Below are 56,304 nucleotides of genomic sequence, written 5' to 3'. Positions count from 1 at the left end.
GCAAAGCACCGTAGTGGCGCTCGTTGAGGCGCCAAGAGTGCGTGACCGGCAGCCACAACTGGTCGAGCTCTTCGAGGACGACGTTGAGGGTCTTGATGGCGCGCTTGAGCACCGAGGTATAGGCGCGGTCGAAGGAGAAACCTTCCTTGCGGAGCAACTGACCGGCGGAATGAGCCTCTGCGAGGCCCCGGTCGCTGAGATCCACGTCCGTCCATCCGGTGAATCGGTTTTCCTTGTTCCAGAGAGATTCGCCGTGGCGCAGCAGAACGATCTTGTACATGAAGTCTCGGGGCAGTGAATTGCGGAATCCCGGTTACTCCGGCATGAACAAGCTGCCCGAGTCCGGTGCGGTATTTTATACTAGTCTCCCTGTCTCGACGCTGACACACATCGCCAACCGTGAACAACCCTTCCATCTTCGAGCTGATCGACAAGCACGAGCACATCGAAACGGCCGCGCGGGCACTCAAGGCAATCGCGCATCCGCTGCGCCTGAAGATCCTTTGCGTTCTTGGCGAAGGGGAAACCTGCGTGCAGGATATCGTGGATGCCGTCGGTACGTCGCAGAGCAACATTTCACAACATTTGGCCATTCTGCGTGACAAAGGGGTACTGCAAACCCGCAAGGATGCCAATCGTGTGTATTACCGCGTCGTTGATCAGCGCACGCTGCAACTCATCGGGCTGATGCGCGAAGTGTTCTGCAGTGACCGCAACGACTGACCCTTACCCGCACCGGAGTTTCTCAATTGGAAGTCGATTTTCTGCAACGCAACATTCACTGGGTGGTGCTCGCCCTTGCGGCTGGCACGTTCCTGATCGTGGATACCATCCGCAATTTCGGAAACAAATCATCCCTCTCGCCGCTTGAAGCAACGCTCAAGATCAATCGCGACGACGCCGCGATCATCGACGTGCGCGAGCAGGGCGAGTACGCCCAAGGCCACATCCCCAACGCCCGTCATATTCCGCTGGGCGAGCTCGACCGCCGCGCGCCCGAGCTCGAGAAACTCAAGCCCGCCCCCATCATTCTGTGCTGCGCCACCGGTGCGCGCTCGCGCGGCGCCGTAGCCAAACTGAAGAAGGCCGGCTTCGACAACGTATTCAGTCTCACGGGCGGCCTGATGGCGTGGGAAAAGGCAGGCAACCCCCTGACGACGGGCCGCAAGCCCAAAGGCAAGAAGGCATGACACCTCCCGTCCGCATGTACACCAGCGCGGTCTGCCCCTACTGCGTTCGCGCAGAGCAGCTGCTCACCAGCCGGGGCGTGATCATCAGCGAGAAGATTCGCGTCGACCTCGACCCTTCGCTGCGCAACGAGATGATGAAGATCACCGGCCGCCGCACGGTTCCGCAGATCTTCATTGGCGATTACCATGTGGGTGGCTGTGATGACTTGATCGACCTTGATCGGTCCGGACGTCTCGACACTCTGCTGGCTGGCGTGGCCGGCTGAAACACTCACTCCTTCAAGACCAGGAACATGACCGAACAAGCTCAACCCGTCTTCTCCATCGAGAAAATCTACGTCAAGGATCTGTCCCTCGAGATTCCGCACGCCCCGAAGATCTATCTTGAGCTGGACGACACCAAGCTCAGCATCGACTTCAACACCAGCGGCAAGAACATCGACAACGGCATCTACGAAGTCACGCTGGTGGTAAATGTGTCGGCCGGCCTGCCCGACGGGCGCACGGTATTCCTGGTGGAAGTAGCCCAGGCTGGCATCTTCCAGCTGCGCAACATCCCCGAATCCGAACTGGAGCCGGTGATGATGATTGGCTGCGCCAACATCCTCTTCCCCTATGCGCGCGAAACCGTGTCCGACACGCTGACTCGCGCCGGCTTCCAGCCGGTGCTGCTGCAGCCGGTCAATTTCGAGGCGCTTTATCAGGCGCAGCAAGAGAAGCGCGCTGCCGCCGCCGACGAACAGGACCAATGATCATGAGACGCCACGCCCGCAGTATTGTCCTCGCAAGCGCGCTGGCACTGTCTGCGGCTGGCGCCCAGGCAATGCAGTTCGGCTCGATTGCCGAGCCCTCGCTGTTGTACGAGACGCCCTCCACCCAAGGTCGCAAGCTCTTCGTCATCTCGCCGGGCACCCCGGTCGAAGTGGTCGTCGAGCTTGATCAGTGGGTAAAGGTGCGAGACCCGAGCGGTTCCATCAACTGGATTCAGCGCAGCGCGCTGCGCAACGAGCGCACTGTAATGGTCACCGCTCAAAAAGCGATCGCGCATCAAGCGCCTGACACCTCTGCCGGCATCAGCTTCGAGGCTGCACGCAATGTCGTGCTGGATCTCGTCGGCACCCCGAGCAACGGCTGGGCTCAGGTACGCCACCGCAGCGGCGCAACCGGCTACCTGCGCGTCAACGAAGTCTGGGGGCTGTGACCGGATGCGTATCGGGGTGTTCGGCGCAGGTTCATGGGGCACGGCGCTGGCCGTAGCGTTCGCCCGAGAGCACGACGTGGTTATGTGGTCGCGCGAAACCGACCAAATCGCCTTGATGGCACAAACGCGCCGCAACGAGGGCTATCTGCCCGGCGTCGATTTCCCGGAACGTCTGCACGTCACACCCGACTTCGACGAAGCCGCCGACGGCGCAGACCTTCACCTCATCGCCACCCCGCTGGCCGGCTTGCGCAGCACTGCCCGGGCGCTCTACGGACGCCAGCAAACCACGCCGATGATCTGGGCCTGCAAGGGCCTCGAAGCCGATACGGCGCGCATGCCGCACGAAATCGTCTTCGAAGAAATCGGCTCGAATGCACCGTGCGGCGTACTCACCGGCCCGAGCTTTGCAGCTGAGGTCGGCGCCGGCATGCCCACCGCCGTCACGCTGGCATCGGCCGACTTCGGGTTTGCCGAACACTGGGTGCATGCACTGCATCAGCCCCGTTTTCGCATTTATGCCGGCAACGATCTGGTCGGCGCCGAGATCGGCGGCGGCTTGAAGAACGTCATCGCCATCGCCGCGGGCGTGTCCGACGGCATGGGCTTCGGCCTCAATGCGCGCGCCGCGCTGATCACGCGCGGCCTCGCCGAAATCACCCGCCTTGGCGTTGCACTCGGCGCCCGCTCTGAAACCCTCACTGGCCTTGCCGGCATGGGCGACCTGATCCTCACCTGCACCGGCGACCTGTCGCGCAACCGCCGAGTGGGCCTGGCGCTGGCACGGGGCGAAACCCTTGCGGACATCCTCAAGAATCTCGGCCACGTGGCCGAGGGCGTCCCCACAGCGCGATCAGCCGTCAGTCTGGCTCAACGCCTCGGCATCGAAATGCCGATCACCGAGGCCATCAACGCCCTGCTTCACACCGAACACATCGGCCCGCGCGAAGCGGTCGAGAGCCTGCTGTCGCGCGAACCCAAACACGAGCACGACTGAGCAGCACGGCCTCAAACGGCGCCGGCAAACCCCTGCTGGCGCCACGCCTCGAATACCACCACCGCTGTAGTATTGGCCAGATTCATGCTGCGGTTGGACGGCATCATCGGCAAACGCAGCACGGCGTCCGCCCCCAGACCATCGAGCAGTTCCTGCGGCAATCCGCGCGTCTCCGGCCCGAACACGAACACGTCATCCGGCCGGAAGGCGACGTCGGCATAGCTGCGCGTGCCACGCACGCTGAAGGCGAACATGCGCCGCCCGGCCAGCACTGCACGGCAACTATCCCAATCCGCATGCACGGTCATGCGCGCCAGATCGTGGTAATCCAGCCCCGCACGGGCGAGCTGCTTGTCGGACAGATCGAAGCCCAACGGCTCGACCAGATGAAGACGGATTCCGGTGTTCGCCGCCAGACGAATCACGTTGCCGGTATTGGGTGGAATCTCCGGCTGATACAACACCACATCAAACATCTACGCATCTCTCGCGAAAACATTTCAGGCGCGTGGGCACGCCACTCAACGCGCGGAGAAGGTCCGCGCAACCACGACATTTTCCACGCGAACGGCCCCTGCCCGCTTGAGTTCTCGCGCAAATGCTTCGAGGGTGGCGCCAGTGGTCATCACGTCATCCACCACCAGCACCGACTTGCCCGCCAGCTGCGCCGAGTCGGCCGAGAACGCGCCGCGCACATTGCGCCGCCGCGCCGTGCCGTTGAGCGAGGCCTGCGGCACGCCATCCCGCACACGCCTCACGGCGTCCTGCAGCAAGGGCAAGCCCCACGCGCGTGCCAGCGGCCGGGCGAGCTCGATCGCCTGATTGAAGCCGCGTTCGCGCAGCCCCCGTGCATGCATCGGCAAAGCCACGACACATTCGACCTCAAGCGACCGACCAGTCTCTGCCAGAAGACCGCTAAAATACCCCGCAAGCCCCAACCGGTGGCGGTACTTCAACGCCTGCACGAGTTGATCGACCGGAAAGGTGTAGGCCAGAGCGGCACGGCTGGCATCGAATGCCGGCGGGCGCTTGAGGCAGCGCCCGCAAACGCCGCTGTACGGCAGAGGCAAGGCACACACGGCACACGCCGGCACGGCCGCGCGCTGCAGGCCAGCAGCGCAATCGACGCACACGGCCTCATTACCGGAGTGAGCACCACACACCTCGCACTGTTGCGGCAGGACCACCTCGGCCAGCACGGACAGGATTCGCGACAGGTTTGACAAGCTCACCCCCTGAACAGAACATGCGCGACTCGCGCAGAATTGGCAAAGGAAACGTACATGACAACGGGATTGGCAGAGCAGACTAGCGCAAACCCCTCCGCAACCCAAGCGGCATCCGCCCGCCGCTGGAGCACCGCAGAGGTCGCCGCGCTGTTCAAGCGCCCCTTCCTTGACCTGGTGTTCGAGGCACAGCGCATACACCGCGAGAACTTCCCCGCCAACACCGTGCAACGCTCGACCTTGCTGTCGATCAAGACCGGCGGCTGCTCGGAAGACTGCGGCTACTGCTCGCAATCCTCGCGCTACGACACCGGCCTTGAGAAGGAGAGCCTGATGCCGCTCGACGAAGTGCTCGAGCACGCCCGCGCCGCCAAAGCCAAGGGCGCATCCCGCTTCTGCATGGGCGCAGCGTGGCGCGGACCGAAAGACCGTGACCTCGAGCCGGTGCTCGACATGGTGCGTGAAGTGAAAAAGCTCGGCCTGGAGACCTGCGTCACGTTGGGCATGCTGCGTGACGGCCAAGCCGAGAAACTCGCCGACGCCGGTCTCGACTACTACAACCACAACATCGACACCGCGCCCGAGTTCTACGGCAACGTCATCAGCACACACTCGATGAACGACCGCATGGATACGCTCGACAAAGTGCGCGATGCCGGCATCCACGTGTGCTGCGGCGGCATCGTCGGCATGGGTGAAGGCCGCCGTGGCCGCGCCAGCATGATTGCGCAGCTCGCCAACATGAATCCGGCGCCGGACTCCGTGCCCATCAACAACCTCGTGCCGATTCCCGGCACGCCGCTGGCCGGCGCCGAAGACATCGACCCCTTCGAGTTCATCCGCACCATCGCCGTGGCGCGCATCACCATGCCGAAAAGCGTGGTGCGCCTGTCGGCAGGCCGCCAGCAGATGAGCGACGAGATGCAGGCACTGAGCTTCATGGCCGGCGCGAATTCGATCTTCTACGGCGACCGCCTGCTCACCACCGACAACCCCGAAGCCAATCACGACGAGCAACTCTTCGAGCGTCTCGGCCTGCAGGCGGTGTGACAGACCTCCCCCGCCATACCTCATCGCGGACGCAGCGACCCAGCCGGAACGGGCTCGCTGCGCCCGCGACGGCCGGAGAGGGTTGAACGGCATGCAGGCGGTCTGGCTGTTCGACCTCGACAACACGCTGCATAACGCCAGCGCGCACATCTTCCCGCACATCAACCGCAGCATGACTGCTTATCTGGCCGAACACCTGGGCCTACCGGAAGACGAAGCCAACACTCTGCGCCTGGCCTACTGGCAACGCTACGGCGCCACTCTTGCCGGCGTCGTTCGTCATCACGGCACCAATCCGCACCACTTCCTGCGCGAAACCCATCGCTTCGAGCGCCTGCACGACATGATGGTGTTCGACCGTGCCCTCGCCGCCATGCTCAAACGCCTCCCCGGCCGCAAGATCGTGTTTTCGAATGGTCCGCGTGAGTATGTCGAGACCATCGTCACGGCGATGGGCATCCGGCGGTGTTTCGACGACGTCTTCGCCGTCGAGCACATGCGCTTCGAACCCAAACCGAACGTGCGCGCCTTCCGCCACCTGCTGCGGGAATACCGCCTGCGGCCGGAACGCTGCATTCTCGTGGAAGATTCGCCCGCCAACCTGCGCACGGCCAAACGGCTGGGCATGAAGACGGTGCTGGTCAGCCGCGGGCTGAAGCAGCCCGCCTACGCCGACATGAAGATTGCCTCGGTGCTTGAATTGCGCCGGGCCTACGGGAAACTGATAACGGCCTGAGCGCCCTCAAGCCTCGCCACGCAACCAGCGCGCGGCATCCAGGGCGAAATAGGTCAGGATGCCGTCGGCGCCGGCGCGCTTGAACGACAGCAAGGCCTCCAGCACGCAGGCACGCTCGTTGAGCCAACCGTTGGCGACGGCTGCTTTGAGCATCGCGTATTCGCCGCTGACCTGATAGACGTAGGTCGGCACCTTCAACTCGTACTTCACGCGATGGACGATGTCCAGATACGGCATGCCGGGTTTGACCATGAACATGTCGGCGCCCTCGGCAATGTCGAGCGCAACCTCGCGCAAGGCTTCGTCGGCGTTGGCCGGGTCCATCTGGTAGGTGCGTTTGTCGCCTTTGCCGAGGTTGCCGGCGGAGCCGACGGCGTCGCGGAAGGGGCCATAGAAGCTCGATGCGTACTTGGCCGAATAGGCGAGGATGCGGGTGTGGATGAAGCGTTCGGCATCCAGCGCCGAGCGGATACGCGCCACGCGGCCGTCCATCATGTCGGACGGCGCCACCACGTCGGCACCCGCGCGAGCGTGGCACAACGCCTGTTTGGCCAACGCTTCGAGCGTTTCGTCGTTCATGACGTAGCCGCGCGGATCGGCCGGGTCGATCAGGCCATCCTGCCCATGGCTGGTGTAGGGATCGAGTGCCACGTCGGTGATGACCCCCAGATCGGGGTATGCGGCCTTGAGCGCACGCACGGTGCGCGGCACGAGGCCTTCGGGGTTCCACGCCTCTTCTGCGTCAGGCGTCTTGCCGGCAGCATCAATGACCGGGAACAGCGCAATGGCCGGCACGCCCAGCTCCACGGCGTCTCCCGCCACCTTGAGCAGGCAATCAATGCTCATACGCTCGACGCCGGGCATGGAGGGGACGGCTTCGACACGGCCTTCGCCATCGAGCACGAACACCGGGTAAATCAGGTCGTCGCTCGACAGGCGATGCTCGCTCATCAGGCGGCGCGAAAAATCATCGCGACGCATGCGACGCATACGACTGGCCGGGAAAGCGGGACCTGACTTCATGGGGAACTCCTTTTAAAGCAATCAACTGCATAAAAACCAACGCCCAGGGAACCCATGGCGCGTAAAACACTCTGAGAACCGGATGCGCATTTGACGTCCCCCGCTTCCCTCCCTGAGCGGGAGCCTTCAACGAAGGCGTTCACCCCGGGCTAGGCTTTCTCTGCCCGGGGCTTTTCTTTTTCAGCGCCTGATTCGTCCTGCGGCAGCCCCAGCCAGCCGGCCACTACGTGCTCGACCTCATCAACACCCGTCTTGTGCAAGCTGGAGAACAGTTGCACGCTGACTTGCCCGGCCAGATGACTCAGCTCGCGGCGCACCAGTGCCAGCGCAGCCGCAGCCTGGTTCTTCGAAAGCTTGTCGGATTTGGTCAGCAGGATGTGCACCGGACGCCCGCTCGGCACGAACCAGCCGAGCATCTGCTGATCCAGCGGCGTGAGCGGATGGCGCGAATCCATGATCAGCACCAGCCCGATGAGGTTCTCTCGCTTGCTCAGGTAACGTTCCAGCAGCCCTTGCCACTGCTTGCGTATCTCGGGCGGAACCTTGGCGTAACCGTAGCCTGGCAGATCGACCAGCACGGCACCGGAGTTCAGGCGGAAGAAGTTGATCAGTTGCGTGCGGCCCGGCGTCTTCGAGACATAAGCCAAGCGCACATGCCCAGCCAAGGTGTTGATTGCGCTGGACTTTCCGGCATTCGAGCGACCGGCAAAGGCGATCTCTGCCCCGTTCGGTGGCGGAAGGCCGGACGTCTTGGCAATGGAAATTTCGAAGCGGGCGTTACGGAATATGGGCATCTGGAAGGGTCGCCGCGCAAGGCCCGGCTGAGGTGGAATAATTCGGGGCTTCGCGCATACACGGCGAGTTCATATAGAATACCGCGTTTGTGTATCCGCTCACAGCTTTCAGAGGACCCTCATGATCAAGCGTTCCCTTCTGCTTTCGCTGCTCCTGGTTGCCGGCGGGCTCCAAGCACAGGATCAGGCTCCGGATCTCGACCGCGCCAAGCAGCTTGCCGAATCCATCTGTGCCGGCTGTCACGCGATTGACGGCAACAGCGTGATCGCGGACAACCCCAAACTCGCTGGCCAGATCCCCGAGTACACGTACAAGCAGTTGCGTAACTTTGCCTCCATCGACGGCGCCCCTCCGGCACGCAACAACGCCATCATGAGCTCAATGGTTGCCCCGCTTTCAGACGACGACAAACGCGCTCTGGGTCATTACTTTGCCCAGCAGACGCTGCAACCGGAAGCCGCCCAGAACGCTGAAACGATTGAAGACGGCCGCAAGATCTGGCGCTCGGGCATCGCCTCGAAAGGCGTCCCGGCCTGTGCCGCCTGTCACGGCCCGACCGGCGCTGGCATGCCTGCGCAGTACCCTCGCCTTGCCGGTCAGTTCGCGCAATACACCTTCAATCAGCTCAAGGCCTTCCGTGACGGCAATCGCGCCAACGACCCGGCCGAGATGATGCGTGACATCGCGCTGAAGATGACCGACAAGGAAATGCAAGCCGTCGCCGACTACGCTGCCGGCCTGCGCTGATACCTGGCAGCAATGAAAAGAATGGCGGCCTCGGCCGCCATTTTTCGTTAACCGTGCAGAACGCACTCACACACCTTGCCCGGGCCTCGGCCTCCGGCCGGCGCGCAGGCGCGCTATCTCGGCAGGCGAAAAGCCGGCCTGCAGCCGCGCCGCCTCGTGCAGTGGAGGCGGCGGATACGGCACGGCGAAATCATCCATCAGCGCGAGGTACGTCGCCTCGGGCTCCAGCCCGCGCTCCTCACACAACAGGCGAAACCAGCGGTCGCCCAAAGCCACGTGGCCCACTTCATCGCGCAGGATGATCTCCAGAATCGCCAAGGTCGCGGCATCGCCAATACCGCGCAGCTTTTCCATGATCACCGGCGTTGCATCAAGCCCGCGCGCTTCAAGCACCCGCGGCACCAGCGCCATGCGCGCGAGCGGATCGTGTGCCGTGCGGCAGGCCATCTCCCACAGACCGTTATGGGCCGGGAAATCACCGTAATCATGGCCCAGCTCGTTCAGGCGGGCACGCAGCATCGCGAAGTGCTCAGCCTCTTCAGCCGCCACCTGCAACCAGCCGTCGTGGAATTCATCGGGGAAGGCGCGGTAACGCGCGATACAGTCGAGCGCCAGATTGATGGCGTTGAATTCGATGTGCGCGATGGCGTGAATCAGCGACGCATGCCCCTCCGGCGTGACCGGCTTGCGCGGTTTGAGCCGGTCCGGCGCCACCAGTGCCGGCCGCGCGGGTCGTCCGGGCTCGAGGAGCGGCTCCGGATCATTACCGCCCGGCAAGGTGACGAGTCGCCCCTCAGCACGCCCGGCGCGCAAGGCCGCCGTGCGTGCGCACTTCTCCGCCGGGTCGCGGATCGCCAGTGCTTCGGCGGCGGCCAGATGCAGGGATTCGGTCATGGGCTCAATTCTATCAGCGCGCCTGCCCACCTCGTTTGCTGCAGCGAAGCATGGGATCAGGGATAATGCGTCGGGTCAGCCTGCAGCAAAGAGAATTCATGAATCCGCAACCCAAGAACATGCTCTCCGTCGTCGACGCCCGCAACGCCATCCTCGGGCCACTGAAGGCCGTGGATGGTTGGGAGCGCGTTGCCGTGCGTGCCGCGCTGGGGCGCGCGCTAGCCGAAGACGTGATCGCCCCGTACAACGTGCCGGCTCACGACAACTCCGCCATGGACGGCTACGCCCTGCGCTTCGCTGACCTCTCGGGCGAAGCCGAGACACCATTGAAGGTGGTCGGCAGCGCGTTCGCGGGCCGCCCTTTCAGCGGGCAGATCGGCGCAGGTCAGGCCATACGCATCATGACCGGCGCCCCCATACCGCAGGGCGCCGACACCATCGTGCCGCAGGAAGCGACGCGCAGCGATGACCAGACCGTGTACATTCCGAACAAGGTGCGCAAAGGGCAAAACCTGCGTCGCGCCGGTGAAGATCTCGAGCTGGGCGGCATCGCCCTGCCCGCCGGCACGCTGTGCGGCCCGGCCGAAATCGGCTTGATCGCGTCGCTCGGCATCGCCGAAGTCGCTGTCCGCCGCCGCCTGCGCGTGGCCTTCTTTTCGACCGGCGACGAGCTTGCCTCGATCGGCAAGCCGCTGTCCCCCGGCGAAATCTACGACAGCAATCGCTACACCCTGTTCGGAGCACTCACGCGGCTCGGGTGCGAATTGATCGACATGGGCGTGATCCGCGACGAACCGGCCGCCATCGAAGAGGCCTTCCGCAGCGCGGCCGCCAGCGCCGACGTGATCCTCACCAGCGGCGGCGTATCGGTGGGCGAAGCCGATTACACGCGCGAGATGCTCGGCCGCCTCGGCGAGGTGTCGTTCTGGCAACTGGCCATCAAGCCCGGTCGGCCGATGGCCTTCGGCCGCGTCGACGGCGCCTGGATGTTCGGCCTGCCCGGCAATCCGGTGGCCGTGCTCGTGACGTTCTATCAATTCGTGCGCGATGCACTGCTGACGCTGTCCGGCGTCTCGCCGCTGCCCGAACCGGCGCTGTTTGAAGCCACCTGCACCGACGCCATCAACAAGCGCCCGGGGCGCCGCGAATTCGTGCGCGGCCGCTTTACTTGGACGCCCGACGGCCCGCAGGTTCACATCGCCGGCAGCCAGGGCTCCGGCGTTCTCAAATCGATGTCCGAGGCGAACTGCTTCATCGTGCTGCCGGAAGAATGTGGCGATGTAAGCGCCGGCAATCGCGTCATCGTCCAGCCGTTCGACGGCCTCATCTGAACACCACGGAAATTCACGCATGAATCAGGACGCACTCAAGAAGGCTGCCGCGCTGGCCGCACTCGACCGTATTCCGCACGGCACCATCGTCGGCGTCGGCACCGGCTCGACGGTCAACCATTTCATCGACGGCCTGGCGGCCATGAGCGGCCAGATCGCCGGCGCCGTCTCCAGCTCGGAGGCCAGCACGCAGCGTCTGAAAGCTGCCGGCATCAAGGTTTTCGATTTGAACGAAGTCAGCGATGTGCCGGTGTACGTGGATGGCGCGGACGAGATCGACCACGGATTTGCCATGATCAAGGGCGGCGGCGGCGCGCTCACGCGAGAGAAGATCGTCGCAGCCGTCGCGCAGCGTTTCATTTGCATCTGCGACGAAACCAAGCATGTCGAATGCCTCGGCCGCTTTCCGCTGCCGATTGAAGTGGTGCCAATGGCGCGTGCCCACGTGGCCCGCCAGCTCATCATGCTGGGCGGTCAGGTAGTCGAGCGCAGCGGCTTCGTCACCGACAACGGCAACATCATTCTCGACGTGCATGGTCTGCGCATTTCCAACCCGGTGACCTTCGAAAGCGAACTCGACCACATCGCCGGCGTGGTCACCAACGGATTGTTCGCGCGCCGGGGTGCTGACGAATTGCTGCTGGCCACACCGTCGGGGGTCAAGAGCCTTGTTCGCACGGCTGCGTGAACTGCAACAAAACCGTCACATCGCGGTGCTAGTCTGCGCGGACTCACACTGGAGTCCACGAACACATGAACAAGCACACCTTCGCCCCCTTCGACCGCGACCTCGACGAACTGCGCCAGCGTGTCGTGCTGATGGGCCAGGAGGTCTGCCGGCAGGTACGTGATGCAATTCGCGGCCTGGGCGAATCCGATACGGCCCTGATCGAACAGGTCATCCTGCGCGACAAGCGCATCAATCGCGAAGAGGTCGACCTCGACGAGCTGTGCGTGCTGATCATCGTCAAGCACGCCCCGGCCGCAGCCGACCTGCGCATGCTGACGACCACCATGCAGATGATCACCGACCTCGAACGCGTCGGCGACGAGGCCAAGAAGATCGCCAAGGCGGCCCGCCAGATCGTCAGTGCCGACCGCGACACCGTGCCCTCGGTCAACCTGCTGACCGTCTCGGAACACGCCGTAGCCATGCTCGAACGCGCGCTCGACGCCTACGTACGTGGCGACATTTCGGCCGCGCCGCAACTGGCGCGCGAAGACAAGGATGTGGATGCGGTCATCAAGGGCATCATGGGCGACCTCGCCAACGGCATGATGAAGGCGCCGGAGTTGGTGGTGCGCTCGCTCGACATGCTGACCATCGCCAAAGCCATCGAGCGCGTGGGCGACCACGCCACCAACGTCGCCGAATACGTGGTGTTCATGGCGCGCGGCCGCGACGTGCGTCACACCTCGCCGGAGGCCATGGAACAGGTCGTGCGCCCCGCCAACTGATTCAGGCCGAACAAACAAAAAGGCAGCGGCCGGAGCCGCTGCCTTTTTTCATTCTGTCGCCGAGTGAATCAGGCGGACGGCGGGACGAAACCCTGAACCTGATCGGCACCACCGCCGAAGAAGTGGCGCTCCATCTGCTCGGCCAGATACTTGCGCGCCTTGGCGTCCATGAGGTTCAGTCGGTTTTCGTTGATCAGCATGGTCTGGTACTTCACCCACTGCTGCCAAGCCTCTTTAGAGACGCCTTCGTAAATGCGCTTGCCGAGCTCGCCCGGCACCGGCGGCCGGTCCAGACCTTCAGCCTCGCGGCCGAGTTTGATGCAATTGACCATACGGGTCATGAGGTACCTCTTGCGAATCGATGGTGAGGGACATTTTAACAGCCACAGGAGCTTGCCACCGTGAAGCAAGCAAGCCGCGCAACTACAGCGGCTTCACGAAGACCTTGGAGCGACGCTGGTAGTTGTACAGCTCGAGCTTCTTCTTGGGCAGCGCCTCCGGCCCGGTCTCGACGAAGCCACGCTCGCGGAACCAGTGCGCCGTGCGGGTCGTGAGAATGAACAGGCGCTCCAGCCCCATCGCGCGGGCGCGCTTCTCAAGCCGTTTGAGCATCTGCTCGCCAAGGCCGGCACGTCGATACTCATGTGCCACCGCGAGACATGCCAATTCGGCAGAGCCTTCATCACCAAACGGATACAGCGCTGCACAGCCCACCAGCACGCCATCGTGCTCGACCAGCGTAAAGCGCTCAATCTCCTGCTCGAGCAACTCGCGCCCGCGCCGCACCAGCGAGCCATCCGCCTCCAGCGGCTGGATCAGCGAAACCAGCGCGCCAATGTCGTCCACCGTGGCTTCGCGCATGCGGAACAGCGGGTCGCGCGTGACCACCGTACCCACACCGGCGTGGGTGAAAAACTCCAGCAGCAAGCCGCCATCCTTGTCGTGGTCGATGAGGTGCACGCGGCCCACACCCTTGCGCACGGCGCGCACCGCGCCCGGCAGGTAGTAATGCAGGTCTTCGGTGAGGCCTTCGTTGGCATCGAACGCGCGCTGGGCTTCGTCCGCCGTGACCGATTCGATCAGGTTCCCTTCTTCGTCAAGCAGGCCGGGGGCATCGCACAGATAGACCAGCTTTTCGGCCTTGAGCGTCACCGCCACGGCCTCGGCCACGTCTTCCATGCTGAGGTTGAAGATCTCGCCCGCCGGTGACACGCCCAGCGGGGTGATCAGCACCACGTTCTGCTGGTCGAGGTCGCCCTTGATCTCCTCATCGAGAATCTTGCGCACGGCGCCGGTGAATTGGTAATCGACACCATCAAGCACCCCCACCGGCCGGGCGGTGATGAAGTTGCCACCGGTCACGCGGATGTAGCTGCCGGCCATCGGCGTGTTCGGCAGCCCCTGCGACAGCAAGGCCTCGACCTCGAAGCGCGTCACGGCCATGGCCACCTTCACGCATTCGAGGGCGGGCGCATCGGTGACCCGCAAGCCGTTGTGAAACTGCGGCTCCAGGCCACGCCGCGCCATCTCGGCATCGATCTGCGGTCGCGCGCCATGCACCAGCACCAGCCGCACACCCAGTGCCGACAGCAAGTTGCAGTCGTACGCGAAGCGCTGGGCGCGCTCGTGATCGGCCATCACTTCGCCGCCGAAGGCAATGACGAAGGTCTTGTTGCGGAAGGCGTGCACATACGGCGCGGCACCGCGCACCCACGCAACGAATTGCGCTGCCGTCTCGTCGGCAGCCAGGATGCGGGCTTCGGAATTCTGGGAATCGCGGCTCACGGGCGCTCACCTATGCATCGGAATGCATCGATTCTAGCGGAATGCTCTTCCCTCGTAGGTCGCGTCGAGCCCCAGGCGGAATGCCACGCGGACATCGCGCCCGATGCAAGCATCGCGATTCGCTGTGTGCATCGGGACGCAAGACATGACGGCAACCACGCCAAACTTCGTCACGCCAAGGCCTGCTCCAGCCGCTCGCAGATCGTGCGCAGTATCTTGATGCGGGCAAAGCGCTTGTTGTCGGCCTCGACGATGGTCCATGGGTGCGACGCCCCGGTGCGCTCGAACATGTCGCACACCGCCGCCTCGTATGCGGCCCAGTTGTCACGGTTGCGCCAGTCGTCGGGGGTGATCTTGAAGCGCTTGTGCGGCTCAGCCTCACGTTTTCGAAAGCGTTTCAACTGCTCATCGCGGCTGATGGCCAACCAGAACTTCACGACCACCGCGCGGGCATCGGCCAGCGTGCTCTCGAAATCGTTGATCTCGCCGTAGGCGCGCATCCAGTCGGCTTCAGCGGCAAAACCCTCTACCCGCTCGACCAGCACGCGGCCGTACCACGACCGATCGAAGATCACCGTCTTGCCCAGCCGGGGGGCGTGGCGCCAGAAGCGCCACAGATACGGCCGTGCGGCTTCTTCGTCGGTGGGCGCGGCAATCGGGATGACGCGGTAATGGCGGGCGTCCAGCGCCGAAGTAACGCGGCGGATCGCCCCACCCTTGCCAGCCGCATCCATGCCTTCGAACACCAGCACCAGCGAACGCTTGCGGAAGGCGGCGTCGCGCGTGAGAAGGTTCAAACGCCCCTGCAGCACTTCGAGTTGCTCGTCGTACTCCTTGCGCGAACACTTTTGCGCAAGCTTGAGTGCATGAAAACGCGTGCGGCGGTCGGACAGGTCCGGCACGCTCGAATGAGCGGACGGAGGTGCCTCATGGGTGCTCGTGTGTGCCATGCGCTGCGTGATGGCATCGAGCAATGTGCGGCCGACAAACAACGCGCGGTAATGCGGGTTCTCACTGTCCACCACCGTCCATGGGGCTGCCGGCGTATCGGTGGCGTGCAACATCTGCTCTGCGAGTTCGCGCGTGCGATCGTAACGCTCGTGCGCGGCCCAATCCTGCTCGGTCACGCGCCAACGCGTCGTCTCGTCTGACGCGAGCTTCTCGAAGCGACGCCTCTGTGCGGCCTTGGACAGGTGGAACCACAGCTTCACCACCAACACGTTCTCGCGAGCCAGCATCGCCTCAAAGTGGTTGATGTCTTCCAGGCGGCGCTCGAAGGCAGCCTTGTCGAGCTTTTTCGCCACGCGCGCGCTCAAGGCCGAGCCATACCAATCGCCGAACACCACGCACCACTTGCCGCGCGGCGGCAGCACGCGCCAGAAACGCCACATGAACGGGCGCTCGGCCTCGTCGCTGGAGAGACGGTCGAAAGCGCGCACTTCGATGTGGCGCGGGTCAAGCCATTTGTTGAGCAGATTGACGGTGTCACCCTTGCCAGCACCTTCGACACCATCCACCAGCACCACGACCGAAAACGCTTTCGAATCGAGCAACTCGAACTGCACGTCGAGCAACGCGGTACGCAGGGTTTCCTGCCCCTCGTCGAACTCCTTCTTGCTGACCTTGTGCCCGATTTCGGCTGATTCGAACATCACGCCCCTCGCTTCAGAAATCACCCCACAGCGCCTGCATGGCGGCCACCGCGGCAAGCCCCGCCGTCTCGGTGCGCAACACGCGCGGCCCCAAGGTGACGCCACCGCAGCCAGCCGCACGACAGGCTTCAAGCTCGTCGTCGCTCCAGCCGCCTTCGGGCCCGATGAGCAGGTGGCAAGCGCCTTGCGGCCGCCCCAACTCGGCCAGACGCTGCCCGCCCACGGGGTCGAGAACAAGCCGCTGCACGCCGTCTCGCCGCTGCACCAGGTAATCGCGCAGGTCGACGATGTCCGCCACCTCGGGCACCCGGTTACGGCCGCTCTGTTCGCAGGCCGACACGGCCACGTCACGCCAGTGCGCAACACGCTTGTGCGCGCGCTCGCCGGCAAGCTTCAGGACACTGCGCGAGGCGCGCACCGGCACCACCGTCGCAACGCCCAGTTCCACCGCTTTCTGCACCACCCAGTCCATCTTGTCGGCACTGGCCAAGGCCTGCACCAACACGATCTGCAACGGCGACTCACACTCCACCGCGCGGCGTTCGACCAGCCGTGCCGACCAGCGCTTGCCCTGCCCTTCCAGCACGGCATCGACCTCACCTCCGCGGCCATCGAACAGCACGATGTGCTCACCGGCCTGCATGCGCAACACACGCACGGCGTGATGCACGACGGGCTCGGGCAACGCAAAGTTGCCTTCGGGCGGCAGGGGTTCAGGGCAGAAGAAGCGGGAGACCATCGTGACAGCAACCTCAAGAAAAGCGGGCACCGATTCTGCGGCGCACAGGCGCCAACCGCAACGAACAATCGCCGGGGCCGGCGCGTGCGCCCTCGCGCGTGCTGCTACTATACGGCGGTCTGTCGCCACCCAGCGGGGTCGCCTCGAATGCCTACTGCTTCGCACCGTCTGGCTCGCGCTCGCGCGCTGGAATCCCTGGTCCGCGATGTTGCGCGCGAAGTCATCCTGCCGCGCTACCTGCGCGCTGCACGCAACTGCAAATCCGACGGCACGCTGTTCAGCGAGGCCGACCTCGAATCCCAGCATCATTTCGAACGCGAATTGCCGGCGCTGCTGTCCGGCCCGGTGCTCGGCGAAGAAATGCCACTCGACCAGCAACAAGCCTTGTGGAACGAAGGCCGCAAAGGGCTGTGGTGCATCGACCCCATCGACGGCACCACCAACTTCCTCAACGGCATTCCGTTCTTCGCAGTGTCGATTGCCTATCTGGTGGATCACGAGCCGCGCTTCGGCGTGGTGTACAACCCGGTCACGGATGAATCCTTCTACGCTGCCAAAGGCTCCGGGGCGTGGCTCAACGGCACGCGGTTGCCGCTGCGCAAACCGGCCGGGGGCTTGAATGAAGCCGTCGCCGGGGTCGATTTCAAGCGGGTCGGGCCAGTGCTGGGCAACGAGCTGTCGCGCAGCCCGCCGTTCTATTCGCAGCGCAACTTCGGTTCGAGCGCGTTGGAATGGTGTTTCACGGCCGCCGGGCGGCTCGATGTGTACCTGCACGGCGGCCAGATGCTGTGGGATTACGCCGCCGGTAGCCTGATCCTGTCGGAGGCCGGCGGGGTCGGCATGGCACTCGATGGCCAGCCACTGATGGCTGCCCCCGACATCAAACGCGGTGTGATCGCGGCCGCCAGCCCGGAGCTGTTCTCGCAGTGGCGCGGCTGGATCGCCTCGCACTCCGGCTGATTCCCTCACCTCGAACCCCTCGGAACCTCCATGTCCGCGAAGCACCCCATCATCGCCGTCACCGGCTCCTCTGGCGCCGGCACCACCACCGTCAAGGACACCTTCGAGCGCATCTTCCATCGTGAGAGCGTGAATGCCGCCATCGTCGAGGGCGACAGCTTTCACCGCTACACGCGCGAGGAGATGAAGCACCAGATCGAAGAAGCCGAGGCCAACGGCAAGCGCGGCATCAGCCACTTCGGCCCGGAAGCCAACCTGCTCGAAGAGCTCGAAGCGCTGTTCCGCGGCTACGGCGAATCCGGCGTGGGTCGCAAACGCGTGTACATCCACAACGAAGAGCAGTCGGTGCGGTGGGATTTGCCGATGGGCACCTTCACCGACTGGGACGACTTGCCGGTGGGCACCGACTGCCTGTTCTACGAAGGCCTGCACGGCGGCTTCGTGTCGGACAGCGTGAACATTGCCAAACACGCCGACCTGCTGATCGGCGTAGCCCCCACCATCAACCTCGAATGGCTGCAGAAGCTGCACCGTGATATCCAGGTGCGCGGCTACTCGGCTGAAGCGGTGCAAGACACCATCCTGCGGCGCATGCACGACTATGTTCATTACATCGTTCCGCAGTTCGCGCGCACGCACATCAACTTCCAGCGCGTGCCGGTAGTCGACACCTCGAATCCCTTCATCGCACGCGACGTGCCATCACTGGCCGAATCAATGGTTGTGATCCGCTTCTCCAACCCGCGCGGAACCGACTTTCCCTACCTGCTGAACATGATCGCCGGCTCGTTCATGTCGCGCGCCAATACCATCGTGATCGAGGGCGGCAAACTCGACCTGGCGATGCAACTGATCCTCACTCCGTTGATCTGGAAACTCATGGAGAAAAAGCGCAAGGCGATGTAAGCCCCTCTTAACGCAGTGCCTATTTTCGGGTCATCCTGTGGTTTTCCGCAGGGCGGCGGCCTACCGCAGAGCAGCAATTTCAGCGATAATTCCGCCTTTTCCATCAGACGCATACCCCAAGCGCCATGACCCAGACCCGCAACGTCACCCCGCCCAAGTTCAACCCGGTAACCGGAGCGGTGCGTGCACTCGCGATGGACGCAGTCCAGAAAGCCAAGTCCGGCCACCCCGGCGCCCCGATGGGCATGGCTGAAATCGCCGAAGTCGTGTGGCGCCGCCACATGCGCCACAACCCGGCCAACCCGAAGTGGGCCGATCGTGACCGTTTCGTGCTGTCCAATGGCCATGGCTCGATGTTGCTGTACGCGCTGCTGCACCTCACCGGCTACGACCTGCCGATCGAAGAGCTGAAAAACTTCCGCCAGTTGCACAGCAAGACCCCGGGCCACCCTGAATACGGCTACGCGCCGGGCGTCGAGACCACCACTGGCCCGCTCGGCCAAGGCATCACCAACGCCGTCGGTATGGCAATCGCCGAAAAGGTACTGGCGGCCGAATTCAACCGCCCCGGCCACGACGTGGTCGACCACCGCACCTTCGTGTTCCTGGGTGACGGCTGCCTGATGGAAGGCATCTCGCATGAGGCCTGCTCGCTGGCCGGCACGCTGGGCCTGGGCAAGCTGGTCGCCTTCTACGACGACAACGCGATTTCCATCGACGGTGACGTCAAGGGTTGGTTCACCGACGACACGCCGAAACGCTTCGAGGCCTACGGCTGGCAGGTCATCCGCGACGTACAAGGCCATGATTCCGACGCCATCGAGGCCGCCGTGCAAGCCGCGCTGGCCAATACCACGCAGCCCACGCTGATCTGCTGCAAGACGGTGATCGGCGCCGGCGCGCCGAACAAGCAAGGCGGCCACGACGTGCACGGTGCCCCGCTGGGCGACGCTGAAATCAATGCCACTCGCGAATTCATCGGCTGGAATCACCCGCCGTTCGAAATTCCGGTGGATGTCTATGCCGCGTGGGATGCCCGCGCTGCCGGCGCTGCGCGTGAAGCGCAGTGGAATGCTCAGTTCGAGGCCTATCGTGCCGAGCATCCGCAGCTGGCGGCCGAATTCGAGCGCCGCATGGCAGGCACGCTGCCGGCCGATTGGAATGCCCACGTCGACGCCGCGCTGAAGCAGATCACCGACAAGGGCGAGACCATCGCCACGCGCAAGGCCAGCCAGAACAGCATCGAAGCCTTTGCCCCCAAGCTGCCGGAACTGCTGGGCGGCTCGGCCGATCTGGCCGGCTCCAACCTCACGCTGTGGTCCGGCGCCAAAGGTGTCACCAAAGACGGCGGCGGCAACTACATCTATTACGGTGTGCGCGAGTTCGGCATGGCCGCAATCGCCAACGGCATCAGCCTGCACGGCGGCCTGATCCCCTACACCGCCACCTTCCTGATGTTCAGCGAGTACGCGCGCAACGCGTTGCGCATGGCTGCGCTGATGAAGATTCGTCAGCTGTTCGTGTTCACGCACGATTCCATCGGCCTGGGCGAAGACGGCCCGACGCACCAACCGGTCGAGCAGACCGCCACGCTGCGCCTGATCCCCAACATGGACGTCTGGCGCCCGTGCGACACCACCGAGTCGGCCGTGGCCTGGGCGCACGCCATCGAACGCACCGACGGCCCGTCGTCGCTGCTGTTCTCGCGCCAGAACCTGCCCTTCCAGCAACGCAACACGCAACAGATCGCCGACATCCGTCGCGGTGGCTACGTGCTGTCCGAAGCCGCAGGCGGCGCACCAAAGGCGGTGATCATCGCCACCGGCTCGGAAGTCGGCCTGGCCATCGAAGCGCAGCAGAAGCTCGCCGACGCCGGCATTCCGGTGCGTGTGGTATCGATGCCGTCGACCAACGTCTTCGACCGCCAGGACGATGCCTGGAAAACCGCCGTGCTGCCGGCCGGCGTGCCGCGCGTGGCGGTAGAGGCCGGTGTCACCGACGGCTGGCGCAAGTATGTGGGCCTGGAAGGTGCAGTGATCGGCCTCGACCGCTTCGGCGAGTCGGCGCCGGCAGGCGAGCTGTTCAAGTATTTCGGCATCACCAGCGACGCGGTTGTCTCTGCCGTGCAGACCTGCGTCGCCTGATTGCAGTCTCCGGCCGGCCTGAGCGCCGGCCGGATATCGTTCCACCAAGGAGAAAACGGATGAGCATCAAAATCGCGATCAATGGCTACGGCCGCATCGGCCGTTGCACGCTGCGTGCGCTGTACGAACTGGGCCTGCGCGACCAGTTCGAGATCGTCGCGATCAACGCTTCGGGCGACATCGCCACCAACGCCCACCTCACCAAGTACGACACCACCCACGGTCGCTTCGGCTTCTCGGTCGAGACGGACGGCGAAAACACCCTGATCGTCGACGGCGACCGCATCCCCTTTTTCTCGACCAAAGACCCGCGCGGCGTGAATTGGGGCGCGCTGGGTGTCGACGTGCTGCTCGAATGCACCGGCGCCTACACCAGCAAGGCCAAGGCCCAGGTGCTGCTCGAACAAGGCGCCAAGAAGGTGCTGATCTCCGCCCCGGGCGGTGACGATGTCGACGCCACCATCGTGTATGGCGTGAACCACGACGTCGTCACGGCGGCCATGACAGTGGTGTCGAACGCCTCGTGCACCACCAACTGCCTGGCTCCGGTGGCCAAGGTACTGGAAGACAACATCGGCATCGAAAAAGGCCTGATGACCACCATCCACTCCTACACCAACGATCAGGTGCTGGTGGATGTGCGTCACAAGGATCTGCGCCGCGCGCGCGCCGCCGCGCACAACATCATTCCGACCAAGACCGGTGCCGCCAAGGCCGTCGGTCTGGTGCTGCCTTCGTTGAAGGGCAAGTTCGACGGCTTCTCGTTGCGCGTCCCGACCATGAACGTGTCGCTGGTCGACCTCACCTTCACCGCCAGCCGCGAAACCTCGGCGGAAGAGATCAACGAGCTCATGAAGCAGGCTTCGCGCGGCGCGCTCAAAGGCGTGCTGGCCTGCAACGAAGACCAGCTGGTGTCGTCCGACTTCAACCATGACTCGCACTCGTCGGTGTTCGACACCACGCAGACGCGCGTGATGGGCGGCAATCTGGTCAAGGTGCTGGCGTGGTACGACAACGAGTGGGGGTATTCCTGCCGCATGCTCGACGCCGCCCGCGTGCTGGCTAACGCCAAGTAATCGTCTCGCTGCATGCCCGCTTCGGCGGGCATGCGTACATCCGCCCCTCGTTTTTCCGCCGCCCCGCGGCCCATCCGGACTCCGTTCATGAAGGTTAACCAGCTCAGCGATTTCGATCTTTCCGGCAAGCGCGTCTTCATCCGCGCCGACCTCAACGTGCCGCAGGACGAAGCAGGCAACATCGTCGAAGACACGCGCATCCGGGCTTCCATCCCGTCGATCCAGCACTGTCTCGACCACGGCGCCGCCGTGATGGTGACCTCACACCTCGGCCGTCCGAGCGAAGGCGAAGTGCGCGCCGACGACACGCTGATGCCCGTGGCCGTGCGCCTCGGCCAATTGCTGGGCAAGCCGGTGAAGCTCATCACCGACTGGATCGAAGGCGGCTTCAGCGTGCAACCCGGCGAAGTCGTGCTGCTGGAGAACTGCCGCTGCAACGTCGGCGAGAAGAAGAACGACGATACGCTGGCCAGGAAAATGGCCGCGCTGTGCGACGTCTACGTGAATGATGCCTTCGGCACCGCACACCGCGCCGAAGCCACCACGCACGGCATCGCACGCTTTGCACCGACCGCCTGTGCCGGCCTGCTGATGGCTGCCGAGATCGATGCCCTCACCCGCGCCACCGACAACCCCAAACGCCCGATGGTCGCCATCGTGGGCGGCGCCAAGGTGTCGACCAAGCTGACCATCCTGAAAACGCTGGCGTCCAAGGTCGATCAACTGATCGTCGGCGGCGGCATCGCCAATACCTTCCTGCTGGCCTCGGGCAAACGCATCGGCGAATCGCTGGCCGAACCCGAACTGGTCAAGGAAGCACAAGGCATCATGGACATGATGAAAGCGCGCGGCGCCGAAGTGCCGCTGCCGGTGGACGTGGTGGTGGCCGACGAAGTCTCGATGCTGGCGCGCGCCAACCGCATCCCCGTGTGCGACGTCGGCCCGCATGACCGCATTCTCGATGTCGGCCCGAAAACTGCGGCACGCCTGTCGGACATCATCGCCCACGCCGGCACCATCGTGTGGAATGGGCCGGTTGGGGTGTTCGAGTACAACCAGTTTGCCGGCGGCACCAAGATGATGGCCTCGGCCATCGCGCACTCCGAAGCCTTCACCATTGCCGGCGGTGGCGACACGCTGGCGGCCATCGCCAAGTTCGGCATTGCCAACGACATCGGCTACATCTCGACCGGCGGCGGCGCCTTCCTGGAATTCCTCGAAGGCAAGACCCTGCCGGCCATCGCGGCGCTGGAAGAGCGCTACGCGGCACAATGAAACATCCTGTGAGGTCACTGTCAGTGATGGCGACCTCGCTTTAGAATTTCCGTCGAATATCGAATTCGCGTGCGCCTCAAGGCGCCGCCCAAAGGAGAAGCACCATGTCCCTCGTCTCGATGCGCCAGTTGCTCGACCACGCCGCCGAACACGGCTACGCCCTGCCCGCCTTCAACGTGAACAACCTGGAACAGGTCCAGGCCATCATGGAAGCCGCCGCCGAGTGCGACAGCCCGGTGATCATGCAGGCCTCGGCCGGCGCCCGTAAATACGCCGGCGAAGCCTTCCTGCGCCACCTCATCGACGCCGCCGTCGAAACCTACCCGAACATCCCCATCGTCATGCACCAGGACCACGGCCAGAGCCCGGCAGTGTGCATGGCAGCGATCCGCTCCGGCTTCACCAGCGTGATGATGGACGGCTCGCTGCTCGAAGACGGCAAGACCCCGTCCGACTACGAATACAACGTCGCCGTGTCGCGCGAAGTGGTGAAGTTCTCGCACGCCATCGGCGTCACCGTGGAAGCCGAACTGGGCTGCCTCGGCTCGCTCGAAACCGGCATGGCCGGCGAGGAAGACGGCATCGGCGCCGAAGGCAAGCTCGACCACAGCGCCCTGCTGACCGACCCTGAGCAGGCTGCCGACTTCGTCAAGCAGACCGATTGCGACGCGCTGGCGATTGCCATCGGCACCAGCCATGGCGCCTACAAGTTCACGCGCAAGCCCACCGGCGACATCCTGTCGATCCAGCGCATCAAGGAAATCCACGCGCGCATCCCCAACACCCACCTGGTGATGCACGGCTCCTCGAGCGTGCCTCAGGAATTGCTCGAAATCATCCGCCAGTACGGTGGTGACATGAAAGAGACCTACGGCGTACCGGTGGAAGAGATCCAGACCGCCATCAAGTTCGGCGTGCGCAAGATCAACATCGACACCGACATCCGTCTGGCCATGACGGCAGCGATTCGCAAGTTCCTGTTCGAAAACCCGTCGAAGTTCGACCCGCGCGAATTCAACAAGCCGGCTCGCGAAGCCGCCAAGTTCGTCTGCAAGGCACGTTTCGAAGCCTTCGGCAGCGCCGGCATGGCCTCGCGCATCAAGCCGGTGCCGCTCGACAAGATCGCAGCGCGCTACAAGGCCGGCGAACTGGCCCAAGTCGTCAAGTAAGCCGCATGACTGTACACGTCTTCACCTATGGGACGTTGATGTGTGCGGACATCATGCGCGCGGCGTGCGGCGGCCTCCCGGCCGCCAGCACCGCACGCCTGGACGGATTCAGCCGTCATCCGGTGGCCGGAGAGGAGTACCCCGGCATCCGTCGTGCGCCGGGAGCTAGCGTCGAGGGCGTTCTGTATCACGACGCCAGCGCGGCACAACTCGCCCGGCTGGATGCCTTCGAGGGTAGCCAATACGTGCGCCAAAGCGTCGCAATCTCCCTTGACGACGGGCGCCGGCTGAACGCCCAAACCTACGTCTTCGCCGACGAGCAGCTTCATTTGCTGCAGCCCGGCGACTGGAATTACACCGCTTTCCTCGAACGCGGCCGAGCCTGCTTCGAGGGACGCTATCTCGGATTCGGTCGGATCTGAACCGGCCGTTCGCCGCGCCTCCATGAGAGGCGCGATTCCGGACAACTTCGACAAGGAGTGCCCGTTGAACTTCAACGCTTCCCCCACCTCTTTGCTTCGCGCATTCGCCTTGCTGGCACTCACGCTCCTTGCGCTGATGCTCTCCACACCATCCGCATTTTCAGCCGACCCGCCACCCAGCGCGGCCCAGTTGGCCGATTTGCTTGAGAACGAAGAGACTCGTGCCGCACTGATCGAACAGTTGCGGCAGAGCGCGACGCCGGGCTTCGCGGACTCGGTGACGATTCCGGTCACGCCCGCCACGGAAGGCCCCGTCGGATTGCCACAACGGCTGGCGCTCCTCACCCAGTCGGTTGCCGAGCGTACGGTACTTGAAGCCTCGGTCGCCTACACGGCGCTGGGTATGACATGGTCGCGCCTGTCCGACTCCGGCATGGCCACATTCGGTCGTGAAGTCGCGCTGTTCGTACTGTTCGCAGGGGGCGTTCTTTTCGTCTTCTGGCTTTGCAGCCGAGTGGGGACGGCGTTTCTTGCTCGTCGCGAGGCACGCACCGGCGCAGCCGCCCACAGCGTGCTACGCAACGCCCTGATGATGGTCATGACTGCGGTGGTGCGTCTGATAGCCGTGGTGATCGCATGGCTGGTCGGTTACGGGCTGGCCTTGCTGATACCCGGCATCGGTGAAAGCGGCGAGCTGCGTGTCCAGGAATCCCTCTTTCTGAACGCATTCCTGGCGGTGGAAGGTTTGCGTGCTGTGCTTTCGGCCCTGCTGTCGAGCCGCCTGAACGGGCGCCAGACGCGGGGAGCGGAAGAGGCTGCCTACTGGAACGCCTGGGCTTCACGCATGATCTACTTCCTGGGTTACGGCCTGATGCTGGTGGCCCCTGCTGCCAGCCAGTTGCTGGCTCCCGAGGTCGGACGCACGCTCGCCCTCATCATCGTCGTCACCGCCTTCCTGAAAGCAGCCGTGATCATCATGCAGAACCGCATGCGCGTGAGGTTGCTGCTGGAGGCCTTCGGCAACCGAATGCAGACGGCGTTTGCACGCGTGGCACTGGTGATGATTGCCAGGGTGTGGCACATCATTGCGGTCGCGTATGTTGCCGCCCTGCTGATCACCGCGCTGTTCTACGCCGAGGAAGCCTTGGGCTTCATGGTGGGCGCCACGGTTCAAACCATCATCGCCGGCCTCGTGGGCATCACGCTGTCGATGGCGCTCACCAACGTCATCATGCGCCGCATCCAGTTGCCGGAAGAAACCCGAATTCGCTTTCCTTTGCTGGAAGCCCGGCTCAACGCCTACGTTCCGACCGTTCTGAAAACCGCCCGCTTCATCATTCTTGCCGTCGTGCTGGCATTCATCCTGGACGCCTGGACGCATTTCGACCTCGGCGCCTGGGCCGCTTCGGACGCGGGTCTGCAAACACTGGGCAGAGTTGTCACAGTGCTGTTCATCATCGGGTTGGCACTGACGGCATGGCTGCTGGCTGCAAGCTGGATCGAATACCGCCTGAACCCCAATGCCAATCGTGGCGAACCCACGGCTCGCATCAGAACCTTGCTGACCATCTTCCGCAACGCCATCGCAATTGCACTGGTGGTACTCACAACCATGGTGGTGCTGGCTGAGTTGGGAGTGAACATCGGCCCGCTGATTGCTGGCGCCGGCGTGCTCGGCCTGGCCATCGGTTTCGGTTCGCAGAAGCTGGTGCAGGACGTCATCACCGGCCTCTTCATCCAGCTCGAAAGTGCCATCAACGTGGGCGATGTCGTCACCGCAGGCGGAACGACCGGCACCGTGGAAAAACTCACCATCCGCTCACTCGGCATCCGCGACTTGGCCGGCGTGTACCACTTGATTCCGTTCTCGTCCGTGGACAAGGTATCGAACTTCAACCGCGACTTCGGCTTCCATGTCGGCGAATACGGCGTGGCCTACCGCGAAGACACGGACGAAGTCATCGAGCATCTCAAAGCCGCATTCGAAGAACTGCGTGCCGACCCGACCCATGGCCCGAACATTCTCGGCGACCTCGAAGTGCACGGCATTACTGCCCTGGCAGACAGTTCGGTCAATGTCCGTGTGCGCATCAAGACTTTGGCGGGTATGCAGTTCGGCCTCGGCCGTGCCTACAACCGACTGGTGAAACGCCACTTCGATGCTGCCGGGATTGAAATTCCGTTCCCGCACATGACTTTGTATTTCGGCGAGGACAAACAGGGCAAAGCGCCCCCCGCCAACCTGCGTCTGCTGGAGGCTCCGGGCGCGATCAAACCCGACTCGGCATGACACATGTCTCACCATGCATGGCGTCCGTCATAACGACCGCATGGAAAACCTGCTAGATTCCGATGCAGCGCACAATCGGTGCTCATGCATTAGGGGTCTGGCGGGATGAAGGTACTGGCGGTTACGGGCTCAAGCTTCTTCAAGCACCTGCTGGAACGGCATCTTGGCTTTCTGCCTGCCCCCCTGCGCTTTGCCAGCAACATCCATGAAGCGCGTACTGCCCTTGCGGACGCGCCCGATTTGATCTGCACCGAACGTCATCTCGCGGATGGAACCGGCCTGGATCTCACACGCCTGATCCGCGGCCATCGGGCAACTGCCCAAACCCCGGTTGCGCTGCTGACTTCGTCCGAAGACCCTGATCTGCTGCCGGAAAGCCTTGAGGCCGGCGTCACCGAGATCTTTGCCAAGAGCAATATCGACGGCCTGGCGCTGTACGTCGAACAACGCCTGCAACGCGAAGCCGAGAGCGTGCGCTTTTGCGGGCGCGCTCTGCTGGTCGAAGACAGCCATCCAGTCGCGATGTTCATGCGCCGGGTGCTCGAATCGCTCGGCCTGACGGTGGATCACTTCACCCGCGCGGACCCCGCCGAACAGGCGCTCGAAGAGCACGACTACGAGGTCGCCCTCGTCGACGTGCTGCTCGAAGGCCGCACGACCGGGCTCACGCTGGTACGCAGCATCCGGAAGGGAGGCGGACGCAATGCCGCCGTGCCAATCCTGGCGGTGTCCGGGCTAGAGGACGCTGCCCGGCGCATCGAATTGCTGCGTGAAGGCGCCAACGACTTCCTCTCCAAACCCATGCTCGAAGAAGAGCTCGCTGTGCGCGTGCGCAACATCGTGCAGATCAAACGCCTGCTCGATCAGACCGCCGGGCAACGCGATCACCTGCGCCGCCTGGCCCTCACCGACCAGCTCACCGGGGTCTACAACCGTCATTACCTCACCGAGGTCGCCCAGCGCCGCATTGAGGAAGCCGAACGCCACGGTATTCCCCTGGCCCTGCTGGTGCTCGACATCGACCTGTTCAAGAACATCAACGACACCCATGGGCACGACACCGGCGACGTCGTGCTGGCGGAAACCGCAGCCGTTGTGCGCAATGCCTGCCGCCAGGGGGACATCGTGGCCCGCACGGGCGGGGAAGAATTCGTCCTGCTGCTGCTCAACATCAATCGCGAAAGCGCCTCCGGTTTTGCCGAACGCCTGCGTCAGCACATCGAGGAGGCCCGGCCGGGCGGCATTCCGGTAACCGTCAGCATCGGCGTCGCCGGCACTTCCGAGAAGAATCCGGGTCGGAGCTTCGACACGCTGTTCCGCTCGGCGGACGCAGCCTTGTACGTTGCCAAGCGCAACGGTCGGAATCGTATCGTCACCAGCACGGACTGAGCCCTCACAGCGACTACACTGAACATATGCAAACCCGTATCGAACGCGACTCCATGGGCGAGGTGGCCGTACCGGCCGACCGCTACTGGGGCTCCCAGACCCAGCGCTCACTCACCAACTTCGAGATCGGCCGCGAACGGCACCGCATGCCGGCCGCGGTGGTGCACGCCTTCGGCTTGCTCAAGCTCGCCGCGGCGCGCGCCAATGCCGAGTTGGGCGAGCTCGACCCGCAACTCGCCGGCTTGATCGAGGCGGCTGCGCGCGAAGTCTCCGAAGGCGCCCTCGACGAGCACTTCCCGCTGGTGGTGTTCCAGACCGGCAGCGGCACGCAGAGCAACATGAACGCAAACGAGGTGATCGCCAACCGAGCCAACGAAATGGCCGGCAAACCGCGTGGCGGCAAAACCCCGGTGCACCCCAACGATCACGTCAATCGCGGCCAATCGTCCAACGACACCTTCCCCACCGCCATGCATGTGGCGGTCGTACTCGAACTGCACGGACGCCTCTACCCCCCCGTGCGCGCATTGTGCGACACGCTGGCAGGCAAAGCCGAGGCTTTTACCGACATCGTCAAATCCGGCCGCACCCACCTGATGGACGCCACGCCGATCACGCTGGGGCAAGAGATCGGCGCCTGGGTGGCGCAGATCGACGCCGCGCTCGACAACCTGCAACACGCCGAGCAAGGCCTGCTGGAGCTGGCAATCGGCGGCACCGCAGTGGGCACCGGGCTGAACGCTCATGCGCGCTTCGGCGAACGGTGCGCGGGCGAGCTCGCTGAGCTCACTGGCCATGCCTTCCGCTCGGCGGACAACCGCTTCGCCCAATTGGCTGCACACGACGCGCTGGTCAACGTCAGTGCCGCGCTGCGCACGCTGGCCGGAGCCCTGTTCAAGCTCGCCAACGATGTGCGCTGGCTCGCCAGCGGCCCGCGCACCTCAATCGCCGAACTGCTTATTCCCGAGAACGAACCGGGCAGTTCGATCATGCCCGGCAAGGTCAATCCGACCCAGGCCGAAGCACTCACCATGGTGTGCGCGCGGGTCTTCGGCAATGACGCGACCGTGGCCTTTGCCGGCACGCAGGGCAACTTCCAGCTCAATGTGTACAAGCCCGTCATGGCTCACGGCGTCCTCGAAAGCCTGCAGCTTCTCGGCGATGCCGCACGCAGCTTCGACGAACATTGCGCGCGCGGCATCGAGCCAGACCGCGAGCGCATTGCCGAACTGCTTTCGCGCAACCTGATGCTGGTGACCGCGCTGAATCGCCACATCGGCTATGACCACGCCGCCGAGATCGCCAAGAAGGCACACCACGAGGGCAGCACACTGAAAGAGGCGGCCGTAGCATCGGGCCACGTCACTGCGGACGACTTCGATCGCTGGGTCAAGGCGCTCGACATGACGCGCCCCGATCAAGCATGAGCCAGCCCGCCCCGGCCATCGACTGGAACAGCCCCGACATTGCCGCGCTACGTGCGGCAATGTTGCGTTTTGCCCGCATCAACCTGCGTGACGAAGGCGCGGCAGAGGACATGGTTCAGGAGGCTTTGCTGGCCGCCATGCTCTCGGTGGATGGCTTCGACGGCCGCTCGGCACTGAAGACCTGGATGTTCGCCATTTTGCGCAACAAGATTGTCGACCACCTCCGCAAGAGCAGCCGCGAACGGCCGCGCAGCGAACTGGCTGCTGCCGAAGACGAGGACGACCCGCACATGGACGCCGTCTTCAATCGCAAATTCGGCTGGAGCGCGTCGCACTGGAGCGAGGACGCAAAGCCCGAAGAATGGTCGGACCCCGACGCCGCACTGGAAAAGAAGCAGTTCTGGGACATCTTCGACGCCTGCGTGCACCGCCTGCCCGAGAACCTCTCACGGGTGTTCATGATGCGTGAGCTGCTCGACCTCGACACCCCCGAGATCTGCGCCGAACTGGGCATTTCCACCAGCAACTGCTGGGTCATCCTGCACCGCGCACGCACACGCCTGCGCGGCTGCCTCGGGCACACCTGGTTCGGGGAAGGCTCGGCATGACGCTCAACTGCCATCAAGCGACCCGGCTGATGTCGGAAGAGAACGAACGCGAGCTGACTGCACGCGAGCGCATTGAACTGCGCGTGCACACCATGATGTGCAAAGGCTGCACCCAGTATCGCAAGCAAATCGGCTTCATTCGCCGCGCCACCCGCAGCTTGCGTGACGGCGAGGCGGAATAAGGCATGTTGGCGGTAGCGCCTCAGTCCCGCCAGCGCATCGCCGAAGCCACCCTCACCTACTTCGCGAACAGCTGCGTGTCGCGATTGCGGAAGGCCTTGAACTCGAGCGCATTGCCGCTCGGATCCTTGAAGAACATGGTCATCTGCTCACCGGGTTTGCCCTCGAAGCGCAGATAGGGCTCGATCTCGAACTTCACGCCGGCACGCTTAACGCGCTCGGCCAACGCCCCGAAGTCCGCCCAATCCAGAACGATGCCGAAATGTGGCACCGGCACATGCTGTCCATCCACCGGGTTGTGATGCTCCGCCCCGCGCTGCGGCGAGAGATGCGCGACGATCTGATGACCGAAAAAATCAAAGTCGATCCACTCGTCACTGCTGCGCCCCTCGGGGCAGCCCATCACTCCGCCGTAAAAGCTGCGCGCGGCGGCCAGGTCGTTGACCGGGAAGGCAAGGTGGAAGGGAGCAAGCTGACTCATGCGGGACTCTCCGTTGGACAGGGTGCGGATGCTCACGCCGAGTGAATCAGACCGCAGCCGGTGAGCAGGAAACTTCCGGATCAGTATAGAAAGCCGAACGCCACCCTGCAGTTCGTGACATCACGCACCGGCCACGCGCGACCAATACGAAACATGCGCATCGGACCCGACCGGCCAGTTGGCCAGAAAAGCGCGCTGCCAGGCAGCGTGATCGAAGGCGAGCGGCACGGCGTCAACATGCACGCCACGCCATATCGCGCCCTCGGCCACATCATGCGGCGAGGGCCGCGTGGAAATGCGCGTGATGCGCCCGCACACATCACCCGGCGCGTTACCCATCCCGGCCGCGCCGTTGTTGATGACCAGCCCTGCGGCAAAACCGCGCAAACCCGGCGTGCAGGTGTGACTGCTGGCGAAAACATCCGCCCGCGCACGGGCGAAGGCTTCGCCAACCCACGCCTGGTTGACGGCATCGTCCAGCGCAGCCGGATCGAAACGCCACCCCGCCAGGGAATCCGCATCGCCGTGCACCACCGCTACCGCCAGTGCGCCGACACGGTAGCGCACAAACATCGGCAAGCGCTCAAGCTCCGCCAGCACGGCCGGATGTCGGGCGGCGCTTGCCTTGAGCCGCGCGTGAATGCGGTTGGAGCGCAGCACGGTAGCCGCGTCCACGGAATCCGGGTAGGCGCAGCCACAGCCGGCTTCGCTGCCCTGCTCGCCCAACTCCGCCTCGACGTTGCCGAGAATCGTGGCGTGCGCGAGGACGCGTCGGTTGATCTCGGCGAAGGTCGCGTCATCGACATTGAACCAGTTGAAATCACCGTTGAACACGATGCTCACCGGCCCCGGCTCTGCCGCGGCCAGAGCTTCCACGGCATCAAGCGCAAACCGGTTGCCATACAGGCCGCCCACCACGTAAAGCGTATCGGCCCGCCGCTCCGGCGCGTGCGCCAGCGCTGCCGCACCGTAGCGGTAGCGCACCGGGCAGACTCGCCCCGCTTCGCTCACGCACGCGGCGCCGGGCGGCTCGCCAGCGCGAACGACACGAAGCCCACCAGCAGAATGACCACGGTTACCACCAGCAGCTTGCTGTAACTGTGCTCGACGCCGGACAGGTCACCGATCCAGGTGATGCGCTTTGAGTTTTCGAGGAAGTACACGATGGCCCCGCCGATGGCCGCGACGAAGGTGAGCTGAAAAGCCCATGGCTTGACGCTGCGATCAAGCAACACCGAATACACGATCACCGGCGTGAGGAACAGCGATGCTGTGCCGCTCACCGCCACGGCGGCGAACAGATCATCACTGCCAAGAAACACCAGCGCCAGCCCGCCCAGCGCAAACAGCATCATGGCCACGCGCCCGGCGCCGGTGCGCCCACCGCCCAGGCCCATGTCGACAACCGCCAGCTTGGATGCGCTGGAAAAGGTCGAATCCATTGTCGAAGCTGCTGAAATCACCAGCGCAGCCGCCAGTACCAGCATGGCCGTGTCACCCATCAAGCGTGCCAAGGTGACCAGCACGGTCTCGTCGCCGACACGGTTCAGCCCGGCAAACACCCCCAGCGCGCCGAAGGCCAGAATGCACAGCACGGAAATCCAGAATGCATGCAGGAAGCTGCGCCGGGTTGTGGAGCGGTCGGCGATGAAACCGCGATCCATCATCACCGGGTCGTGCATGGGGTAGCTCAGCACCTGCAGCACGGCGACCAACAACAAAACCCAGCCGGGGGACGTGAAGTCCGGACTGCTGGCAAGCGCAGCGCCACCATCGAAGGCCGGATGCGCGAGCATCATGACGAACAGCACCGCCAGCAACACGGCCAGAATGCCCATCTGCAGCACGTCGGTGCGCAGCGACGCGCGCAGTCCGCCGTTCATCGAATAGAACAAAGTGACGCCGGCCACTGCCAGAATCGACCATGTGTAGGCAGAGCTGCCCGCCACGCCAAAGACGATGCCCACCACCAAAAGATTGGCGAACACCTCGGTGAGCAGGCGCATCGCCAACAGGAAGTTGAAGCAGGCGTTGCCCAGACGGCCGTAGCGAGCGACCAGAAAGGACTGCATGTTGCCAACGCCGTGGCGGAAACGCAGGCGGTCGACGATCAGCCATCCGGTCAGGAACGAGCCGTAGTAGGCCGCATACGCCAGCACCCCGGCGATGCCGAAGGCAAAGCCGAGAATGGCCGCGTTGAGCAAAGAGCGCGCGAAGATCCAGGTAGTGACTTGCGACAGCGTCAGCGTCCACACCCCCGGCGCTTCACCTGCCGGCCCGGCACCGCGGAAAAAACCGTCGGTGGCCGTCACCCGCGGCGCAACGACAACGCTGATCACCGCAAGCAAAAGCAGCCCGGCACTCAACAACGAAAGGTCTACACCCGACATGCCTGCTTCCCCCTGCATCGAAATTGTGCTGCCTTGGACGCGGGCAACCGCGAATCCTTACATGCGTGCCTGCTGCACACCCGACTCCGATCACGCTGCCTGAGTGGCGTTCATCGCACGCCTCCGATGCAAGAGCATCTGCTCCATGCTTGCCTTGCCGCGACTTTTTACGCAGTACGCGCGACAAGGCTGCAACAGGTGATTGCAAGCCCCACCATTGGCTGCCTGATGTGTAAGGATGAGGCATCGGCGCACGTCAACGCGGCTCGAACTGACGGAGAACACCATGCACGCCACCCTGCCACTGCTGCAGACTACTGCCTTCCCGGCCATCCGTAGGCACGCACTGACGACGCTGCAGGTGAATCTGGGCTACAAATGCAATCAGACCTGCCTGCACTGCCACGTCAACGCCGGCCCGAATCGGCGTGAAATGATGGACGCAGGCATGCTGGCACTGATTCCGGCCGTGCTCGAAAAGTGCCGACTGAGCACACTTGATCTGACCGGCGGCGCCCCCGAACTCAACGAGGGTTTTCGCACGCTGGTGAAGGCGGCGCGGGCGTTGGGTGTGAAGGTGATCGACCGTTGCAACCTTACCATCCTGTCCGAACCCGGGCAGGAAGACCTCGCCGAGTTCCTCGCCGAACAGCGTGTCGAGGTGGTGGCCTCGCTGCCCTGTTATTCGGCCGCAAACGTAGACACGCAACGTGGCGACGGCGTGTTCGAGCGCAGCATTGCCGGCCTGCAACGCCTCAATGCACTCGGCTATGGGCGACCGGGCTCGGGGCTGACGCTCAATCTGGTCTACAACCCGCAAGGACCCAGCCTGCCACCCGATCAGGCCACGCTCCAAGCCGACTACAAGCGCGAACTGCATGAGCACTTCGGCATCGTCTTCAATCGGCTGTACGCCATTGCCAACATGCCGATCCAGCGTTTCGGCAGCACGCTGATATCGCGAGGTCAGTTCAATGACTACATGCGCCTGCTCAAGAACAGCTTCATGCACGCCAATCTCGACAGCGTGATGTGCCGCGAGCTGGTCAGCGTCGATTGGCAGGGCTACCTCCACGATTGCGACTTCAACCAGCAGCTCGGTCTGGCCTTGCCCGGCCCCGGCCGCCCCCACTTGCGTGACCTGCTCAATACCGACCTCACCGGGCGCCCGATTCGCGTAGCCGACCACTGTTATGGTTGCACGGCGGGCCAGGGTTCGAGTTGCGGTGGCGCCTTGTAACCCGCCCCCTGTCACTCCCTGTTCGCGCCCTTTCGCTGCGCGGTTCATCACTTGGCCAAAAAATGATGAAAAAAACCCTTTTGATCGGTGTCATCCTCGCGCTGGCAATCGCCTTTTTCGCGCTGGATCTCGCGCGATTCATGACCCTGGATGCGTTGAAGCAAGGTCAGGCCGAGTTTCTGTCGCTGTATCAGGCCTACCCGGTCCAGGTACTGGGCGCGTACTTTCTGGCCTACGTCGTGATGGCTGCGCTGTCCTTGCCCGGCGCGGCCATCATGACCATCGCCGCCGGCACCTTTTTCGGGCTGGTCACCGGCACGCTGCTGGTTTCATTCGCGTCGAGCATCGGCGCCACGCTGGCCTTTCTGACATCGCGCTTCCTGTTGCGCGAGCAAGTGCAGAACCGCTTCGGTGATCGGCTCGAAACCATTCACCGCGGCATCGAGCGCGACGGTGCGTTCTATTTGTTCACCCTGCGCCTTGTGCCGATCTTCCCCTTCTTTCTGATCAACCTGCTGATGGGGCTGACCCGGTTACCCACACGCACCTTTTACTGGGTCAGCCAGGTGGGCATGCTGGCCGGCACCGCGGTGTATGTGAACGCAGGCACTCAGCTTGGCCGCATCCACAGCGTTGGCGACATCATGTCGCCCGCGCTGCTGGCGTCCTTCGTGTTGCTGGGCATGTTCCCTCTTGTGGCGCGTGTCGTGCTGGAGAACGTGCGCCGGCGACGCGCCTATGCCGCCTGGATTGCGCCCTCGCATTACGACCGCAACATGATCGTCATCGGAGCCGGCGCTGGCGGCTTGGTGTCGGCGTACATCGCGGCAGCAGTTAAAGCCAAGGTCACCCTGATCGAGGCCGGACGCATGGGCGGCGACTGCCTGAACACCGGATGCGTACCCAGCAAGGCCTTGCTCCGCACGGCCAAGGCCGCGCATCAGATGCGCAATGCCGACACCTACGGGCTGGACCGCAACGAGCCGCGATTCAGCTTTCGCAAAGTGATGTCGCGCGTGTTCGAGACCATTCAGACCATCGAGCCACATGACAGCGTCGAGCGCTACACCGCTCTCGGCGTCGAGGTGCTGCACGGCCATGCCCGACTGATCGACCCATGGACGGTAGAGGTTGCGCTGCACGAAGGCGGCACGCGCGAGCTCACCGCGCGCTCCATCGTGCTCGCCACCGGCGCCGAACCCATCGTTCCGGATATCCCGGACATGCAGTACTCGGGTTACGTGACGAGTGAATCGCTGTGGGATCAATTCGCCCAGCTCGATGAAGTGCCCCGCCGCATGGTGGTTCTCGGCGGCGGGCCGATCGGTTGCGAGTTGGCCCAGGCCTTTGCCCGTCTCGGCGCGGGGGTCATTCTGGTGCAGCAAGGCGAGCGCATTCTGCCGCGTGAAGACGAAGACGTAGCCACTCTGGCGAGAGCCGCCTTGGCTGCCGATGGCGTCGAGGTGCTGACCGCGCACACGGCGGTTCGCATCGCCCTCGACGGAGAAACGCGCGCCGTGGTCGTGCGCGGTGAAGCCGGCGAGCGCGAATTGCCTTACGACGCGTTGGTGGTAGCAGTCGGCCGCAAGGCGCGACTCAGCGGCTACGGGCTGCAGGAGTTGGGCATCCCGACCGACCGCGTGATTCAGACCAACGAATACCTCGAAACCCTGTATCCGCATATTTACGCCGTCGGCGACGTTGCGGGCCCCTACCAATTCACCCACACCGCCGCGCACATGGCTTGGTATGCAGCGGTGAATGGTCTGTTCGGGCAACTCAAGCGCTTTGCGATCGACTGGTCTCTCGTGCCCCGCACCACCTTCATCGACCCGGAGGTGGCCTGCGTCGGCCTGAACGAGCAGGAAGCGCGCCAACGCGGTATCGCGTTTGAACTCACCCGCTTCGATCTCGACCAGCTCGACCGCGCAATTACAGAAAGTGCCGCGCACGGCTTCATCAAGGTGCTGACGCCGCCAGGCAGTGATCGCATTCTCGGCGTCACGATCGTGGGCGAGAACGCGGGCGAACTTCTCGCCGAGTATGTATTGGCGATGAAGCACCGCTTGGGTCTGAACAAGATCCTCGGCACCATCCATACCTATCCGACGATGGCGGAGGCGAACAAGTACGTGGCCGGAGAGTGGAAGCGTGCCCACGCACCACAGCGCACGCTGCGCTGGCTCGCGCGCTACCACCGCTGGCGCCTGGGCCGACCGCGCTCCCGCGTGATCGAGGCGCAGCGCAGGCAAAGCCACAGCTGAAGCATGCGTTTGTCCATCATCCTGCCCGTGCTGAACGAAGCCGCGCGCCTGCCCGGCCAACTGGCCGCACTCTCGCCGCTGGATGCCGAAGTCATCGTGGCCGACGGTGGCAGCCAAGACGGTTCGCCGGAGATCGCGCGCGAGGCCGGCATCACGGTCGTGCAGTCGGAGGCTGGCCGGGCTCGCCAGATGAATGCCGGAAGCGCCGTGGCACACGGTGACGTACTGTTGTTCCTGCATGCCGACACCTGCTTGCCGGCCTCGGCCGTACAACGAATTCACGCCGCGCTGGCGGATCATCGACGTGCGTGGGGCCGTTTCGACGTGCATATCGAAGGCCGCCCGCGCATGCTGCGGGTGATCGCCGCAATGATGAACCTGCGCTCGCGACTGAGCGGCATCGCCACCGGCGACCAGGCCATGTTCGTTCGCCGAGACGCTTTCGAAGCGGCACGAGGATTCCCCGATCAACCGCTCATGGAAGACATCGAGCTGTCGCGCCGCCTGCGCCGCATATCGCGCCCCGCGTGTTTGCGTGCCCGCGTGATCACCTCCGGGCGCCGCTGGGAAAAGCGTGGGGTGTGGCGCACCGTCATCCTGATGTGGCGACTGCGGTGGGCGTACTGGCGCGGCGTAGCCACCGACGAACTCGCCAGACGCTACCGGTGAGCACGCGCATCCTCATCTTCGCCAAAGCCCCCGAGCCCGGGCGGGTCAAGACGCGCCTGATCCCGGCTCTCGGGGCGCAGGGCGCGGCCAACCTGGCGCGCGAAATGCTCGACAACACGCTCGCCGCCGCACTTGGCGCGGCGTGCGGACACGTGGAACTGTGCATGTCGCCGGCGCCGAACGATGCCGCCTGGTCGGTAGCGACCTTGCCGCAAAGTATTTCGCGATCCGCGCAAGGCACGGGCGACCTCGGCGCACGCATGGCGCGTGCCGCGCAGCGCACACTGGCAGGCAACGAGCGAGTGATCCTGATCGGTACCGACTGTGTGGAATTGAGTGCCACGCTGCTGCGTGACGCAGCGACGGCGCTCGACTCGGCCGATGCCTTCATGCATCCCACTGCCGACGGTGGCTATGCGCTGCTGGCCCTGCGCCGCTTCAGCCCGAGCCTGTTCGCGGACATCGAATGGAGCACGCCCACGGTGGCACACATCACCCGCCAGCGCATCCACGCCCTGGGGTGGAAACTGCTCGAAGGCGCCGAGCTGCACGATGTTGACCAAGCCGGCGACCTCGCACGCTGGCTTGCGCGAACTGAAGCAGGCGCTTACAAAGAATAGCGGCATACGCTCTCGTCGGATCTCCGCTTCAGCCGCAAAATCGCAGCGTAACTATTTCAAAGGAGGAGCCATCATGAAAGTCGCAAGCGTTGCCATTCTCGCAGCAGCCCTCGTTGTCGTCGGTTGCGAGAGCAATCCCTACACGGGCGAGAACCGCAAGACCGCCACCGGCGCAACGGTAGGCGCAGGCGCAGGCGCCCTGCTGGGCATGGGTGTGTCGGGCAGAAGCGACCGTGGCCAAGGCGCCCTCATCGGTGCCGCCGTCGGCGCCACGGTAGGTGGCCTGATCGGCCGTCAGATGGACAAGCAGGAAGCCGAACTGCGCCGCGAAATGCAGGGCACGGGCGTGGATGTAGTGCGCGATGGCGACACCATCCGCCTGCAAGCCCCCGACAACATCACCTTCGACACCAACCGTGCCGACGTGAAGCCGCAGTTCGAGCCGGTTCTGCAACAGATTTCCAACAGCATTCGTCAGTATCCGGGCACCGTCGTGCGCGTCGAAGGCCACACCGACTCCACCGGTTCCGCCTCGTATAACCAGACGCTGTCTGAAAACCGCGCCAAGAGTGTTGCCAGCTATCTGGTGGGCCGTGGTGTCGAGTCGAACCGCATCCAGGCCACCGGCTACGGCTTCAGCCGCCCGGTCGCGGACAACTCGACCGCAGCCGGTCGTGCGCAGAACCGTCGCGTCGAAGTACTGATCATTCCGCAGGCGCAGTAAGCGGCGCGGGCGAGACGCGGTAGATGTGCACTACCGCGTCCTCGCCGGCCCCCGGCGGCCACTGAAAGACTTCATCCACTTCACGACCCGGAGCTTCCAGCTTCGGGTCGTTTCTACTCTTGTAACCAAGTGCTACCAGCATCGGAGCACGGGCGTCGCCCAGCATCTGCTCGATGCGCTCGGGCGTCTCCCAGATGATCGCCGTTCCAAGGTACATCTGGAAGGTTACCGGCGTACCGTAATGGACCAGGGCGCTGGCATCCAGTCCGCTGTTGGCAAACTCGGCAGCCGCCTCACGGATGGTTTCGGAAGTGGAGGTGTTTTCGGCCCTCCCGCCCCAGGTGACGTGATACTGCGCAAACAGCGCCCCCAGCAGCAAGGCGATGAGCACCGCCAAAGCGGCGGCAAAACGGCGCACACCGACCCTCTCGGCCACCCGCGCCATCTCGCGCCCTGCAAGCAAGGCACACGCCGGCCACAACGGCAACAGCAAGTCAGGCCGGTGGTGCGCGGCCAGAGAGAAAATCAGCAACCCCGCCAGAACCCAGCACACCAGAAAACGCTCGACGCGCCGCTCGGCCACCTGCTCTGCCGGTCGGTAAAAGACGCGCCACAGCGCGTAGAAGAAAAAGAGGGAAAACGGCAGGAAGCGTGCGAGCAGGAATAGCGTCGGCTTGGGCAGGTTTTCGCCCGGCGAGCTGGCCTTGTTGCCACCCGTAGCCTGACCGACCAGTTCATCGACCAGCAATTTGTCTATGAGCTCGCTGCCTTGCTCCAACCAGGCCAGCAGAAACCAGCCCAGGGTCAAACCGACGAACACCCATACGCCGGCCAAATGCGAACCCGACGGAAGCGGAGTCGCGGGGTCGCTCCTGCGCTCCCAGAACACCGCGAGCAAACCCGCGGCTGCCAGCACCAAGGCCAGCGGGCCTTTGGTCAGCGTAGCCAGAGCACCTGCAATCCAGAACAGCGTCCAGCCGCGCCAGTTGCCATCGGCTCGCTCCCATGCTCTCAGTGCCGCAAGCGCGCCGATGAAGATGAACAAGGCAAAGAGCGCGTCGGAACGCACCAAGGTGACGTGCTTGGACACCAGCGGCGCCATGACCATGGCGATACCGGCAAATCCGCCGGCGAGAAGCCCGAAACGGCGACGCCCGAATTCGAACACCAGCAGCCCCAGCGCCAACACGGCGAGCAAGGACGGCAAGCTCATCGCCAGGCGGTCGATGCCGAACAACATCGCGAATGGCGCCATGCTCCATGTATGCAGCGGCGGCTTCGACAGAATCCGCCCTTGAATGTCGTATTGCGCCAACCAGTGCCCGCTGCCCGAAAGCATGTCCATTACATAGCCGACGTTGCGGTGCTGCGCGTACCCTTCCAGGTCGCTGGGGCCGGTGATGCGCAGTGCGAATACCACCAGCACCAGAGCACACAGCAAGGCCGTCCAGGCGCCGCGCGAACGCATGATGTATTCCATGTAGTTCCTTGTCACGATTGGTTTGCGCGATCACGACGCAGCGAAAACCCTAGAAAAAGCAAGGCAATGACGCCTGCAGCGGCCAACTGCACTGCACCTTGCCATGGCGTGTATTCCGAAACACCGCTTCCGATCAGCGCTGCGGTCAGTCCCTGCGGGAGGAAGCCGATCAGCGTACCCAGCAGAAAAGCACGGTTGCCGACGGTACTGATCGCGAGGGCGACGTTCAGGATGATGTTGCTGACCGGCAAGCAGCGCACCAATGCAACCGACAACACCGTGGGCTGGACTGCGACGATGCGCGCGAACAACGGACGCGCTTCGAAGCGCTGCACGAGCCAGTCCCGCCCGCCCCAGCGGGCCGCGCGAAATACGGCGAATGAAGCGAGCATGCTGGCGGCCAGAGCCAGCAACAGACCGACTTCGAAGCCGAACACGAAGCCTGCCAGCGCATAGAAGATGAGCCGGGGCATGCCCACCATCATCAACAGCACCGTGATGCCGAAGAACCACATCGCGGCTTCGACTCCGCCGGAATGCATCAATGCGCCCATGGCCGGCAAGTCACGCAAGCGTTCGCCCAGCGGCGTGAAGTGCACCAGCCCGAAGAGCAATGCGGCGACCGTCAGCAAAGCGACAAGTTTGCGCAAACCCCGCGTTGCGGCTGCCCGCACATCGTCGTCGTGCTGCGCCTCGGCTGGATCAAGATCCAGCGCGTCACGCTTCATCGCACGGTCTCGTCGACGAGCCGGCGCGCGCGAACCGCACGGCGCAGGTACCAGCGCACGCCGAAGCAATCGCGAATACCCCGCCACAGACGGTTACCCACGCCGTACTTCGAGACGCCCGAACGGCGCTCGCGATGATTCACGTGGTGCTCGATGACGGTATGGCCCTGCCCCCTCAGCAAGGTCGGGAGAAACCGATGCATGCCATTGAACACGGGCACTTCGCGCAGGGCGGCGCGGCGCACCACACGCACGCCACATCCGCTGTCGGTCACCTGATCACCGGTGATCCAGTCGCGAAACCGGTTGGCCACGCGAGACGAAAAACGCCGCACGAAACTGTCCTGGCGACGCCGTCGCACGCCTGTTACGCAGTCCGCATTGAGCGCGCGGGCGCGCTCCAGCATGGCGGGCAGATCAGCCGGGTCGTTCTGCCCGTCACCGTCAAGCGTAGCCACCCATTCACCATGTGCGGCCTGAAAACCGCTGGCAACGGCAGCGCTCTGCCCGCAGTTGATGCGATGGAACACGGGACGCAACTCTTCACGGGAACAGTTGCGCAAAACCTCGGCGGTGCCATCGGTGCTCGCATCGTCGATCACGATGATTTCGAACCCGCCATCAACTGCAGCAAGCGCAACGGCCACTTCCTCCACCAAGGGCACGACGTTATCGACTTCGTTGAACGCGGGGATGACTACAGACAATAACGGGAGCGAACAGGAAGTCAGGTCGGGACGGCAGGTTTCGGTCATGTTCAACACAAAAAAATTAAGCAAATCAGATATTCATGGCGCAGGTGAGAGGGCGCACGAGTATGCGCAAGAGACAATCAATCAAACGTCAAGCTGTGCCGGTATTATAAAGACCGCTCAGGTGCCGGCCAGTTGGCACCCTCATACAGATCGCCCAAAGCATCATGCCGACCACCTTGGACCAACACCCTCTGCGTCAAACCCTGAACGATGAGCTGCATGCCCGGCCTCCGGTACCGATGCATTCGCCGGAAGCCGTCACCTACCTGGCCTTCCTGCATCATGACGGCAGCGCGGGGCGGGAACCACGACACATCACCGAACTGGCCACGCGCCTCGGCCTGCCTGAACCGACAACGGAATCAGGCCACGTGTTCATTGATGCTGGCGAATTTCGCTTCAAATGGGAGCGCCACAACGAGTTCTCGAGCTACACCTTCTTCCGCAAGAGCCAGGGCGGCGAGTTGGCCGACGACTTCGCGCTGCAAGTGGTCCCGGCCGACTGGCGCAGCAACATCCCCGGCCAGTTGATCACCGCCACTCATGTACTGGTGCGCCCTTCCAGCGAAGTCGGCCCCGAGGCGCTGGTGGCAAAGCACCTCGCCGGCACCACCCAGATGGTGGTCTCGAAAATCTCGCATGGTGCGGGCTGGGTGTTCACCGATTTCCGCATCACCGAAGGCTTTTCGCGCTTTCTGGTCGTCAATGATTCGCTCACGCCGCGCCAGGTGGGCCGTACCGTGCAGCGCCTGGTGGAGATCGAGACCTACCGGGTGATCGCCCTGCTGTCGTTCCCCGTCGCCAAGCAAGTCGCCCGCTTGCTGTCGCGTGCGGAGGACGAGCTGGCCGACTTGGTGCATCGCATGAGCCGTACGGAAACCTCCGAAGGCGAGCACAAGGTACTCGGCCGCCTGACCAAACTGGCGGGAGACGTCGAACAATCCGTCGCCAAGCACACCTATCGTTTCGGCGCCGGCGCGGCGTATTACGGGCTGGTGCGCGCGCGAATCGAAGAATTGCGCGAGATTCGCGTCACGGGCTTTCCCACGCTGCGTGAGTTCATGGAGCGCCGCCTCACGCCCGCCATGGACACCTGCGCCACCATCGCTCGGCGCCAGGAAGACCTGTCCGGTCGCATCGCGCGCAATGCGCAACTGCTGCGCACGCGCGTGGAAGTCGAGCTGGAGCGTCAGAACCAGCAACTGCTCGAGCAAATGAACCGCCGCGCAAAGCTGCAACTGCGCCTGCAGGAGACAGTCGAGGGGCTGTCCGTGGTGGCGATCACTTACTACGGCTCGCAGCTCGTGAACTACGTGGTCAAAGGCTTCGAACCGCAGCGCCTGCCGGCCACGCCCGAAACCATCACCGCAATCGCGATTCCGGTCATTGCCGGCCTCGTGTTTCTCAGCCTGAGGCGCATGCGCAAGCGCCTTGCCGCCGAAAATGGCGGCTCTCACGTGTAACCCGCGTGGGCCGGCTACGCTAGCTTGTGACGGGCTCGGTGCGGCGCTCCCCAGGGCGCGCTTTCGAGCAGCGTTTTCGCTCGCCACTCCTGCCGTGCAGCACGCGTATAATTCCGCCTTTTCGCCCAACCGGAGTCTTGCGCCGTGGCCACCCCGATGTTCAATTCGTCGATCACCAGCCTGCCGTTGATCGGTCGCGGCAAAGTACGCGACATCTATGCAGTGGGCGACGACAAACTGCTGATCGTCACCACCGACCGTCTGTCGGCCTTCGACGTCGTGCTGCCCGACCCGATTCCCGACAAGGGCCGCGTACTCACCGCCACGGCCTCGTTCTGGTTCGAAAAACTCGCGCGCATCGTGCCCAACCAGCTCACCGGCATCAACCCGGAAAGCGTGGTTACCGAAGACGAGCGTGAGCAGGTGCGCGATCGCGCGCTGGTGGTCAAACGCCTCACGCCGCTCCCCATCGAAGCCGTGGTGCGTGGTTACCTCAGCGGTTCGGGCTGGAACGACTACAAGGCCAACGGCTCGGTGTGCGGCATTGCGCTGCCGCCCAACCTCAAGCAGGCCACGCAACTTCCGCTGCCGCTGTTCACCCCCGCCACCAAAGCAGACGTGGGTGACCACGACGAGAACATCTCGTTTGCCCAGGCCTGCGCGGCCTGCGATAAGGCGCTGGCAGGCGTACTCGCGGGCACCGGCAAGACCGGCACGCAGCTCGCCGAGCAGGCTCGCCAGGTTGCCATTGCCTTGTACATGGAAGCGGCGTTCCACGCCCAGAAGCGCGGCATCATCATTGCCGACACCAAGTTCGAATTCGGCGTGGACGCGGCCGGCACGCTGCACCTGATCGACGAAGCCCTGACACCGGATTCGTCGCGCTTCTGGCCCGCCGACAGTTATCAGGTGGGCATCAGCCCGCCCTCTTTCGACAAACAGTACGTGCGCGATTACCTCGAGACGCTCGACTGGAACAAGAAGGCTCCGGGCCCGACCCTGCCGCCCGAAGTCATCGCCGGCACCGCCGCCAAGTATCGCGAAGCCTACGAGCGCCTGACCGGCAACACGCTGGGCGAATGAGCCTCTCGGCATCCGGCCGCAATCTCGCCCTCGGGGTGGTGATTGCGGCCTACATGCTTTCCTTCTTCCACCGCTTTGCCCCGGCCGGCATCGCGAGCGACCTCGCAGCCGCCTTCCAGACCTCCGCCGCCTCACTCGGCGTGCTCGCAGCAACCTTCTTCTACGTCTATGCGCTGGTGCAGATTCCCACGGGAATTCTGGTGGACACCGTCGGCCCGCGCCGCACGCTGCTGGCCGGCGGCGTGCTTGCCGCTGCCGGCAGCCTGATCTTCGGCCTGGCAAGCGACCTGGGCCTGGCCATGCTCGGTCGCACCGTCATCGGCTTGGGGGTGGCCGTGGTGTTCGTCGCCATGCTCAAGCTGATTGCGCTGTGGTATCCCGAAAACCGCTTCGCGAGCATCGTCGGTCTCACCCTGCTGCTCGGCAACGCCGGCTCGATGCTGGCCGGCACACCCCTGGCGACGTTGTCCGAAATGGCCTCGTGGCGTGCCGTGTTCCTGGGCACCGCATGCATCTCGCTGGCGCTGACCCTTGCCATCTGGGCACTCGTGCGCGACGCGCCACGCACCGCCGCGGCGCCTGTCGACCGCCGCAGCATTGTCGAAGGGCTGATGACGGTGCTGCGCAACCGCTTCACGTGGCCGGCCGTGATGGTCAATTTCGGCATCTGCGGCAGTTTTTTCGCATTCGGCGGGCTGTGGGCCACGCCGTATCTGATGTCGGTGCACGGCCTTTCACGCATCGGCGCAGCAAACCACATCTCGCTGTATTTCGGCGGCTTCGCCGTGGGCTGCCTGATGATCGGAACCCTGTCCGACCGTCTCGGCGTGCGCAAGCCGGTGCTGTTCGCTGCGGGCCTGGCGTACTGCGCACTTTGGCTGGTGTGGCTGTCGGGCGTGCGCATGCCGCTGGCCACAAGCCTCACGCTATTCACGCTGATGGGCGTCTGCGCCGCAGCCTTCATGCTGTCATGGGCCTGCGCCAAAGAGGTCAATCCGCCGCAGCTCTCGGGCATGAGTACCAGCATCGTGAACATGGGCGGCTTTGTCGCCACCGCGCTGCTGCAACCGCTGGTCGGGCTGATCATGGATCACGGCTGGGGCGGTGAGGTCGTTGCGGGCGTGCGCCAATATGCGCCCGAGGCCTTCACGCCCGCCCTGGCATTGCTCGCCGCGACCGCCGCTTGCGGCACTGTGGCAGCGGTGTTCCTGCGCGAAACGCGCTGCCGCAACCTGTGGCGGCCGCAAACCTGACTCGCATTTTTAGGGTCGCGCGGCTGACATTCGCGATCTATGCTGAAAGTGAGGCGCCTGGCCCGTTCAGACGCCTGCAGTGGTTCCCTTCGAGTCTCAGGTTCAGGAGGAAAGCGCCATGGATCAGCCGCTCAAGTCACTCGACCAACACTTTCAGATGCCTACCGTTCGCGAGATTGATCCGGCGCGACCTTTCAAATGGCTGCGCATGGGCCTGCAGGATCTGCTCGATGATCCATTGCCCAGCCTGACCTATGGCGTGCTGTTCGCGCTGGTCGGCGCAGTGATCTTCTCCTTCGTCAATCACAATCCGTCGCTGTTCATGACGGCCGCCACCGGCTTTCTGCTGGTCGGCCCGATCACCGCTGCGGGGCTGTACGAAATCGCCCGCCGCGAAGAACAAGGTGAAGTGATCGGCTTCATGGCGTCCTTGCGAGGCCTGCGCGCGCACGCCGAGCAACTCATGCAGTTCGGCCTGTTCCTGGCCATCATGCTGGTGGTGTGGGAGCGCATGTCGGCCATCCTGTTTGCGCTGTTCGACCACGGCGACACGGCCGTGGTGAGCTTCTTCTTCCGCGACATTTTCCTGTCCGGCGCGCATCTGGACTTCGTGGCGGCCTACATCGTGGCCGGCGGCGTGCTGGCTGCGCTGGTGTTCGCGCTGTCCGCGGTGGCCATCCCGATGCTGATGCATCGCGACACCGACATCGTGACCGCGATGATGTCCAGCGCCCGCGCGGTGCTCGGCAACCTGCGCGCCATGGTGCTGTGGGCGGCCCTCATCGCCGGGCTCATCGCCATCGGCTTTGCGACGATGATGATCGGCATGGTCGTGATCCTGCCAGTGTTGGGCTTCGCCAGTTGGCACGCCTACCGTGACTTGATCGAATAGTCAGCGGGCACACTTGCCCACTGCGGGGGTCGGCCGCCCCTCGGCCGACCTGCCCGGTTAGAATGGGACTGCGAACCGTCGCCCCGTGTGGCGGTCGCAGTCTGTCTGTTTGCACCATTCGCCGAGGCCCCATGACCAACCCGCTGCTCGATTTCACTGCCCTTCCCCGCTTCGATTCGATCCGCCCGGAGCATGTCGAACCCGCGATTCGCGAACTGATCGCCGAGAACCGCGCGCTGATCGACGCCAAAGTGTCGGATACCGTCGCGCCCACATGGGACGACTTCGTTGCGCCGCTGACCAAAGCCGGCGAACGCCTCGGCCGCGCCTGGGGCGTCGTCGGCCACCTGCACAGTGTCTTCGACGTGCCGGAATGGCGCGAGGCGTACAACCACATGCTGCCGGATATCTCCAGCTTCTATGCCGACATCGGCCAGAATCTGGCGCTTTTCGAGAAGTACAAAGCGCTGCGTGAAAGCGCTGAATACGCCACCTTGTCGCCGGTGCGCCAGCGCATTCTCGATCACGAAGTGCGCGACTTCCGCCTCGCCGGCGCCGAATTGCCGGACGGCGACAAACCTCGCTTCAAGCAGATTCAGGAAGAACAGTCCGCCCTGGCCGCGAAGTTCTCCGAGAACATTCTCGACGCCACCAACGCCCACGCCGAGTGGATCAACGACGAAGCCGACCTCGCAGGTCTGCCTGCCGACGTCGTGGCTGCTGCACGCGCCTCGGCCGAGAAGGCTGGCAAGCCAGGCTGGAAATTCACCTTGCACATGCCCTCGTATCTGCCGGTGATGCAGTACGCCGACAACCGCGCGCTGCGCGAGCGCATGTACCGCGCCTACGCCACACGCGCCTCGGAGTTCGGCCCGAGCGAGATCGACAACGGCCCGCTGATCGGCCGCATTCTGGCCCTGCGTGCAGAAGAGTCGAAGATGCTCGGCTACGCCAATTTCGCCGAGGTTTCGCTGGTGCCGAAAATGGCCAATTCGCCGGCCGAAGTACTCGACTTCCTGCACGAGCTCGCCGCCAAGGCCAAACCGTTTGCCGAGCGGGATCTGGCCGAACTGCGTGATTTCGCCGTGCGCGAACTAGACCTTGCCGAAATGCAGCCGTGGGATGTCGGCTACGCCTCCGAGAAACTGCGTGAATCGCGCTACGCCTTCTCGGAGCATGAGGTGAAGCAATACTTCCCCGAGCCGCGCGTGCTCGACGGCTTGTTCGGCGTCGTCCAGCGCCTCTACGGTGTCACCATTTTTCCCGATCAGGCGCCCACCTGGGATGCCGACGCGCGCTTCTTCCGCATCGAACGCCAGGGCAGCACCATCGGCCACTTCTACCTCGATCTGCATGCACGCGAAACCAAACGCGGCGGGGCCTGGATGGATTCCGCACGCAGCCGCATGAAGGTGCGCGAAGGCGTGCAAACCCCCGTGGCCTACCTGGTGTGCAATTTCTCCGGCCCCTCCGGGGGCAAGCCGGCGACGTTCAGTCACGACGACGTGCAGACGCTGTTCCACGAGGCCGGCCATGGCCTGCATCACCTGCTCACGCAGATCGACGAAGTGGCGGTGTCGGGCATTCACGGCGTGGAGTGGGATGCCGTCGAGCTTCCCAGCCAGTTCATGGAAAACTTCTGCTGGGAGTGGGACGTGCTGAGCGACATGACCGCTCACGTCGATACCGGCGAGCCGCTGCCCCGCGCGCTGTATGACAAGATGATTGCCGCACGCAATTTCCAGAGCGGCATGCAGACCGTGCGCCAGATCGAATTCTCGCTGTTCGACCTGCTGATTCACAGCCAACTCGAACCGCAGGGCGAACGCGTCCCCATCGAAGCCGTCATGGCCGTGCTGGCCGACGTGCGCCGCGAGGTCGCCGTGCTCACGCCGCCGGACTGGAACCGTTTCCCGCACAGCTTCTCGCACATTTTCGCGGGCGGCTACGCAGCCGGCTATTACAGCTACAAGTGGGCAGAGGTACTGTCGGCCGACGCATTCGAAGCCTTCGAAGAGGCCGGTTCGGCCGGCGGCTCGCTGCTCGACCCGACCACCGGCGAGCGCTTCTGGCGCGAAATCCTGTCGGTCGGCGGCAGCCGCCCGGCCATTGAATCCTTCAAGGCTTTCCGTGGCCGCGAGCCCAAGGTGGACGCATTGCTGCGCCACAGTGGCATGGTGGCGGCGTGAAGATCGTCAGCTGGAACGTCAATTCGCTGAAAGTGCGCCTGCCGCACGTGCTCGACTGGCTGGAAGCCAACCAGCCCGACGTGCTCGGGCTGCAGGAGCTCAAATGCGAGGACAAGGGCTTTCCACTGGCCGAGTTGGAGGCCGCTGGCTACCGCGCAGTATTCAACGGCCAGAAGACCTACAACGGGGTGGCACTGCTCACACGCGGTGAGGCGCACGACGTGGTGCGCGACATTCCAGGCTTCGCCGACGAGCAAAAACGCATCATCGCCGCCACGGTGGATGGCGTGCGCGTGGTGTGTGGCTATTTCCCCAACGGGCAGGCGGTCGGCTCGGACAAGTTCGAGTACAAGCTGAGGTGGCTTGAGGCCCTCACCGCCTGGCTCAAAGCGGAAATCGCCAACCACCCGCAGCTCGCGCTGATCGGCGATTTCAACATCGCCCCCGAAGACCGCGACGCCCACCCCGAATGGAATGACGAAATCCACGTCTCCGAGCCCGAGCGTGCCGCCTTTTACCGCCTTGAGGCCTTGGGCCTTAAAGACGCCTTCCGCCTGTTTCCTCAGCCCGAGAAGAGCTTCTCGTGGTGGGATTACCGCATGGGCGCATTCCGACGCAATTTCGGGCTGCGCATCGATCACATTCTCGTCACGCCTGCTCTGGCGGAGCGCTGCACCGCCTGCGCCGTAGACAAAACCCCGCGCAAACTCGAACGCCCCTCCGACCACGCACCGGTGGTGGCCGACTTCAAACTCTGAGGCGCCTCGAAGCGCCCTGCCTGGAGACAAACAACATGACCAAGAACATCGGATCAATCGACAAGACCATTCGCGTCGTCCTCGGCCTCACGCTGATCGCCCTCGCGATCATGGGCGTCGGCGCACCGTGGACCTGGATCGGGGTACTGCCGCTGATCACTGGCCTGATGGGCACCTGCCCGGCCTACACGCTGTTCGGCTGCAATACCTTCCCGAAGGATTGACGCCCCCTGAAGCGCTGGGGCCGCGCCGCACGATGCAATACGGCCTCAACGCACGGTCACCCTCTGCCGTCTTCCGCCAACAAACCATAGAGGGCTGAGTCCGAAACCACACCGTTGATTTCCCAACGCTGCCTCAACACCCCCTCCCTCACGAAACCAAGGCGCTCCAATGCTCTGGCAGACGCCACATTCAGCGGGTCGATCTCGGCCTCGACGCGACGCAAACCCAAGGTATCGAACGCATACTGCAGCAACGCCCGCGCAGCTTCTACCGCGTACCCCTTGCCCCAATGCTGGCGTGCCACACCGAAGCCGATCTCGGCCCGCTTCGACTCTGCCGCGTAATTGAACAACATGCACTTCCCGAGCAGCCGCCCGGAGTCCTTGTCTGCAAGCCCGAGCGTCATGGCGCGGCCACACTTCATGGCTTCGGAGCTCTCCTTCAAGAAAGTGTGTGCTTCATCCACGGTAGCCCAGGGGGCCGTGTTCCAGTACCTCATCACCTCGTGATCCGAGAAAATCTCAAACAACCGCGACGCATCCTCCAAGCGCAACGGACGCAGCCTGAGGCGCTCCGTCTCGATCACCGGATGAAACTCTTCATTCATTGAAACCCCTCATCCAAAAGGCTGTAGCGCCGAGAGGGATGTAGCGGCGTCCGGCTACACCACCCCCTGGATCAACGCACCAACAAGCCGAAGCTCAACAACAAGGAAAGCCCGGCCAGCCCCAACGCTGCGATGACCATGGTTTTGTACGCAGCCATCTCCTTGCGACCTTCCTCGGCGGCAACCTCCAGCCCTTGCACCACTTGCTGCAATTTCTCGGCAAGCACGTGGATCGACTCCGCATTCTGCGTCGCCGCCTTCTGCAGTTCGCTGATCTGTTTCGCCATGACGGGCAGGCTTTTGGCGCTTTCCGCGGGCTTGGACGTGAACGCCGGGATGGCGGCGGTCGCCACCTGCGCGAGGTAGGGCGCAACCGCCTTGATGATCGGCAGTATTTGAATTGCCATGAGACCCCCTTGAAAAGCGGATGAAGAGGTCGTTTGAGACGAGCCGGCGCCGATCCGTTCCTGCAGGACGAGCGGACCGGGCCTTACTTGGCCGAAACGTGATTGGCGAGGGCGATGTAATCGGCCACCGTCAGGCGCTCGCCGCGCAGGCCGGGATCAATGTCGAGAGCCTGAAAGTCAGCGTCATCGAGAAACTCGCGCAAGGTGTTGCGCAAGGTCTTGCGCCGCTGGCCAAAGGCCGCGGCCACGATGCGGCCGAACAAGTCTTCGTCAGCCGGGCGCGGGCGGTCTCCAGGTAGCGGTACCAGACGCACGATGCTGGACACCACTTTGGGTTCGGGCTTGAATGCGCCGGGCGGCACATCGAACAGGTGAGCCATGGCGAAGCGCATCTGCAGCATGACCGAGAGCCGTCCGTAATCAGGCGTATCCGGCTCCGCCACCATGCGCATCACGACCTCTTTCTGCAGCATGAAATGCATGTCGCGCACGCCTTCGGCGAAGGTGGCGAGGTGAAACAGCAGGGGCGTGGAAATGTTGTACGGCAGGTTGCCCACCACGCGCAGGCTCGGACCAAGGGTCGCGAAGTCGAAGGCCAGCGCGTCACCCTCATGGATGGTCAGACGGTCGGTGCTGTAATTCTGCTTGAGGCGCGTGATGAGATCGCGGTCGATCTCGACGACATGCAGATGCCCCAGGCGCTCGACGATCGGCGCCGTCATGGCGCCCAGACCGGGGCCGATCTCCGCCATGGTTTCGCCTGGCTGCGGACGAATCGCGTCAACGATCTTGCGAATGATGTTGGGGTCGGACAGGAAGTTCTGGCCGAAGCGTTTGCGTGCTCGATGCTCAGACATGACGACGTCCAGCGATTTCAACAGCCAGCTCGAAGGCGGCAAACAGGCTACCCGGATCGGCTTGCCCACTGCCGGCTAAGTCAAGGGCAGTGCCATGGTCGACCGAAGTGCGCACGATCGGAAGGCCGAGCGTGACATTCACGCCGCCACCAAAGCTCGCATGCTTGAGCACCGGCAAACCCTGATCGTGGTACATGGCCAACTGCGCGTCGCCGTGCTCGAGCGTATGTGGAACGAACAGCGTATCGGCCGGCAGCGGGCCGATCAGGTTCATGCCTTGGTCGCGCAAACGTGCCAGCACCGGTTCGATGACGTCGATCTCCTCACGCCCCATGTGCCCGCCCTCCCCCGCATGGGGATTGAGGCCGGCGACCAGAATACGCGGCGTCGCGATGCCGAACCGCCCGACCAGGTCGCGATGCAGGATGCGAATGGTTTCTTCCAGCGCCTCGCGCGTGATCGCCGCAGGCACCTGTGCCAGCGGCAAGTGTGTGGTGACCAATGCAACGCGCAAACCGCCGCCAACGAGCATCATCACCACCTTCGAGGTGCCGGTGCGCTCTGCGAGGTATTCGGTATGGCCACTGAAGGGGATGCCGGCATCGTTGATGACGGCTTTATGCACCGGCGCGGTCACCATGGCGGAAAACTCACCGGCAACACAGCCGTCGATGGCACGGTCAAGCATGGCAAGCACGTGCACGGCATTGGCAGGATCCACCCTGCCCGCGTGACATGACGTCACGAGCGGTACGTGCAACACGTCGAGGACACCTGGCGCAGGCGGCACGCCAGCGCGATAGGCACGCACTTCGACCTGACCGGCCAGCGCCCCGAGACGCTGTTGCTGAAGCTGAAGGTCTCCGATCACGACCGGATGAGCGGCCCAGCCTCGCAGGGCGAGGTGGGCACACAATTCGGGACCGATACCTGCCGGCTCTCCCGCCGTGACGGCAATGACAGGCCCGGAAGCGGCCATTATTCCCGGCCCAGGCGAATCTCGACGTAGGTGGAATCGCGCAGTTCGCGCAACCAACTGTCGTAGGCTTCCTCGGCTTTGCGCTCGCGCAGGGCGTTACGCGCCAGAGCACGGGTGCGCTCGTCGCTCACGTCTTGCACGCGGCGCTCAAGCACCTGAATCAAGTGCCAACCGAACGGCGAACGCACCGGCTGGCTCACCTCGTCGATGACCAACGCATCCATGGCGCGCTCAAACTCGGGCACAGTGTCACCGCGATACACCCAGCCCAGGTCGCCCCCACGCGCCGACGACATGTCGTCGGAATGCACCTTCGCAAGCTCTTCAAAGCTCTCGCCGTATTCGATACGCTCCCGCAAGGCCAACAGGCGAGCCTCGGCTTCGGCGTCGGGCAACACCTCCGACGTGCGCAGCAGAATGTGACGGGCACGCGTCTGATCGACCTGAGCATCCATCTGCACACCGCCGCCACGCATGTCGAGCAGCTTGACCACGTGCAGGCCAGCCGCACTGCGCATAACCGGCGAGACCTCACCCGGCTTCAGATTACGCACGGCATCGGCGAACAATGCCGGCAGACGATCACGCGCTCGCCAGCCCAGCACGCCACCATCGGTAGCATCCTGCGAATCCGACAGTTCCACGGCGAGTTGCTCGAAGGGCTCGCCGGCGGCGTTGCGACTGAGCACGCTTTCGGCCTTCCTCTCGAGCTCGCGGAACTCGCTCTCGCGGACGTTCTCGGGCACACGAATCAGCACGTGAGCGACCAACACCTCGCTGCCGGTGAAGGCGTCGGGGTTGTTGGCGATGAAGTTGTCGATCTCGGCATCGGTAACCACGACCTTGCTGTCGACTTCGGATTCACGCAACCGCGTAACCAGAATCTCGTTGCGTAGATTGTCCCGGAAGGCCTCCCAAGAAATCCCTTCGGCGTCGAGCGCCTGACGCAACTCCGGTTCGCTCAGGCCGTTATTCTGGGCAACCCGGCCGATCGCGCGAGTCATGGTGGCTTCATCCACCCGAATCCCGGCTTCGCGCGCCGCCTGCAGCTGAGCGCGCTCGAGAATCAAACGCTCGAGCACTTGCTCTTCGAGCACATTGCGCGGAGGCAGCTCGATGTTCTGGCGCCGGAGTTGCGCGACCGCCCGCTCAAGCGCGGCGCGCATCTGGACAAAGGTGATGACCTCATCCCCCACGACCGCAACAACACGGTCTACCGGGAGAGCCCGCTGGGCGGACACGTGGCCGGCGTACAGCATGCCGACCAGGCATGCCCCGACAACGGTACTGAGAAAACGCACGGAAACAGCTTGAATGTTCATTGGAAACAGCAACCTGGCTAAGCCTTAATTACCGAAATACGGATCGGCGACCGACTCGGTGATCACGCCGTAACCCGGCACGCTACGCCGGATGAGGCTGCTCGGGTTCGAGCCGATGCCACCAAGCCCCGTCAGCTCGAGCTGGAAGAACAGCGCATTGGTGACGTCGTTCGGATTGATTGCAAAACGATGCATGGCCGTGCGCAACGCCCAGCAACCGCAACGGCTGACGTATTCGACGCCGAGCAGCGCCTCGGTGGTGCGTTTTTCTTCGAGCGAGCGGGTGACTCGGCCTACACCATACCAGCGTCCGCCGAGCGGCCACTGCCCCGACAAATCGATGTTACGCAAATCGTCGCTTGTACCGTCGCCGCGCAGAAAGCGGTAACCGAGGTTGAGCACCTTGAGGTGCTCGGGCTGATAGCGCAAACGCGCATTGGCACGCTGGGTGTTGCCCTGTTCAGGGCTGTACTGTGTCGCGAGATCGAGCGAGACCGATTGCGATACGCGCCCGAAGAACGATGCCAGCATGTCGGTACGGCTGAAATCGCTGAGCGTTTCACCCGGCAGCCCGACGCGGCGATCTTCACGGTGGAAACGCTGCCCCACCGTGGCGCGCATACGCTCGATACCCGTATCGTTCTCAATGAAACGGGTCGTCACAGCCGCCGTCAGCTGATCGGCATCCCCAATTCGGTCGATACCGGAATAACGGTTTTCGTGGAAAATCTGGGCAAAGCCGAAGTCGTAGCGCGAAGTATCGAAAATCGGAATGTCACTCTGATCTTCATACGGGATGCGCACGTAATACAGGCGCGGCTCCAGGGTTTGCAGCGTATTGCGGCCGAACAGGGTGGAATCGCGGTCGAAATACATGCCGGCATCGACCGAGAAGATCGGCAGCGTGCGCGTAATGCCGGTCGGGCCACCGGGCGTGAACGGGCCATCCAGGTCGTAACGCGTGTAATGGGTGCCGATCTTCGGCTTGATGTACCAACCCGGCTGCCGGAAATTGAGCGCGATTTGCGGGTAGACGCTGATACGTTTGCCTTGCTGGAACGCATCGTCGCGGTGCTGGAAATTTACGTATTCACTCTCAAAGGCAAATTCCAGCCCGCCCGGCAAATCAGAGCGGAGCGCGTTCAACGTGAGCTGCGGCAAGCGCTTGTACGGCGCGTCGATCCCATCACCCAAGGTCTGATAGCTCTGCGCAAGTGCAGAGGCATTCCACCAGCCACCCGAATAATCGAGACGCCCTTCACGCAGCAGGTTGCGACGTGACGTGACCTGCAAGGTCGAACTCAGGTCTTCGAAGTACTCGTCGTCGGTGGCGCCGTTGAAGTTCACCGACGCACGCAAGCGGTCCGTCAGCAAGTGGCGGTGCTGGATCGATGCCAGACCACGCGACTCGCCGGTGATGCGGTCATTCGCCAACCACTCGAAACGCGAAACACCTTCGGAGCGCTCGGTGAGGTAGCGCATCTCAGCGCCCAGCTGGAGGCCACGCTTGGACATCAGGCGCGGCACCAGCGTCGCATCGTAGTTGGGTGCGATATTCCAGTAATACGGTACAGAGGAGTCGAAGCCGGTGTTATCGGAAACCCCCACCGTCGGCACCAGGAAGCCGGACTTGCGTTGCGGCCCGAGCGGAAAGCTCATGCTCGGCATGTACAACAGCGGCAGCCCCTTGAACACCAGCGAAGTGCCTTTGGCCACACCCACCTGGGAGTCGTAGTCGAGTTCGATCGAGCGGGCACGGATGAACCAGTCGTTGCTCTCGGGCTCGCACGTGGTCCAGGTTGCGTCGTCCATCGCGTACTGGTTCTCACCCTCGAGACGGATCATCGACGCCTCACCCCGGCTGGTGACGGTGCGCTCGACGCCGGTGTCGCGTGAAACCGACTTGACTGCAAACGCGTATTCGGGCGCAACGAACTCGCCGGTTTGCTCGAAAACCACCAGCCGCCCGCGCTCACTGGTCATGACATCGTCGCCACGCTCAAGGCGGACGTTGCCCTCGACCTGGATTTCATCGGTCAATTCGTTGTACGTGAGACGATCGGCGGTGAGGGTCAGATCTTCACGGACGATTTCAGCCTGCCCTTCGGCGACCACGTCGACCGAGCGCAGTCCCCGGATGCTGTCCGCACGCACCGTGGTCTCGCCATCGCTGATTTCGGGGCGCTGGCCCACTCCCGGCGCAACGCCGCGCGAAGAGGTCGGGGCGACCGCAGCCCCGCTGGCGGCA

58 protein-coding genes (2 of these 58 only partly in view) are annotated in these 56,304 nt (G+C 63.8%); 36 read left to right on the top strand and 22 right to left on the bottom strand.

The features are described 5' to 3' along the window. A protein-coding gene (gene gpmA / locus AC6H0W_RS06520; RefSeq protein ID WP_497576350.1) for a 2,3-diphosphoglycerate-dependent phosphoglycerate mutase crosses the window boundary here: on the bottom strand, window positions 1–280 show its 5' portion. It extends 470 nt beyond the left edge of the window; only the first 280 of its 750 coding nucleotides appear in the window; its start codon is at window positions 278–280; its stop codon lies beyond the left edge, outside the window. A 119-nt stretch (window positions 281–399) separates the two neighbouring features. On the opposite strand from gpmA, the gene AC6H0W_RS06515 reads away from it, so the two are divergent. From AC6H0W_RS06515 to AC6H0W_RS06490, 6 genes are read left to right on the top strand one after another with little or no spacing between them, the layout of a single operon-like run. Beyond that, complete coding sequence (locus tag AC6H0W_RS06515) at window positions 400–723, top strand: ArsR/SmtB family transcription factor (protein ID WP_497576349.1); 324 nt, start codon at window positions 400–402, stop codon at window positions 721–723. A 26-nt stretch (window positions 724–749) separates the two neighbouring features. After that, window positions 750–1,190: a rhodanese-like domain-containing protein gene (locus AC6H0W_RS06510; protein ID WP_497576348.1), complete on the top strand. Its 441-nt coding sequence runs from the start codon at window positions 750–752 to the stop codon at window positions 1,188–1,190. Next, window positions 1,187–1,456, top strand: a complete 270-nt coding sequence (grxC, locus tag AC6H0W_RS06505; protein ID WP_497576347.1) for a glutaredoxin 3 — start codon at window positions 1,187–1,189, stop codon at window positions 1,454–1,456. Before AC6H0W_RS06510 ends, grxC begins: the two co-directional genes overlap by 4 nt. 27 nt (window positions 1,457–1,483) lie before the next feature. After that, window positions 1,484–1,942: a protein-export chaperone SecB gene (gene secB, locus AC6H0W_RS06500; RefSeq protein ID WP_497576346.1), complete on the top strand. Its 459-nt coding sequence runs from the start codon at window positions 1,484–1,486 to the stop codon at window positions 1,940–1,942. 2 nt (window positions 1,943–1,944) lie between these two features. Then, window positions 1,945–2,391, top strand: a complete 447-nt coding sequence (locus AC6H0W_RS06495) for an SH3 domain-containing protein (protein WP_497576345.1) — start codon at window positions 1,945–1,947, stop codon at window positions 2,389–2,391. 4 nt (window positions 2,392–2,395) lie between these two features. Beyond that, window positions 2,396–3,388: an NAD(P)H-dependent glycerol-3-phosphate dehydrogenase gene (locus AC6H0W_RS06490; protein ID WP_497576344.1), complete on the top strand. Its 993-nt coding sequence runs from the start codon at window positions 2,396–2,398 to the stop codon at window positions 3,386–3,388. Window positions 3,389–3,399: 11 nt separating this feature from the next. Here the strand turns inward: AC6H0W_RS06490 and AC6H0W_RS06485 are convergent, their stop codons facing one another. Both AC6H0W_RS06485 and AC6H0W_RS06480 read right to left on the bottom strand, forming a co-directional pair. Continuing rightward, window positions 3,400–3,864 carry a tRNA (cytidine(34)-2'-O)-methyltransferase gene (locus AC6H0W_RS06485; protein ID WP_497576343.1) on the bottom strand — a complete coding sequence of 155 codons (465 nt, stop codon included), beginning with the start codon at window positions 3,862–3,864 and terminating at the stop codon, window positions 3,400–3,402. Between the two features lie 45 nt (window positions 3,865–3,909). Then, window positions 3,910–4,614, bottom strand: coding sequence for a ComF family protein (locus AC6H0W_RS06480; protein ID WP_497576342.1), 705 nt, complete (start codon window positions 4,612–4,614; stop codon window positions 3,910–3,912). 57 nt (window positions 4,615–4,671) lie between these two features. Between AC6H0W_RS06480 and bioB the strand changes: the two genes are divergently transcribed. Together bioB and AC6H0W_RS06470 are read left to right on the top strand one after the other, a co-directional pair. Next, a complete protein-coding gene (gene bioB / locus AC6H0W_RS06475; RefSeq protein WP_497576341.1) occupies window positions 4,672–5,664 on the top strand; it encodes a biotin synthase BioB in 993 nt (330 codons plus the stop codon). 91 nt (window positions 5,665–5,755) lie between these two features. Further along, entirely contained in the window at window positions 5,756–6,400 is a 645-nt protein-coding gene (locus tag AC6H0W_RS06470) for a pyrimidine 5'-nucleotidase (protein ID WP_497576340.1), read from the top strand. Window positions 6,401–6,406: 6 nt separating this feature from the next. Here AC6H0W_RS06470 and hemB read toward each other — a convergent pair whose 3' ends face one another. Then, entirely contained in the window at window positions 6,407–7,423 is a 1,017-nt protein-coding gene (gene hemB, locus AC6H0W_RS06465; RefSeq protein ID WP_497576339.1) for a porphobilinogen synthase, read from the bottom strand. 149 nt (window positions 7,424–7,572) lie between these two features. Next, complete coding sequence (gene yihA, locus AC6H0W_RS06460) at window positions 7,573–8,217, bottom strand: ribosome biogenesis GTP-binding protein YihA/YsxC (RefSeq protein WP_497576338.1); 645 nt, start codon at window positions 8,215–8,217, stop codon at window positions 7,573–7,575. Window positions 8,218–8,338: 121 nt separating this feature from the next. Between yihA and AC6H0W_RS06455 the strand changes: the two genes are divergently transcribed. After that, window positions 8,339–8,965, top strand: a complete 627-nt coding sequence (locus AC6H0W_RS06455; RefSeq protein ID WP_497576337.1) for a c-type cytochrome — start codon at window positions 8,339–8,341, stop codon at window positions 8,963–8,965. A 66-nt stretch (window positions 8,966–9,031) separates the two neighbouring features. On the opposite strand, the gene AC6H0W_RS06450 is transcribed toward AC6H0W_RS06455, so the two are convergent. Continuing rightward, window positions 9,032–9,859: a ferritin-like domain-containing protein gene (locus tag AC6H0W_RS06450; RefSeq protein WP_497576336.1), complete on the bottom strand. Its 828-nt coding sequence runs from the start codon at window positions 9,857–9,859 to the stop codon at window positions 9,032–9,034. 98 nt (window positions 9,860–9,957) lie between these two features. On the opposite strand from AC6H0W_RS06450, the gene moeA reads away from it, so the two are divergent. From moeA to phoU, 3 genes are all read left to right on the top strand, one after another. Next, on the top strand, window positions 9,958–11,190 hold the full coding sequence (gene moeA / locus AC6H0W_RS06445) for a molybdopterin molybdotransferase MoeA (protein WP_497576335.1): 1,233 nt from the start codon (window positions 9,958–9,960) through the stop codon (window positions 11,188–11,190). Window positions 11,191–11,209: 19 nt separating this feature from the next. After that, window positions 11,210–11,878, top strand: coding sequence for a ribose-5-phosphate isomerase RpiA (gene rpiA, locus AC6H0W_RS06440; protein ID WP_497576334.1), 669 nt, complete (start codon window positions 11,210–11,212; stop codon window positions 11,876–11,878). 65 nt (window positions 11,879–11,943) lie between these two features. Continuing rightward, entirely contained in the window at window positions 11,944–12,648 is a 705-nt protein-coding gene (gene phoU, locus AC6H0W_RS06435) for a phosphate signaling complex protein PhoU (protein WP_497576333.1), read from the top strand. Between the two features lie 68 nt (window positions 12,649–12,716). Here phoU and AC6H0W_RS06430 read toward each other — a convergent pair whose 3' ends face one another. The 4 genes from AC6H0W_RS06430 to AC6H0W_RS06415 all read right to left on the bottom strand — a co-directional run bounded on the left by AC6H0W_RS06430 (window position 12,717) and on the right by AC6H0W_RS06415 (window position 16,824). Then, a complete protein-coding gene (locus tag AC6H0W_RS06430) occupies window positions 12,717–12,989 on the bottom strand; it encodes an oxidative damage protection protein (RefSeq protein WP_497576332.1) in 273 nt (90 codons plus the stop codon). Between the two features lie 82 nt (window positions 12,990–13,071). Next, window positions 13,072–14,433 (bottom strand): amino-acid N-acetyltransferase, encoded by a 1,362-nt coding sequence (gene argA, locus AC6H0W_RS06425; protein ID WP_497576331.1) that lies wholly within the window; start codon window positions 14,431–14,433, stop codon window positions 13,072–13,074. Window positions 14,434–14,603: 170 nt separating this feature from the next. Continuing rightward, window positions 14,604–16,085 carry a polyphosphate:AMP phosphotransferase gene (gene pap, locus AC6H0W_RS06420; protein ID WP_497576330.1) on the bottom strand — a complete coding sequence of 494 codons (1,482 nt, stop codon included), beginning with the start codon at window positions 16,083–16,085 and terminating at the stop codon, window positions 14,604–14,606. Window positions 16,086–16,098: 13 nt separating this feature from the next. Next, a complete protein-coding gene (locus tag AC6H0W_RS06415; protein WP_497576329.1) occupies window positions 16,099–16,824 on the bottom strand; it encodes a 16S rRNA (uracil(1498)-N(3))-methyltransferase in 726 nt (241 codons plus the stop codon). Between the two features lie 147 nt (window positions 16,825–16,971). Here AC6H0W_RS06415 and AC6H0W_RS06410 point away from each other — a divergent pair, with 147 nt between their 5' ends. The 12 genes from AC6H0W_RS06410 to AC6H0W_RS06355 all read left to right on the top strand — a co-directional run bounded on the left by AC6H0W_RS06410 (window position 16,972) and on the right by AC6H0W_RS06355 (window position 30,672). Then, a complete protein-coding gene (locus AC6H0W_RS06410) occupies window positions 16,972–17,784 on the top strand; it encodes an inositol monophosphatase family protein (RefSeq protein WP_497576328.1) in 813 nt (270 codons plus the stop codon). A gap of 30 nt (window positions 17,785–17,814) precedes the next feature. After that, on the top strand, window positions 17,815–18,690 hold the full coding sequence (locus tag AC6H0W_RS06405; RefSeq protein ID WP_497576327.1) for a phosphoribulokinase: 876 nt from the start codon (window positions 17,815–17,817) through the stop codon (window positions 18,688–18,690). Window positions 18,691–18,815: 125 nt separating this feature from the next. Beyond that, entirely contained in the window at window positions 18,816–20,834 is a 2,019-nt protein-coding gene (gene tkt / locus AC6H0W_RS06400; RefSeq protein ID WP_497576326.1) for a transketolase, read from the top strand. Between the two features lie 59 nt (window positions 20,835–20,893). Beyond that, on the top strand, window positions 20,894–21,910 hold the full coding sequence (gene gap / locus AC6H0W_RS06395; protein ID WP_497576325.1) for a type I glyceraldehyde-3-phosphate dehydrogenase: 1,017 nt from the start codon (window positions 20,894–20,896) through the stop codon (window positions 21,908–21,910). 87 nt (window positions 21,911–21,997) lie between these two features. Further along, on the top strand, window positions 21,998–23,185 hold the full coding sequence (locus AC6H0W_RS06390) for a phosphoglycerate kinase (RefSeq protein WP_497576324.1): 1,188 nt from the start codon (window positions 21,998–22,000) through the stop codon (window positions 23,183–23,185). 104 nt (window positions 23,186–23,289) lie between these two features. Beyond that, complete coding sequence (gene fba / locus AC6H0W_RS06385) at window positions 23,290–24,354, top strand: class II fructose-bisphosphate aldolase (RefSeq protein WP_497576323.1); 1,065 nt, start codon at window positions 23,290–23,292, stop codon at window positions 24,352–24,354. A gap of 5 nt (window positions 24,355–24,359) precedes the next feature. Further along, window positions 24,360–24,776 (top strand): gamma-glutamylcyclotransferase family protein, encoded by a 417-nt coding sequence (locus AC6H0W_RS06380; protein WP_497576322.1) that lies wholly within the window; start codon window positions 24,360–24,362, stop codon window positions 24,774–24,776. A gap of 22 nt (window positions 24,777–24,798) precedes the next feature. Continuing rightward, window positions 24,799–27,066 (top strand): mechanosensitive ion channel domain-containing protein, encoded by a 2,268-nt coding sequence (locus AC6H0W_RS06375; RefSeq protein ID WP_497576321.1) that lies wholly within the window; start codon window positions 24,799–24,801, stop codon window positions 27,064–27,066. Between the two features lie 105 nt (window positions 27,067–27,171). Further along, window positions 27,172–28,455: a diguanylate cyclase gene (locus tag AC6H0W_RS06370; protein ID WP_497576320.1), complete on the top strand. Its 1,284-nt coding sequence runs from the start codon at window positions 27,172–27,174 to the stop codon at window positions 28,453–28,455. A gap of 26 nt (window positions 28,456–28,481) precedes the next feature. Beyond that, window positions 28,482–29,882 (top strand): class II fumarate hydratase, encoded by a 1,401-nt coding sequence (gene fumC, locus AC6H0W_RS06365; protein WP_497576319.1) that lies wholly within the window; start codon window positions 28,482–28,484, stop codon window positions 29,880–29,882. Then, window positions 29,879–30,490, top strand: coding sequence for a sigma-70 family RNA polymerase sigma factor (locus AC6H0W_RS06360; protein WP_497576318.1), 612 nt, complete (start codon window positions 29,879–29,881; stop codon window positions 30,488–30,490). Before fumC ends, AC6H0W_RS06360 begins: the two co-directional genes overlap by 4 nt. Beyond that, window positions 30,487–30,672: an anti-sigma factor family protein gene (locus tag AC6H0W_RS06355; RefSeq protein ID WP_497576317.1), complete on the top strand. Its 186-nt coding sequence runs from the start codon at window positions 30,487–30,489 to the stop codon at window positions 30,670–30,672. Before AC6H0W_RS06360 ends, AC6H0W_RS06355 begins: the two co-directional genes overlap by 4 nt. Window positions 30,673–30,728: 56 nt before the next feature. Here the strand turns inward: AC6H0W_RS06355 and AC6H0W_RS06350 are convergent, their stop codons facing one another. From AC6H0W_RS06350 to AC6H0W_RS06340, 3 genes are all read right to left on the bottom strand, one after another. Continuing rightward, window positions 30,729–31,151 (bottom strand): VOC family protein, encoded by a 423-nt coding sequence (locus AC6H0W_RS06350; RefSeq protein WP_497576316.1) that lies wholly within the window; start codon window positions 31,149–31,151, stop codon window positions 30,729–30,731. Window positions 31,152–31,271: 120 nt separating this feature from the next. Then, window positions 31,272–32,162: a hypothetical protein gene (locus AC6H0W_RS06345; protein ID WP_497576315.1), complete on the bottom strand. Its 891-nt coding sequence runs from the start codon at window positions 32,160–32,162 to the stop codon at window positions 31,272–31,274. Beyond that, complete coding sequence (locus AC6H0W_RS06340; protein ID WP_497576314.1) at window positions 32,159–33,559, bottom strand: hypothetical protein; 1,401 nt, start codon at window positions 33,557–33,559, stop codon at window positions 32,159–32,161. The genes AC6H0W_RS06345 and AC6H0W_RS06340 overlap by 4 nt, the downstream gene beginning before the upstream one ends. A 268-nt stretch (window positions 33,560–33,827) precedes the next feature. Between AC6H0W_RS06340 and arsS the strand changes: the two genes are divergently transcribed. The 5 genes from arsS (at window position 33,828) to AC6H0W_RS06315 (ending at window position 39,058) form a co-directional block, all read left to right on the top strand. After that, window positions 33,828–34,781 carry an arsenosugar biosynthesis radical SAM (seleno)protein ArsS gene (arsS, locus tag AC6H0W_RS06335; protein ID WP_497576313.1) on the top strand — a complete coding sequence of 318 codons (954 nt, stop codon included), beginning with the start codon at window positions 33,828–33,830 and terminating at the stop codon, window positions 34,779–34,781. Window positions 34,782–34,846: 65 nt separating this feature from the next. Next, window positions 34,847–37,045: a dihydrolipoyl dehydrogenase family protein gene (locus tag AC6H0W_RS06330; RefSeq protein WP_497576312.1), complete on the top strand. Its 2,199-nt coding sequence runs from the start codon at window positions 34,847–34,849 to the stop codon at window positions 37,043–37,045. Between the two features lie 3 nt (window positions 37,046–37,048). Beyond that, window positions 37,049–37,714, top strand: a complete 666-nt coding sequence (locus AC6H0W_RS06325; protein WP_497576311.1) for a TIGR04283 family arsenosugar biosynthesis glycosyltransferase — start codon at window positions 37,049–37,051, stop codon at window positions 37,712–37,714. After that, a complete protein-coding gene (locus AC6H0W_RS06320) occupies window positions 37,711–38,334 on the top strand; it encodes a TIGR04282 family arsenosugar biosynthesis glycosyltransferase (protein WP_497576310.1) in 624 nt (207 codons plus the stop codon). Before AC6H0W_RS06325 ends, AC6H0W_RS06320 begins: the two co-directional genes overlap by 4 nt. A 73-nt stretch (window positions 38,335–38,407) precedes the next feature. Then, window positions 38,408–39,058 (top strand): YiaD family glycine zipper/OmpA-like lipoprotein, encoded by a 651-nt coding sequence (locus tag AC6H0W_RS06315; RefSeq protein WP_497576309.1) that lies wholly within the window; start codon window positions 38,408–38,410, stop codon window positions 39,056–39,058. On the opposite strand, the gene AC6H0W_RS06310 is transcribed toward AC6H0W_RS06315, so the two are convergent. Genes AC6H0W_RS06310 through AC6H0W_RS06300 form a run of 3 tightly spaced genes read right to left on the bottom strand, consistent with a single transcriptional unit; the run spans window position 39,039 to window position 42,021 of the window. Next, entirely contained in the window at window positions 39,039–40,538 is a 1,500-nt protein-coding gene (locus AC6H0W_RS06310) for an ArnT family glycosyltransferase (protein WP_497576308.1), read from the bottom strand. The two genes, AC6H0W_RS06315 and AC6H0W_RS06310, sit on opposite strands and share 20 nt — an antisense overlap. Window positions 40,539–40,549: 11 nt before the next feature. Continuing rightward, window positions 40,550–41,266: a TVP38/TMEM64 family protein gene (locus tag AC6H0W_RS06305; protein WP_497576307.1), complete on the bottom strand. Its 717-nt coding sequence runs from the start codon at window positions 41,264–41,266 to the stop codon at window positions 40,550–40,552. After that, window positions 41,263–42,021 (bottom strand): glycosyltransferase family 2 protein, encoded by a 759-nt coding sequence (locus AC6H0W_RS06300; protein WP_497576306.1) that lies wholly within the window; start codon window positions 42,019–42,021, stop codon window positions 41,263–41,265. Before AC6H0W_RS06300 ends, AC6H0W_RS06305 begins: the two co-directional genes overlap by 4 nt. Before the next feature lie 164 nt (window positions 42,022–42,185). Between AC6H0W_RS06300 and AC6H0W_RS06295 the strand changes: the two genes are divergently transcribed. The 7 genes from AC6H0W_RS06295 to AC6H0W_RS06265 all read left to right on the top strand — a co-directional run bounded on the left by AC6H0W_RS06295 (window position 42,186) and on the right by AC6H0W_RS06265 (window position 49,883). Further along, complete coding sequence (locus tag AC6H0W_RS06295; protein WP_497576305.1) at window positions 42,186–43,484, top strand: DUF3422 family protein; 1,299 nt, start codon at window positions 42,186–42,188, stop codon at window positions 43,482–43,484. A gap of 144 nt (window positions 43,485–43,628) precedes the next feature. Then, window positions 43,629–44,567 carry a phosphoribosylaminoimidazolesuccinocarboxamide synthase gene (locus AC6H0W_RS06290; protein ID WP_497576304.1) on the top strand — a complete coding sequence of 313 codons (939 nt, stop codon included), beginning with the start codon at window positions 43,629–43,631 and terminating at the stop codon, window positions 44,565–44,567. Then, window positions 44,564–45,820, top strand: a complete 1,257-nt coding sequence (locus tag AC6H0W_RS06285) for an MFS transporter (protein ID WP_497576303.1) — start codon at window positions 44,564–44,566, stop codon at window positions 45,818–45,820. Before AC6H0W_RS06290 ends, AC6H0W_RS06285 begins: the two co-directional genes overlap by 4 nt. Before the next feature lie 118 nt (window positions 45,821–45,938). Next, the gene (locus AC6H0W_RS06280; protein WP_497576302.1) at window positions 45,939–46,712 is read left to right on the top strand and encodes a DUF2189 domain-containing protein; all 774 of its coding nucleotides are present in this window, start codon (window positions 45,939–45,941) and stop codon (window positions 46,710–46,712) included. A gap of 131 nt (window positions 46,713–46,843) precedes the next feature. Continuing rightward, a complete protein-coding gene (locus AC6H0W_RS06275; RefSeq protein WP_497576301.1) occupies window positions 46,844–48,901 on the top strand; it encodes a M3 family metallopeptidase in 2,058 nt (685 codons plus the stop codon). Further along, a complete protein-coding gene (gene xth / locus AC6H0W_RS06270; RefSeq protein ID WP_497576300.1) occupies window positions 48,898–49,659 on the top strand; it encodes an exodeoxyribonuclease III in 762 nt (253 codons plus the stop codon). Before AC6H0W_RS06275 ends, xth begins: the two co-directional genes overlap by 4 nt. A gap of 35 nt (window positions 49,660–49,694) precedes the next feature. Next, complete coding sequence (locus tag AC6H0W_RS06265; RefSeq protein WP_497576299.1) at window positions 49,695–49,883, top strand: YgaP family membrane protein; 189 nt, start codon at window positions 49,695–49,697, stop codon at window positions 49,881–49,883. A 56-nt stretch (window positions 49,884–49,939) separates the two neighbouring features. Here the strand turns inward: AC6H0W_RS06265 and AC6H0W_RS06260 are convergent, their stop codons facing one another. From AC6H0W_RS06260 to AC6H0W_RS06235, 6 genes are all read right to left on the bottom strand, one after another. After that, on the bottom strand, window positions 49,940–50,491 hold the full coding sequence (locus AC6H0W_RS06260) for a GNAT family N-acetyltransferase (RefSeq protein ID WP_497576298.1): 552 nt from the start codon (window positions 50,489–50,491) through the stop codon (window positions 49,940–49,942). Between the two features lie 71 nt (window positions 50,492–50,562). Then, window positions 50,563–50,898: a hypothetical protein gene (locus tag AC6H0W_RS06255; RefSeq protein ID WP_497576297.1), complete on the bottom strand. Its 336-nt coding sequence runs from the start codon at window positions 50,896–50,898 to the stop codon at window positions 50,563–50,565. 83 nt (window positions 50,899–50,981) lie between these two features. Beyond that, on the bottom strand, window positions 50,982–51,755 hold the full coding sequence (gene rsmA / locus AC6H0W_RS06250) for a 16S rRNA (adenine(1518)-N(6)/adenine(1519)-N(6))-dimethyltransferase RsmA (RefSeq protein WP_497576296.1): 774 nt from the start codon (window positions 51,753–51,755) through the stop codon (window positions 50,982–50,984). Continuing rightward, entirely contained in the window at window positions 51,748–52,734 is a 987-nt protein-coding gene (gene pdxA, locus AC6H0W_RS06245) for a 4-hydroxythreonine-4-phosphate dehydrogenase PdxA (protein WP_497576295.1), read from the bottom strand. The genes rsmA and pdxA overlap by 8 nt, the downstream gene beginning before the upstream one ends. Continuing rightward, window positions 52,734–54,056, bottom strand: coding sequence for a peptidylprolyl isomerase (locus AC6H0W_RS06240; protein ID WP_497576294.1), 1,323 nt, complete (start codon window positions 54,054–54,056; stop codon window positions 52,734–52,736). The genes pdxA and AC6H0W_RS06240 overlap by 1 nt, the downstream gene beginning before the upstream one ends. Before the next feature lie 24 nt (window positions 54,057–54,080). Next, window positions 54,081–56,304, bottom strand: the 3' portion of a protein-coding gene (locus tag AC6H0W_RS06235) for an LPS-assembly protein LptD (protein WP_497576293.1). It continues 182 nt past the right edge of the window; 2,224 of the gene's 2,406 nt are visible here — the last part of the coding sequence; its start codon lies beyond the right edge, outside the window; its stop codon occupies window positions 54,081–54,083.

This window comes from Pseudazoarcus sp. NS20 (genome assembly GCF_059703745.1).
The sequence above is the reverse complement of the archived record's forward strand: the minus strand, read 5'-3'. Positions and strand labels throughout refer to the sequence as shown.

Coding starts and splice junctions, on each gene's coding strand:
- AC6H0W_RS06315 (WP_497576309.1), top strand. CDS start 38,408: ATGAAAGTCGCAAGCGTTGCCATTCTCGCAGCAGCCCTCGTTGTCGTC.
- AC6H0W_RS06280 (WP_497576302.1), top strand. CDS start 45,939: ATGGATCAGCCGCTCAAGTCACTCGACCAACACTTTCAGATGCCTACC.
- hemB (WP_497576339.1), bottom strand. CDS start 7,423: ATGAAGTCAGGTCCCGCTTTCCCGGCCAGTCGTATGCGTCGCATGCGT.
- AC6H0W_RS06255 (WP_497576297.1), bottom strand. CDS start 50,898: ATGGCAATTCAAATACTGCCGATCATCAAGGCGGTTGCGCCCTACCTC.
- AC6H0W_RS06455 (WP_497576337.1), top strand. CDS start 8,339: ATGATCAAGCGTTCCCTTCTGCTTTCGCTGCTCCTGGTTGCCGGCGGG.
- AC6H0W_RS06330 (WP_497576312.1), top strand. CDS start 34,847: ATGAAAAAAACCCTTTTGATCGGTGTCATCCTCGCGCTGGCAATCGCC.
- rsmA (WP_497576296.1), bottom strand. CDS start 51,755: ATGTCTGAGCATCGAGCACGCAAACGCTTCGGCCAGAACTTCCTGTCC.
- gap (WP_497576325.1), top strand. CDS start 20,894: ATGAGCATCAAAATCGCGATCAATGGCTACGGCCGCATCGGCCGTTGC.
- grxC (WP_497576347.1), top strand. CDS start 1,187: ATGACACCTCCCGTCCGCATGTACACCAGCGCGGTCTGCCCCTACTGC.
- fba (WP_497576323.1), top strand. CDS start 23,290: ATGTCCCTCGTCTCGATGCGCCAGTTGCTCGACCACGCCGCCGAACAC.
- AC6H0W_RS06360 (WP_497576318.1), top strand. CDS start 29,879: ATGAGCCAGCCCGCCCCGGCCATCGACTGGAACAGCCCCGACATTGCC.
- AC6H0W_RS06415 (WP_497576329.1), bottom strand. CDS start 16,824: ATGGTCTCCCGCTTCTTCTGCCCTGAACCCCTGCCGCCCGAAGGCAAC.
- secB (WP_497576346.1), top strand. CDS start 1,484: ATGACCGAACAAGCTCAACCCGTCTTCTCCATCGAGAAAATCTACGTC.
- yihA (WP_497576338.1), bottom strand. CDS start 8,217: ATGCCCATATTCCGTAACGCCCGCTTCGAAATTTCCATTGCCAAGACG.
- AC6H0W_RS06375 (WP_497576321.1), top strand. CDS start 24,799: ATGAGAGGCGCGATTCCGGACAACTTCGACAAGGAGTGCCCGTTGAAC.
- AC6H0W_RS06490 (WP_497576344.1), top strand. CDS start 2,396: ATGCGTATCGGGGTGTTCGGCGCAGGTTCATGGGGCACGGCGCTGGCC.
- AC6H0W_RS06305 (WP_497576307.1), bottom strand. CDS start 41,266: ATGAAGCGTGACGCGCTGGATCTTGATCCAGCCGAGGCGCAGCACGAC.
- tkt (WP_497576326.1), top strand. CDS start 18,816: ATGACCCAGACCCGCAACGTCACCCCGCCCAAGTTCAACCCGGTAACC.
- AC6H0W_RS06310 (WP_497576308.1), bottom strand. CDS start 40,538: ATGGAATACATCATGCGTTCGCGCGGCGCCTGGACGGCCTTGCTGTGT.
- AC6H0W_RS06495 (WP_497576345.1), top strand. CDS start 1,945: ATGAGACGCCACGCCCGCAGTATTGTCCTCGCAAGCGCGCTGGCACTG.
- AC6H0W_RS06265 (WP_497576299.1), top strand. CDS start 49,695: ATGACCAAGAACATCGGATCAATCGACAAGACCATTCGCGTCGTCCTC.
- rpiA (WP_497576334.1), top strand. CDS start 11,210: ATGAATCAGGACGCACTCAAGAAGGCTGCCGCGCTGGCCGCACTCGAC.
- AC6H0W_RS06295 (WP_497576305.1), top strand. CDS start 42,186: ATGCCGACCACCTTGGACCAACACCCTCTGCGTCAAACCCTGAACGAT.
- AC6H0W_RS06405 (WP_497576327.1), top strand. CDS start 17,815: ATGTCCGCGAAGCACCCCATCATCGCCGTCACCGGCTCCTCTGGCGCC.
- bioB (WP_497576341.1), top strand. CDS start 4,672: ATGACAACGGGATTGGCAGAGCAGACTAGCGCAAACCCCTCCGCAACC.
- AC6H0W_RS06450 (WP_497576336.1), bottom strand. CDS start 9,859: ATGACCGAATCCCTGCATCTGGCCGCCGCCGAAGCACTGGCGATCCGC.
- AC6H0W_RS06355 (WP_497576317.1), top strand. CDS start 30,487: ATGACGCTCAACTGCCATCAAGCGACCCGGCTGATGTCGGAAGAGAAC.
- AC6H0W_RS06285 (WP_497576303.1), top strand. CDS start 44,564: ATGAGCCTCTCGGCATCCGGCCGCAATCTCGCCCTCGGGGTGGTGATT.
- AC6H0W_RS06240 (WP_497576294.1), bottom strand. CDS start 54,056: ATGAACATTCAAGCTGTTTCCGTGCGTTTTCTCAGTACCGTTGTCGGG.
- phoU (WP_497576333.1), top strand. CDS start 11,944: ATGAACAAGCACACCTTCGCCCCCTTCGACCGCGACCTCGACGAACTG.
- AC6H0W_RS06485 (WP_497576343.1), bottom strand. CDS start 3,864: ATGTTTGATGTGGTGTTGTATCAGCCGGAGATTCCACCCAATACCGGC.
- AC6H0W_RS06275 (WP_497576301.1), top strand. CDS start 46,844: ATGACCAACCCGCTGCTCGATTTCACTGCCCTTCCCCGCTTCGATTCG.
- fumC (WP_497576319.1), top strand. CDS start 28,482: ATGCAAACCCGTATCGAACGCGACTCCATGGGCGAGGTGGCCGTACCG.
- moeA (WP_497576335.1), top strand. CDS start 9,958: ATGAATCCGCAACCCAAGAACATGCTCTCCGTCGTCGACGCCCGCAAC.
- AC6H0W_RS06380 (WP_497576322.1), top strand. CDS start 24,360: ATGACTGTACACGTCTTCACCTATGGGACGTTGATGTGTGCGGACATC.
- AC6H0W_RS06325 (WP_497576311.1), top strand. CDS start 37,049: ATGCGTTTGTCCATCATCCTGCCCGTGCTGAACGAAGCCGCGCGCCTG.
- pap (WP_497576330.1), bottom strand. CDS start 16,085: ATGTTCGAATCAGCCGAAATCGGGCACAAGGTCAGCAAGAAGGAGTTC.
- AC6H0W_RS06370 (WP_497576320.1), top strand. CDS start 27,172: ATGAAGGTACTGGCGGTTACGGGCTCAAGCTTCTTCAAGCACCTGCTG.
- arsS (WP_497576313.1), top strand. CDS start 33,828: ATGCACGCCACCCTGCCACTGCTGCAGACTACTGCCTTCCCGGCCATC.
- pdxA (WP_497576295.1), bottom strand. CDS start 52,734: ATGGCCGCTTCCGGGCCTGTCATTGCCGTCACGGCGGGAGAGCCGGCA.
- AC6H0W_RS06300 (WP_497576306.1), bottom strand. CDS start 42,021: ATGACCGAAACCTGCCGTCCCGACCTGACTTCCTGTTCGCTCCCGTTA.
- AC6H0W_RS06470 (WP_497576340.1), top strand. CDS start 5,756: ATGCAGGCGGTCTGGCTGTTCGACCTCGACAACACGCTGCATAACGCC.
- AC6H0W_RS06260 (WP_497576298.1), bottom strand. CDS start 50,491: ATGAATGAAGAGTTTCATCCGGTGATCGAGACGGAGCGCCTCAGGCTG.
- AC6H0W_RS06340 (WP_497576314.1), bottom strand. CDS start 33,559: ATGCAGGGGGAAGCAGGCATGTCGGGTGTAGACCTTTCGTTGTTGAGT.
- AC6H0W_RS06350 (WP_497576316.1), bottom strand. CDS start 31,151: ATGAGTCAGCTTGCTCCCTTCCACCTTGCCTTCCCGGTCAACGACCTG.
- AC6H0W_RS06430 (WP_497576332.1), bottom strand. CDS start 12,989: ATGACCCGTATGGTCAATTGCATCAAACTCGGCCGCGAGGCTGAAGGT.
- AC6H0W_RS06390 (WP_497576324.1), top strand. CDS start 21,998: ATGAAGGTTAACCAGCTCAGCGATTTCGATCTTTCCGGCAAGCGCGTC.
- AC6H0W_RS06410 (WP_497576328.1), top strand. CDS start 16,972: ATGCCTACTGCTTCGCACCGTCTGGCTCGCGCTCGCGCGCTGGAATCC.